The organism is Streptomyces sp. SYSU D01066-1 (genome assembly GCF_054956795.1).
The window spans coordinates 168,821-224,987 of sequence record NZ_JBUDHV010000005.1; the positions used below are offsets into that span (position 1 = coordinate 168,821).

Annotated in this window: 54 protein-coding genes and 1 pseudogene (1 of these 55 only partly in view); 18 read left to right on the top strand and 37 right to left on the bottom strand. The window is 72.6% G+C overall.

Features of this window, described 5'->3' with window-relative positions:
• Positions 1-204 precede the first annotated feature (204 nt).
• The 6 genes from ACY1JF_RS07480 to ACY1JF_RS07505 all read right to left on the bottom strand — a co-directional run bounded on the left by ACY1JF_RS07480 (position 205) and on the right by ACY1JF_RS07505 (position 7,171).
• The gene (locus ACY1JF_RS07480; RefSeq protein WP_462704193.1) at positions 205-2,898 is read right to left on the bottom strand and encodes a SpoIIE family protein phosphatase; all 2,694 of its coding nucleotides are present in this window, start codon (positions 2,896-2,898) and stop codon (positions 205-207) included.
• A 237-nt stretch (positions 2,899-3,135) separates the two neighbouring features.
• The gene (locus ACY1JF_RS07485) at positions 3,136-3,576 is read right to left on the bottom strand and encodes an ATP-binding protein (protein WP_462704194.1); all 441 of its coding nucleotides are present in this window, start codon (positions 3,574-3,576) and stop codon (positions 3,136-3,138) included.
• Between the two features lie 171 nt (positions 3,577-3,747).
• Entirely contained in the window at positions 3,748-4,167 is a 420-nt protein-coding gene (locus ACY1JF_RS07490; protein ID WP_462704195.1) for a (deoxy)nucleoside triphosphate pyrophosphohydrolase, read from the bottom strand.
• A 386-nt stretch (positions 4,168-4,553) separates the two neighbouring features.
• A complete protein-coding gene (locus tag ACY1JF_RS07495; protein WP_462704196.1) occupies positions 4,554-4,742 on the bottom strand; it encodes an SPOR domain-containing protein in 189 nt (62 codons plus the stop codon).
• A 376-nt stretch (positions 4,743-5,118) separates the two neighbouring features.
• Positions 5,119-5,871, bottom strand: a complete 753-nt coding sequence (locus ACY1JF_RS07500; RefSeq protein WP_462704197.1) for a GntR family transcriptional regulator — start codon at positions 5,869-5,871, stop codon at positions 5,119-5,121.
• Positions 5,872-6,064: 193 nt separating this feature from the next.
• Positions 6,065-7,171, bottom strand: coding sequence for a DUF4190 domain-containing protein (locus ACY1JF_RS07505; RefSeq protein ID WP_462704198.1), 1,107 nt, complete (start codon positions 7,169-7,171; stop codon positions 6,065-6,067).
• Positions 7,172-7,682: 511 nt separating this feature from the next.
• Between ACY1JF_RS07505 and ACY1JF_RS07510 the strand changes: the two genes are divergently transcribed.
• A complete protein-coding gene (locus tag ACY1JF_RS07510) occupies positions 7,683-8,201 on the top strand; it encodes a hypothetical protein (protein ID WP_462704199.1) in 519 nt (172 codons plus the stop codon).
• 97 nt (positions 8,202-8,298) lie between these two features.
• Here ACY1JF_RS07510 and ACY1JF_RS07515 read toward each other — a convergent pair whose 3' ends face one another.
• From ACY1JF_RS07515 to ychF, 6 genes are all read right to left on the bottom strand, one after another.
• Positions 8,299-8,595, bottom strand: a complete 297-nt coding sequence (locus ACY1JF_RS07515; protein ID WP_462704200.1) for a DUF7848 domain-containing protein — start codon at positions 8,593-8,595, stop codon at positions 8,299-8,301.
• Between the two features lie 185 nt (positions 8,596-8,780).
• The gene (locus ACY1JF_RS07520; protein WP_462704283.1) at positions 8,781-9,674 is read right to left on the bottom strand and encodes a helix-turn-helix domain-containing protein; all 894 of its coding nucleotides are present in this window, start codon (positions 9,672-9,674) and stop codon (positions 8,781-8,783) included.
• Positions 9,611-10,120, bottom strand: a complete 510-nt coding sequence (locus ACY1JF_RS07525; RefSeq protein WP_462704201.1) for a DUF6879 family protein — start codon at positions 10,118-10,120, stop codon at positions 9,611-9,613. Before ACY1JF_RS07525 ends, ACY1JF_RS07520 begins: the two co-directional genes overlap by 64 nt.
• The gene (locus ACY1JF_RS07530) at positions 10,107-10,322 is read right to left on the bottom strand and encodes a hypothetical protein (RefSeq protein ID WP_462704202.1); all 216 of its coding nucleotides are present in this window, start codon (positions 10,320-10,322) and stop codon (positions 10,107-10,109) included. The genes ACY1JF_RS07525 and ACY1JF_RS07530 overlap by 14 nt, the downstream gene beginning before the upstream one ends.
• Positions 10,323-10,455: 133 nt before the next feature.
• Positions 10,456-10,962 (bottom strand): hypothetical protein, encoded by a 507-nt coding sequence (locus ACY1JF_RS07535; protein ID WP_462704203.1) that lies wholly within the window; start codon positions 10,960-10,962, stop codon positions 10,456-10,458.
• Between the two features lie 289 nt (positions 10,963-11,251).
• Positions 11,252-12,340, bottom strand: a complete 1,089-nt coding sequence (gene ychF / locus ACY1JF_RS07540; RefSeq protein ID WP_462704204.1) for a redox-regulated ATPase YchF — start codon at positions 12,338-12,340, stop codon at positions 11,252-11,254.
• A gap of 293 nt (positions 12,341-12,633) precedes the next feature.
• Here ychF and ACY1JF_RS07545 point away from each other — a divergent pair, with 293 nt between their 5' ends.
• A complete protein-coding gene (locus ACY1JF_RS07545; protein WP_462704205.1) occupies positions 12,634-13,188 on the top strand; it encodes a DUF6542 domain-containing protein in 555 nt (184 codons plus the stop codon).
• 119 nt (positions 13,189-13,307) lie between these two features.
• On the opposite strand, the gene ppgK is transcribed toward ACY1JF_RS07545, so the two are convergent.
• Both ppgK and ACY1JF_RS07555 read right to left on the bottom strand, forming a co-directional pair.
• The gene (ppgK, locus tag ACY1JF_RS07550) at positions 13,308-14,066 is read right to left on the bottom strand and encodes a polyphosphate--glucose phosphotransferase (RefSeq protein ID WP_462704206.1); all 759 of its coding nucleotides are present in this window, start codon (positions 14,064-14,066) and stop codon (positions 13,308-13,310) included.
• 29 nt (positions 14,067-14,095) lie between these two features.
• Entirely contained in the window at positions 14,096-15,112 is a 1,017-nt protein-coding gene (locus tag ACY1JF_RS07555; protein ID WP_403532663.1) for a 4-hydroxy-3-methylbut-2-enyl diphosphate reductase, read from the bottom strand.
• 239 nt (positions 15,113-15,351) lie between these two features.
• On the opposite strand from ACY1JF_RS07555, the gene xseA reads away from it, so the two are divergent.
• Together xseA and ACY1JF_RS07565 are read left to right on the top strand one after the other, a co-directional pair.
• On the top strand, positions 15,352-16,560 hold the full coding sequence (gene xseA / locus ACY1JF_RS07560) for an exodeoxyribonuclease VII large subunit (RefSeq protein WP_462704207.1): 1,209 nt from the start codon (positions 15,352-15,354) through the stop codon (positions 16,558-16,560).
• 9 nt (positions 16,561-16,569) lie between these two features.
• Positions 16,570-16,821, top strand: a complete 252-nt coding sequence (locus tag ACY1JF_RS07565; protein WP_462704208.1) for an exodeoxyribonuclease VII small subunit — start codon at positions 16,570-16,572, stop codon at positions 16,819-16,821.
• A gap of 159 nt (positions 16,822-16,980) precedes the next feature.
• Here the strand turns inward: ACY1JF_RS07565 and ACY1JF_RS07570 are convergent.
• Positions 16,981-17,193, bottom strand: a pseudogene (locus tag ACY1JF_RS07570) (DUF4287 domain-containing protein); the annotation flags it as partial.
• 250 nt (positions 17,194-17,443) lie between these two features.
• Between ACY1JF_RS07570 and ACY1JF_RS07575 the strand changes: the two are divergent.
• Positions 17,444-18,034 carry a malonic semialdehyde reductase gene (locus ACY1JF_RS07575; protein WP_462704209.1) on the top strand — a complete coding sequence of 197 codons (591 nt, stop codon included), beginning with the start codon at positions 17,444-17,446 and terminating at the stop codon, positions 18,032-18,034.
• Between the two features lie 84 nt (positions 18,035-18,118).
• Here the strand turns inward: ACY1JF_RS07575 and ACY1JF_RS07580 are convergent, their stop codons facing one another.
• Positions 18,119-18,652, bottom strand: a complete 534-nt coding sequence (locus tag ACY1JF_RS07580) for a DUF4245 domain-containing protein (RefSeq protein ID WP_462704210.1) — start codon at positions 18,650-18,652, stop codon at positions 18,119-18,121.
• Between the two features lie 124 nt (positions 18,653-18,776).
• Between ACY1JF_RS07580 and glpX the strand changes: the two genes are divergently transcribed.
• Entirely contained in the window at positions 18,777-19,811 is a 1,035-nt protein-coding gene (gene glpX / locus ACY1JF_RS07585) for a class II fructose-bisphosphatase (RefSeq protein WP_462704211.1), read from the top strand.
• A gap of 82 nt (positions 19,812-19,893) precedes the next feature.
• Here glpX and ACY1JF_RS07590 read toward each other — a convergent pair whose 3' ends face one another.
• Both ACY1JF_RS07590 and ACY1JF_RS07595 read right to left on the bottom strand, forming a co-directional pair.
• Positions 19,894-20,271: a WhiB family transcriptional regulator gene (locus ACY1JF_RS07590; RefSeq protein WP_462704212.1), complete on the bottom strand. Its 378-nt coding sequence runs from the start codon at positions 20,269-20,271 to the stop codon at positions 19,894-19,896.
• Positions 20,272-20,394: 123 nt separating this feature from the next.
• Positions 20,395-21,084 (bottom strand): DUF1707 SHOCT-like domain-containing protein, encoded by a 690-nt coding sequence (locus tag ACY1JF_RS07595; RefSeq protein WP_462704213.1) that lies wholly within the window; start codon positions 21,082-21,084, stop codon positions 20,395-20,397.
• Positions 21,085-21,238: 154 nt separating this feature from the next.
• Between ACY1JF_RS07595 and ACY1JF_RS07600 the strand changes: the two genes are divergently transcribed.
• From ACY1JF_RS07600 to ACY1JF_RS07615, 4 genes are all read left to right on the top strand, one after another.
• On the top strand, positions 21,239-22,906 hold the full coding sequence (locus tag ACY1JF_RS07600) for a fumarate hydratase (protein WP_462704214.1): 1,668 nt from the start codon (positions 21,239-21,241) through the stop codon (positions 22,904-22,906).
• Between the two features lie 272 nt (positions 22,907-23,178).
• Positions 23,179-24,564: a class II fumarate hydratase gene (locus ACY1JF_RS07605; protein ID WP_462704215.1), complete on the top strand. Its 1,386-nt coding sequence runs from the start codon at positions 23,179-23,181 to the stop codon at positions 24,562-24,564.
• Between the two features lie 124 nt (positions 24,565-24,688).
• Positions 24,689-25,387 (top strand): cytidylyl-2-hydroxypropylphosphonate hydrolase, encoded by a 699-nt coding sequence (gene fomD, locus ACY1JF_RS07610; protein ID WP_462704216.1) that lies wholly within the window; start codon positions 24,689-24,691, stop codon positions 25,385-25,387.
• A 271-nt stretch (positions 25,388-25,658) separates the two neighbouring features.
• Positions 25,659-27,734: a SpoIIE family protein phosphatase gene (locus ACY1JF_RS07615; protein ID WP_462704217.1), complete on the top strand. Its 2,076-nt coding sequence runs from the start codon at positions 25,659-25,661 to the stop codon at positions 27,732-27,734.
• Between the two features lie 198 nt (positions 27,735-27,932).
• Here ACY1JF_RS07615 and ACY1JF_RS07620 read toward each other — a convergent pair whose 3' ends face one another.
• Positions 27,933-30,230, bottom strand: a complete 2,298-nt coding sequence (locus ACY1JF_RS07620; protein ID WP_462704218.1) for a transglycosylase domain-containing protein — start codon at positions 30,228-30,230, stop codon at positions 27,933-27,935.
• A gap of 413 nt (positions 30,231-30,643) precedes the next feature.
• On the opposite strand from ACY1JF_RS07620, the gene ACY1JF_RS07625 reads away from it, so the two are divergent.
• From ACY1JF_RS07625 to ACY1JF_RS07645, 5 genes are all read left to right on the top strand, one after another.
• Complete coding sequence (locus ACY1JF_RS07625) at positions 30,644-31,168, top strand: PadR family transcriptional regulator (protein ID WP_462704219.1); 525 nt, start codon at positions 30,644-30,646, stop codon at positions 31,166-31,168.
• Positions 31,165-31,857, top strand: a complete 693-nt coding sequence (locus ACY1JF_RS07630; protein WP_462704220.1) for an ABC transporter ATP-binding protein — start codon at positions 31,165-31,167, stop codon at positions 31,855-31,857. Before ACY1JF_RS07625 ends, ACY1JF_RS07630 begins: the two co-directional genes overlap by 4 nt.
• Positions 31,854-34,184, top strand: a complete 2,331-nt coding sequence (locus tag ACY1JF_RS07635; protein WP_462704221.1) for an ABC transporter permease — start codon at positions 31,854-31,856, stop codon at positions 34,182-34,184. Before ACY1JF_RS07630 ends, ACY1JF_RS07635 begins: the two co-directional genes overlap by 4 nt.
• Positions 34,185-35,081: 897 nt before the next feature.
• Positions 35,082-35,636 carry a peroxiredoxin gene (locus tag ACY1JF_RS07640; protein WP_462704222.1) on the top strand — a complete coding sequence of 185 codons (555 nt, stop codon included), beginning with the start codon at positions 35,082-35,084 and terminating at the stop codon, positions 35,634-35,636.
• Between the two features lie 6 nt (positions 35,637-35,642).
• Positions 35,643-36,176 carry an alkyl hydroperoxide reductase gene (locus tag ACY1JF_RS07645; RefSeq protein WP_462704223.1) on the top strand — a complete coding sequence of 178 codons (534 nt, stop codon included), beginning with the start codon at positions 35,643-35,645 and terminating at the stop codon, positions 36,174-36,176.
• 84 nt (positions 36,177-36,260) lie between these two features.
• Here ACY1JF_RS07645 and ACY1JF_RS07650 read toward each other — a convergent pair whose 3' ends face one another.
• The 4 genes from ACY1JF_RS07650 to ACY1JF_RS07665 all read right to left on the bottom strand — a co-directional run bounded on the left by ACY1JF_RS07650 (position 36,261) and on the right by ACY1JF_RS07665 (position 42,161).
• Positions 36,261-37,655: an AI-2E family transporter gene (locus ACY1JF_RS07650; RefSeq protein WP_462704224.1), complete on the bottom strand. Its 1,395-nt coding sequence runs from the start codon at positions 37,653-37,655 to the stop codon at positions 36,261-36,263.
• A gap of 145 nt (positions 37,656-37,800) precedes the next feature.
• Positions 37,801-38,511, bottom strand: a complete 711-nt coding sequence (locus ACY1JF_RS07655; RefSeq protein WP_462704225.1) for an aggregation-promoting factor C-terminal-like domain-containing protein — start codon at positions 38,509-38,511, stop codon at positions 37,801-37,803.
• A gap of 407 nt (positions 38,512-38,918) precedes the next feature.
• Complete coding sequence (locus tag ACY1JF_RS07660) at positions 38,919-40,244, bottom strand: PhoH family protein (protein ID WP_462704226.1); 1,326 nt, start codon at positions 40,242-40,244, stop codon at positions 38,919-38,921.
• A gap of 1,038 nt (positions 40,245-41,282) precedes the next feature.
• Positions 41,283-42,161: an LLM class flavin-dependent oxidoreductase gene (locus ACY1JF_RS07665; protein ID WP_462704227.1), complete on the bottom strand. Its 879-nt coding sequence runs from the start codon at positions 42,159-42,161 to the stop codon at positions 41,283-41,285.
• A 183-nt stretch (positions 42,162-42,344) separates the two neighbouring features.
• Here ACY1JF_RS07665 and ACY1JF_RS07670 point away from each other — a divergent pair, with 183 nt between their 5' ends.
• Positions 42,345-42,980, top strand: a complete 636-nt coding sequence (locus tag ACY1JF_RS07670) for a DinB family protein (RefSeq protein WP_462704228.1) — start codon at positions 42,345-42,347, stop codon at positions 42,978-42,980.
• The gene (locus tag ACY1JF_RS07675; RefSeq protein WP_462704229.1) at positions 42,977-43,372 is read left to right on the top strand and encodes a DUF192 domain-containing protein; all 396 of its coding nucleotides are present in this window, start codon (positions 42,977-42,979) and stop codon (positions 43,370-43,372) included. Before ACY1JF_RS07670 ends, ACY1JF_RS07675 begins: the two co-directional genes overlap by 4 nt.
• Positions 43,373-43,866: 494 nt before the next feature.
• Here ACY1JF_RS07675 and ACY1JF_RS07680 read toward each other — a convergent pair whose 3' ends face one another.
• The 14 genes from ACY1JF_RS07680 to ACY1JF_RS07745 all read right to left on the bottom strand — a co-directional run bounded on the left by ACY1JF_RS07680 (position 43,867) and on the right by ACY1JF_RS07745 (position 55,520).
• On the bottom strand, positions 43,867-44,481 hold the full coding sequence (locus ACY1JF_RS07680; RefSeq protein ID WP_462704230.1) for an OmpA family protein: 615 nt from the start codon (positions 44,479-44,481) through the stop codon (positions 43,867-43,869).
• A gap of 8 nt (positions 44,482-44,489) precedes the next feature.
• The gene (locus ACY1JF_RS07685) at positions 44,490-45,071 is read right to left on the bottom strand and encodes a hypothetical protein (RefSeq protein WP_462704231.1); all 582 of its coding nucleotides are present in this window, start codon (positions 45,069-45,071) and stop codon (positions 44,490-44,492) included.
• A gap of 31 nt (positions 45,072-45,102) precedes the next feature.
• The gene (locus ACY1JF_RS07690; RefSeq protein ID WP_462704232.1) at positions 45,103-45,648 is read right to left on the bottom strand and encodes a pilus assembly protein TadG-related protein; all 546 of its coding nucleotides are present in this window, start codon (positions 45,646-45,648) and stop codon (positions 45,103-45,105) included.
• 56 nt (positions 45,649-45,704) lie between these two features.
• Positions 45,705-45,902, bottom strand: a complete 198-nt coding sequence (locus ACY1JF_RS07695; protein ID WP_403532714.1) for a Flp family type IVb pilin — start codon at positions 45,900-45,902, stop codon at positions 45,705-45,707.
• Between the two features lie 105 nt (positions 45,903-46,007).
• A complete protein-coding gene (locus tag ACY1JF_RS07700) occupies positions 46,008-46,829 on the bottom strand; it encodes a response regulator (protein ID WP_462704233.1) in 822 nt (273 codons plus the stop codon).
• Positions 46,829-48,424 carry a sensor histidine kinase gene (locus ACY1JF_RS07705; RefSeq protein ID WP_462704234.1) on the bottom strand — a complete coding sequence of 532 codons (1,596 nt, stop codon included), beginning with the start codon at positions 48,422-48,424 and terminating at the stop codon, positions 46,829-46,831. The genes ACY1JF_RS07700 and ACY1JF_RS07705 overlap by 1 nt, the downstream gene beginning before the upstream one ends.
• A 9-nt stretch (positions 48,425-48,433) precedes the next feature.
• Positions 48,434-49,321: a DUF5936 domain-containing protein gene (locus ACY1JF_RS07710; protein WP_462704235.1), complete on the bottom strand. Its 888-nt coding sequence runs from the start codon at positions 49,319-49,321 to the stop codon at positions 48,434-48,436.
• Between the two features lie 12 nt (positions 49,322-49,333).
• On the bottom strand, positions 49,334-50,278 hold the full coding sequence (locus tag ACY1JF_RS07715; RefSeq protein WP_462704236.1) for a type II secretion system F family protein: 945 nt from the start codon (positions 50,276-50,278) through the stop codon (positions 49,334-49,336).
• A 21-nt stretch (positions 50,279-50,299) separates the two neighbouring features.
• Positions 50,300-51,637 carry a CpaF family protein gene (locus ACY1JF_RS07720; RefSeq protein WP_462704237.1) on the bottom strand — a complete coding sequence of 446 codons (1,338 nt, stop codon included), beginning with the start codon at positions 51,635-51,637 and terminating at the stop codon, positions 50,300-50,302.
• A 28-nt stretch (positions 51,638-51,665) separates the two neighbouring features.
• A complete protein-coding gene (locus ACY1JF_RS07725; protein WP_462704238.1) occupies positions 51,666-52,049 on the bottom strand; it encodes a TadE/TadG family type IV pilus assembly protein in 384 nt (127 codons plus the stop codon).
• A gap of 1 nt (position 52,050) precedes the next feature.
• A complete protein-coding gene (locus ACY1JF_RS07730) occupies positions 52,051-52,437 on the bottom strand; it encodes a TadE/TadG family type IV pilus assembly protein (protein WP_462704239.1) in 387 nt (128 codons plus the stop codon).
• Positions 52,434-53,690 (bottom strand): AAA family ATPase, encoded by a 1,257-nt coding sequence (locus ACY1JF_RS07735; RefSeq protein WP_462704240.1) that lies wholly within the window; start codon positions 53,688-53,690, stop codon positions 52,434-52,436. Before ACY1JF_RS07735 ends, ACY1JF_RS07730 begins: the two co-directional genes overlap by 4 nt.
• A 9-nt stretch (positions 53,691-53,699) precedes the next feature.
• Positions 53,700-54,407 (bottom strand): Flp pilus assembly protein CpaB, encoded by a 708-nt coding sequence (cpaB, locus tag ACY1JF_RS07740; RefSeq protein WP_462704241.1) that lies wholly within the window; start codon positions 54,405-54,407, stop codon positions 53,700-53,702.
• Positions 54,408-54,503: 96 nt separating this feature from the next.
• A complete protein-coding gene (locus ACY1JF_RS07745) occupies positions 54,504-55,520 on the bottom strand; it encodes a hypothetical protein (RefSeq protein WP_462704242.1) in 1,017 nt (338 codons plus the stop codon).
• A 293-nt stretch (positions 55,521-55,813) separates the two neighbouring features.
• Here ACY1JF_RS07745 and ACY1JF_RS07750 point away from each other — a divergent pair, with 293 nt between their 5' ends.
• Positions 55,814-56,167, top strand: partial view of a chitinase gene (locus ACY1JF_RS07750; RefSeq protein ID WP_462704243.1) — the 5' end (the start) only. 1,350 nt of this gene lie beyond the right edge of the window; 354 of the gene's 1,704 nt are visible here — the first part of the coding sequence; the start codon lies at positions 55,814-55,816; its stop codon lies beyond the right edge, outside the window.

Here is a 56,167-nt window from a genome sequence, read left to right on the forward strand (position 1 = left end):
ACTTCGGCGGCCCCGGACGCCCCGGTGGGCGTGGCCGCTTCCGGCCGTTGCTGGCGGCGCGGGGTGTCCGTGCCGTCCGTCGGCTGTTCCATGCCGTGCCCTCCCTCGCCCCGCCCCGGTGGCGGGTGTCACCGGCGGGGACGACGGAGGCGGCGGTACCGGTTGCCGTCCCGGCCGGCGGTCCCGGCGGGGACGCGCGCCGCCTCAGAACAGGCTGAGCAGCGCCTCCGCCGGGTCCGGCAGGCTGGAGTCGCCGCCCGGCAGGGGGAGTTCGAACCACACCGTCTTGCCGCGCGGCGTACGCCGTGACCCCCACGCGGCGCTGAGCATCCCGACCAGTTGCAGGCCCCGGCCGCCCTCGTCGGTGTCGCGGGCGCGGCGGCGGCGCGGCTGGACCAGACCCGCGTCCCAGACCTCGCAGACCAGGGTGCGGTCGAGCAGCAGGCGGAGCCTGATCTCGCCCTCGCCGTACCGCAGGGCGTTGGTGACCAGCTCGCTCACCAGCAGTTCCGTGGTGTCGACGAGCGGTTCCAGACCCCACTCGGTCAGCTGGACGCGGGCGTACTCCCGGGCCCGGCCCACGCTGCGCGGCTCGCGCGGCAGCGCCCAGTCGCCGACGGACTCGGCGGGCAGCCCCTGCACCCGGGCCATCAGCAGCGCGATGTCGTCCTCGCCGTGGTGGGAGTCGAGGGTGTGCAGGACGTGGTCGCAGACGTCCTCCAGGTCCCGGTGGGTGCCGGCGCGGGGCGGCGCGGCCGAGGGGCGGGCCGGGCCGGTCAGCGCGCCCACGAACGCCTGGAGCCCCTCGTCCAGCGGATGGTCGCGGCTCTCGACGAGTCCGTCGGTGTAGAGCGCGAGCAGGGCGCCCTCGGGCAGTTCGACCTCCACCTCCTCGAAGGGCTCCCCGCCGACGCCGAGCGGCAGGCCGGGCGGGACGTCCAGCATCAGGGCGGGCTCGCCCGGCTCGACCAGGACGGGCGGCAGGTGCCCGGCGTTGGCGAAGGTGCAGCGCCGGGTGACGGAGTCGTAGACGGCGTAGACGCAGGTCGCCAGGTACACCTCGGAGAGGTCTGCCTCGCGGGGGCGGCGGGCGGCCCGGGTGGCCTGCTGGACGCCGCCCGCGAACGCCTGCGAGGGGCCGCCGGGGGCGCCGAGGCCCCGGGCGATCTCGTCGAGCTGCCCGAGCACCTCCGCCGGTTCGAGGTCGAGCTGGGCCAGCGTCCGTACGGCGGTGCGCAGTTCGCCCATCGCGACGGCGGCCCGCAGGCCGCGGCCCATGACGTCGCCGACGACCAGCGCGGTGCGGTGCCCGGGGAGTTCGATGACGTCGAACCAGTCGCCGCCGACCTCGCTGGGCCGGCCGGTGGCCGCGTTGCCGGGCAGGTAGCGGCAGGCGATGTCGAGGCCGGACGCCTCCGGGTCGCCGGGCGGCAGCAGGGACCGCTGGAGTATCAGCGCCCGCTCGTGCTCGCGGCGGTAGAGGCGCGCGTTGTCGATGCAGACGGCGGCGCGGGCGGCCAGTTCCACGGCGAGCCCGCGGTCGCGGTCGCCGAACGGCTCGCTGCCCTTGGTCCGGGCGAACTGGGCGAGGCCCACCACCGTGTCGTGGGCGACCATCGGCACGGCGAGCGTGGACTGCACCAGGCCGCCCTCCTCGGCCGGGACGGTGCGCGGGCGGCCGGTGCGCAGCGCGTCGGCGCACGGGGAGGTGAAGGGGTAGTGGTGGACGGCACCGACCTGGACGCGGGTCCCGGTGCCGAGGAAGGGAATGTCGGCGACGGCGCTGGCGTAGGCGACCCGGCGCAGTTCGGCGCTGCCGTCGGCGAGGCCGGGCGGTGTCTCGTCGCCGGTCAGCAGGCCCTGGTAGAGGTCGACGGTGGCCAGGTCGCAGAAGCCGGGGACGACGACGTCGAGGAGTTCGCGGGCGGTGGTCTCCAGGTCGAGGGAGGTGCCGATGCGGGCCCCCGCGTCGTTGAGGAGGGCGAGGTTGCGCCGGGCGGCGGCGGCCTCGCGGGCGGCGGCGCGGCGGGCGGTGACGTCCGTGCCGAGCCAGGCGATCCCGATGGGGCGGCCCGAACCGCTGTGCACCCGGTAGAGGTTGACCGACCAGTGGCGGCGCTCGTCGGAGCCCGGCCGGAAGCCGGTGACGTGCATGTCGGTGATGGACTCGCCGGTCTCCAGCACCCGGCGCAGGGTCGCGGTGATCCGGTCGCCCTCGCCGCGCGGCAGGTAGTCGTGGACGCCCCGGCCGCGGTGGTCGTCGGGGGTGCCGCCGAAGACGGAGGCGAACCGCTGGTTGACGCGGCGCACCTTCAGATCGGTGTCGATCAGCAGGAACCCGAACGGAGATTGACCGAAAATGGACTGCGAGGCGGCGAGGTCGGTCTCGATGCTCCGCAGGGTGCGGACGTCCACGACGACGCAGACGGCGGCCTTCTCGCCGTCCCGGGTCCGGGTCGGCATGACGTAGACCTCGGCGAGGCCGCGCTTGCCGCACTCCCCGCCCTCGCCGTGCGGGACGCGGAAGGGGACGACGCCGGTCCACTCGCGTCCGTCGAGGATCTCTGCCATCTTGCGCTGACCGCGTTCGCGCAGGTCGGGGTCGATGAAGACGTCGATGGGGTCCATGCCGAGGGCCCGTTGCGCGGGGATGCCGAAGATCTGCTCGGCGCGCAGACTCCACTGGTCCACCAGCCCGTCGGGGCCGATGGAGAAGGAGGCGACCTTGATGTAGTCGTAGATGGAGCCGGGCGGACTGCTCTGCCACATGGTGTCGCCGGGCAGGGCTTCGCCGCGTCCCGCGGGCACCGCGGCCCCGCCCGCGGCGCCGGCCCGCGCACCGTTCGGCGCGCTCTCGGTCTCCTCGGACCCCGTGGCCCTCGCTGGTATCTCGCTCACGCGAACCGTCCCCTCCAGCTCACCGCGTCCGGCACCGGTCACCGGGGGCGGCTGTCCGCAGTATCCAGCACTACGGCGCCGCACAACACGGTGTTCACGATCACAGCACGGTCCCTGTGCTTTCCGGACCGGACCGTGACAACACTTCCAGTCTTCTAACCAGCGGACACGCCATCGAACCACGACTTCGGCAACGGTCCACCCCGCGGACACGCCGATACGGAGCGTGACGACCGCTCACCCGGCCGGAGCGAGTTCGAACCACACCGTCTTGCCCGTCTCCCCCCGCCGCGTCCCCCAGCGGCGCGCGGCGGCGGCGACCATGCGCAGCCCCCGGCCGCCCTCGTCCTCGGGGCGGGCGGACCGCTCGTGGGGCAGGACGGGGAGCCGGTCGGAGACCTCCACGCGCAGCACACCGTCGGGTCCGACCGGTGCGACCAGCCGGACTCCGATGGGGCCGACGGCGTACCGCAGGGCGTTGGTGACCAGTTCGCTGACGAGCAGGACGGTGATGTCACCGACGCCGTCGAGGCTCCAGTCGCGCAGCCGGCCGCGCACCAGGGAGCGGGCGGCGCCGACGGCGTCCGGTTCCGCGGGGAAGATCCACTCGGCGCAGTCGCCTTCGGTGCCGGTCACTCCACTCACTCCCCGGCCGGTGGATGCCCACTTCACGCCCATCCGTTTTCGTGGGGTTAATGGGCTCATACCCGATTCGCGCAGCGGGTATCGCCCGGAGGGCGCACTGCGGCACGAACGGTGCACAGGAGGACGCGCGCGGGGAGGCGCGCACAGGGAGGCGCACACGGGAGGCACGCGCGGAAGGGCACGCGCGGGGAGGCACGCACCGGCTCACGCCGCGCCGGACTCCCCCGGTGCCCCGAGGTGGGCGAGCACCTGGCGGACGGCCGGCACGTCCTGTTCGAGCCAGGGCACGTCCCAGATCCGGGCGGGGGCCAGCCAGCGCAGTTCGTCGTGGTCCTGGAGCGGCTCGGGGGCGGCGGAGCCGGGGAGCAGGCGCGCGGTCCACACCTCGAGGACGTACGGGGATCCCAGCGGCCACCGTCCCGCGATCCGCTCGCCCGTCCGGACGTCCACACCGAGTTCCTCGCGCAGCTCCCGTACGAGCGCGGCCTCGGGCGTCTCGCCCTCTTCCACCTTGCCGCCGGGCAGCTCCCACCGTCCGGCCAGTTCCGCCGGCGCGCTGCGGCGCGCGGCGAGCAGGCGCCCGCCGTCGAGCAGGGCGGCCCCGACCACGATCCGTTCCGTCATGCGCCGGAGCCTACGGGAGGGGACGCGGCCCGCCCGCGATCGGCACCGCGGGTCCTGACCGGCGGACGTCCGCCGCCGCCGGTCGACCGACGCCCGCCGCCCCCACCGGCCGGCCGACGCCGGGCACCCGTCGCGGTCGGCCGTGGTCGGAGGTGGTCGGACGTGGTCAGAGGGCCGTCGTCGGTCGTCATGGACCGGCCGCTGTCGGCCAGCATGCGCCGGCCGCCGGTGGTCGGCCGTCATGGACCAACCGTCATCGGCCGACCGCCATCGGCCGACCGCCATCGATCGGTCGCCGTCAGTCGGTCGTCATGGACCGGCCGCCATCGGTCGTGATCGGTCGACCGGCCGTCATCGGTCGACCGGCCTCCGCCAGTCGGCCGTCGTCAGTCGGCCGTCGTGCCGTTCTGCCCGATCCGCTCGACCCAGTACATCTGCTTGGCGCCGCGGCCCCCGAGGCTGTCCGCGATCTTCTGGGCCTCGGCCCGGGTCGCGTACCTGCCCACCCGGTAGCGATGGCCGTTGTCGTCCTGCCGCACGACCAGCCAGGGCAGAGTGACCGTGCCGTCATTCATCGTGCCCCTCCACTTCGCGCCCATGGCCGTCCCGCACCCCGCCCGCCAAGGAAACCGCAGTCCGCATATGCCCGACCTTACGCCCTGCCTTCACGCACCGAATACGGCTTTTTACAAAAGGGTACGCAACCAGCCATAACGCGGGGGCGTGCGGAGCCGAACGCGCCCTGGCCGGGCGGCGGCCTCCCGGACCGGGGCGTCCGCCGGGCCCGCCGGGCCCACCTGCGGGAACGGCCGGGCCGCCCGGCCGCCGCCGGGAGCGGCGGGCGCCGGGGAGACGGGGGCGGCACCCCGGCAAGGGGCGCGCGAGGCGCGGGAGGCGTGCGCCATCTCACACCGGCGCCCTGCGCGCCGTACGTCCGGCCCCGTGACGGGGCTACTTCACCGGCAGGTGGTACGCCACCCGGAACCGGTCCGCCGGGATCACCACGTCGGCCGTCTCGACCGCGCGGCCGGAGGCGAAGAACGTGCGCTGGACGACCAGGACGACATGGCCGGGGACACCGCCCAGGGTCAGCAGTTCCTCCGCGAGGCCGGGGCGGGCGCCGACCTCCTCGGTGACGTTGTCCACGACGATGTCGATGGCGGCCATGCGCTCGACGACGCCCATCCCGCCCAGGGGGCCTTCCTCGGGCAGCATCACGGGCGTGCGGCCTGTGACGGCGAGCGGCTCCCAGGAGGTGGAGAGCATGACCGCGTCGCCGCCCTCGCGGAAGACGTACTTGGTGCGCATCACGCGCTCGCCGGGCTCGATGCCGAGCCGCTCGGCCACGGCGGCGCCCGCCTCCGTCTGCTCGCTGCTGGACTCCCAGGTGCCGCGCGCCCCGGCGTCGGCCTGCTCCTGCCGGTAGGGCGTGGCCCCGCCGGCCGGACGGTAACCGGAGCGGGCGATGCGCCGGGGCACCGGACGCTCGCGCACGTACGTCCCCGAGCCGGAACGCCCCTCGACCAGGCCCTCGGCCATGAGGACCTTGCGGGCCTCCAGCGCGACGGTGTCCGAGACGCCGTACTCCTCGCGGATCCTGGCCTGGGAGGGCAGGCGGGTGTGAGGCGGCAGCAGACCGTCGACGATCTTCTTGCGCAGATCCCCCGCGACACGCAGATACGCCGGCTGCTCACCGAATGCCACTGGCCGCTCTCCCGTCGGGTTGTACAGACGGCAACAGCCTGACAACCGTAGGTTGTCCCAGGCAAGCAAAGGCCAGAGGATCACTCGATGTGATGACATGCGGCGGCCACGGGTTTTGTCCGGGATTTCTCCGCGGATCTCCCCACCCGTCTCCTCCGGCCGCACCCCTCTCGCGGCCCCCCTTCCGTACCTCTCACACCTCGAAGCCGGGGTCGTCCCCCTCCGTCCCCTCCCCCGTGTCGCCCGTCTGGTACTCCGGCGGGGTGGTGGCCAGCCCCAGGGCCTTGCGCGCGGCGACCGAGGCGGCGGGGGCGATCAGGTCGTAGCCGGCGTCGTAGTGCTCGTAGAAGGTGTCCGCGTCGGTGGCCCGCGCGGCCTCGGCCCACTCCTCGCGGGCCGCGTCCAGGTCCTCGGCCAGGTCGGCGACCGGCCGCTCGGCGCCGGCCGGCCAGGCGCGCCCGCGCAGTCGCCCGGTCTGCTCGGCGAGCGCGCTCTCCATCCGGCCCGCCCAGTCCCGGTGACCCGGCAGGTCGTCCTCGATGTACTCGGTCACGGGCTCGGACTCCAGCGCCTCGTCGAGGAGCCCGGCCGCCTCCAGGAAGGCGACCTGGTCGGCGTCGAGCGTCGTCTCGTCGTTGCGCAGCGAACCGGTCAGGACGTCGCCCCGCGACGCCCCGCCGAACAGGCAGGTGACCTCGCGGTCGCCCGTCCGCCAGCTCTGCCGGGTCGGCGTGAGGTAGTAGATGTCGACGTCGGAGGGCAGGGCCCAGGCGTCCATGGCGTAACCGGCGCGCAGCGCGTAGCACTTCTCGTCGGCCGTGCGGGTGACCGAGTCGTCCCCCGGGAAGGACCCGTCGGCCAGTTCGAAGACGGCGAACACCTCACCGTCGTGCGCGCCCGCGCAGGGCACCTGGTCGATGTCGTACGTCACGCCTTCCAGCGAGCCGTCGGGGGTGTCGAAGCACTGTCCGGTATCGAGGGAGTACGCGGTGCCCTCACCACTCGCCGCCTCCCTGAGACCCTGCCAGAAGGCGGACGCGCCCCCCGTGGTGAGCACCACCGCCCACAACACGAGCCCCACCGAGGACAGCACCGCCCCGGCCACCGCGAACGCCGTGCCGCGCTCGCCCCGCCGCCTGATCTGACTGAGCGCGACGACCCCCAGCACCAGCCCGACGGCCGGCAGGAAGCACAGCAGGCCGAGCACGAGGGCGGAGATGGCGATCCCGTTGACGGGAGCCGGGCGGGGCGGCGCGTAGGGCCGGCCCCAGGCCGGGTGGGGCGGCGGCGGTATGGACACGAGTACCGTGCTCCTGACTCGGGCGGCGGCGCGCAGGCGTCCGCGGACGTGCCGTACCGCTGCCTGCCGTACGGCTGGGCGCATCGTAAGCGCGAAGCGGCGGGTACGCGGAGTCGGTTCCCGGTGGGGAGGGCTGAACCCGCGCCCGCCCGAACGGAGCCGGGGCGGCGCCCGCCCGGGTCCGACGCCGTGCGGCGCGCGCCGCGGGAGCACCCGGACGCCGAGGGAACGCCGCTGATCACGTGAGCGACCGGGGGCGTGCGCGGACATCCGCGGTGTGGCGGGGGTCCGTCACCACCGGGATGTCCCTTCGCCCGTGGACGAGGCGTGGGGGCGCGTCCGCCCTTTCGTCCCGGCCTTCCTTCCCGGGGCGGGAACGCCGGCGCCGGCCCGGTCGTCACCGGCGGCGGTGAGACGGGCGGCGCGGTCGAACAGGACTCCGTCCTCCCCCCCCTCCTTGGGATGTGTAAAGAACTTGACTCATGAGTCGACAAGGTCTTTACATGTAGGCATGTTTGATGACACCCACCTCGCTCGACGAGCGGAAGAACTTCGGGTCACTGCCGGCGATCACTACCGGAAGGCAGCCCAGTACGACGCGCAGGGCAGCGAAGCCCAGGCTGAGCAGGCACGCGAAGCAGCGGTCCGCTCCACACAGAGGGCCGAGATACACGAACGCCTCAAGGGACGTCCCTGGTCTGCCATGGCCATGGCCTGGCTCATCGGAGCTGACCCGGAGGAGGCACGCAAGCTCCTCGACCAGGTGGAGCGAGTTCCGGCTGAGGAGTTGCTGACCCATGGGGATCGCGACCCGCACCTGGAGTACCGCATCGCTACTCTCCAAGGCCGCGCATGCGAGTGGGCGATGGCCAACGCGATGCGTAATGGCACAGCCGACAGCGTCGTGGACGAAGTGCTCCGCATGGAAGAGCTGGGAGTCGAGGTCAACATCGCTGCCCTTGCTCGCATGACAGGCATCTCTCGGCAGACGCTTCACGCCCGCCTGCGCAAGGTGCGTGCTTTCGAGTAGTCACCCCATAGGCCCTCGCGTCATACGTCTCAACCGGACGGTGCGGGGGCTTTCGCCTGCTGTGCCAGCACGTCGTGTCCAAATGGACGGGGCGCCGCTACTCAGCCCGCACAACGAGGGCGAGAGAGGTGCAGACTCGCCGAAAGCTCTGATGCCCAGTCCTGCCGGTGTGGCGCATGCACTCCAGGTCGACGGCTGCCCCGTCCTCCGAAGGCTCGGCCTTCCAGTCGCAGTTCAGGCACTCCGCTTCGAACGTCACGTCGGTTCCGGGGTGCCGTGTGATCCGGTGCTCGACGTAGCGCAGGATCGCCCTGGTCACTCCTCGCCTCCGTGTGCTTCGCCGAGGTGCGCTCGCAGGGCCACGTTCACATCCGTCGCCTTGGAGTAGTCGCACGACGAGACGGCGTTGGTTCGCCGCACCGCGAGTTCAAGACAGTGCCGACAGCCGGAGACCGGCTCAGGCTGGGCGCTGGGCAGGGGCAGGTACACGGGTCCCGACTGGATGCTGGCGCTTGTTCGCATGGCTCTCCCGACTCCGATCTCCTCTGATCACATCGTCGGGCCGCTCACTTGGCGCGCCTAGCGTCTTTCCTGTTGCCGCAAGAACTCGTCCCGGACGTCCTCGACGAGGCTGTGCATGTCGTCGCCGTAAAGCGCCACGGCAGCGAATCTGTCGAACGTGTCGACGTACGTCTGGACGTCCCGCGGGTCCCGCGTCGTCACCTCCGAGTGGAAGGTCTCGACGATGACAAGGCTGTCGTCGTGGATGCTGAAACAGGTCATGGGGAAGTCCGGCTTCCGGCCGGCTTGAGAGACAACGCCGATGGATACGGCGGGGAGCCGTGACAGGGACACAAGACGGTCGAGCTGTACGGCCATGACAGTGGGCTCGCAGATCAGCCACCGCAGCACATGCTCGCAGATGACGAAGTCGAACGACCGCCCGTCCTCGTACAGCGCGGCTTGCCGCTCCAGCCGGGCCGCCACCGTCCGTGCCTTGGTTTCGTCCGGCAGAGCTGGCGGCAGGGAGAACACCGCCGTGGCGTACTCAGGAGTCTGGAGAAGGCCAGGGATGAGCTGCCCCTGGAACAGCCTGAGCGCCTTCGTGTTGGCCTCGATGCCCTTGATCGTGTTCTGGTGCTTCCACGCCCCCATACGGCGCAGCAACCGCCACGCCGTGGCTTCCGTGGCCTCGACCCGGGCCGCCGCGAGGAACTGTTCCTTGGCCTCCTCGGAAACTCCAAGGGCGGACAGGACGAGGTCGACGTCCTGCACCGTGGGCATGGTCCGGCCGTTCTCGATCTTCGAGAGCTTGGCTGCGGACATGGAAGCCCTGCGGGCCACTGCGCTGCCGGTCAGTCCCGATGCCTCGCGCAGTGTCCGCAGCGCTCTTCCGACGGATTCCGTGGTCAGTGGTGCCGCTCCCGGTAGGTCGCAAACGGCACGGCCCGGGAGAGCGCCAGGTCCCGGTATCCCCGGTACTCCGGGAGGCGGTCGACGGGGAGGAGTTCACCGCCGAGGAACCGGCCCTCGGGGGTGTAGTGCATCCGGTACACGTCGCGGTCGTCGAAGAGCCAGAAGTCATGGTCGGGCAGACCGTCCACGTCCTGCTCGGCCAGGTCGATGATGCCGATCGACTCACCAGCCTTGATGTTGCCGGGGTAGGCCGCCAGCTCGTAGCGCAGGTAGTCGGTCAGCGGGGAGCGCAGGACGTGGACGCGGGACACCTGCTTGCCTTTGTCGGTCATGGACCGCACCCACGGGTTGTCGTCCCACTCCGGCCCCATGTCCTCGCCGGCCAGGAAGCGCGCGATCTCCTCGCGCTCCTCCTCCACGTCGTATTCGGCCAGCGTCTCCAGCCGGAACGCGGTCCGCTCGAACGTCTCGAAGAGGCGCCCGAACTCCTCACCGGTGAGCACGGAAGTACTCCTCCAGCACGGCCGCGGGGACCATGACCGCCGTCTCACCCTCAGGCAGATCGAGCTGCGCCAGCCGCTCAGGGGCGTTGATCACGTACCCCTGTACGACGTACTCCTTGCCGTCGTCCGTACCCCACAGGGTGGGGCAGGTGCCGTTCTTGCAGTCCGGGTCTCCCGAGAGCTTCCGCAGCGGTGCGCCCATGGCTTTCCCCCTCCTGTCGACAGGCTTGGTCAAGCCGATGCTTCCGACCTGCCAACTTCCGGGTCAAGCTCCCCGGCTTTCCAGAACAGGAAACCTTACCGGACACGCGCCTACTCGCCGGTGAGAGAGTGAGTCAGATCCGTCTTCGCGAGCTGAGCTCCTGCTTCCAGTACTCCCCGCTACACGGCCGTTGGTAGCGAAAGAACATCGCATACGTGACGGCCATATCGAAGTCTGCATCAGCGAAGTACTCATCGCCGCCGAACAGGCCCCAGTGGCGCGAGCAGCACTCTTTGAGCACCCGCTCCGTTTCACCTGTGTTGGAGTGCAGCACGGAGATCCACCAGCTACATATCTCCGCACCACGGACCTTGGCATCCCAGCCGTGCCGCTTGATCCGTTGCCTGGCGTCAGCGGTCCTTCCAACCTTCACGACCCCATCGGAAAATTCGACGACATAGAGCCAGCCGCACGGAGAGGAGTGCTCACACTCAGTCCTGTAGGCATGGCTGGGGCGAGTGCCCTTCGGACCATAGAGCCCAGGCGTGCACCGCTCGTCGATATCGAGGAACCCATACCCCTCGCCCACGTCGCCCCCCGACGATCGTCCCTGAAGACCTGCCCAGTCGAACCGAACCATATTCGACCACCGATGCCGCATGGGCCTTCATCGGAGGTCTCGGCACCAGCCAGACAGAGGATGGCACAGTCAGCACACTCAGGTCTCTTGATCAGCACACTCACTCGCGCCGTAGCCCCAGTTCAGGGCCGGTCAACCCTCGTCAGCACGTCAGCACCAAGTCAGCACAGGACCCGGAAAAGGCCGGAATCAACAGGAGAAAACAAGAAGGGGCCAGACCGTGAGATCTGGCCCCTGACCTGGGGTTTTACCCTCTGATCTGCATCTCAGCCGATCAAGGAATCACCCGCTACACGTTGAAGCGGAACTCCACCACGTCCCCGTCCCGCATCACGTAGTCCTTCCCCTCCATGCGCGCCTTCCCCTTGGCGCGGGCCTCCGCGACCGAGCCCGTCTCCACCAGGTCGTCGAAGGAGATGACCTCCGCCTTGATGAAGCCCTTCTGGAAGTCGGTGTGGATGACGCCGGCGGCCTCGGGGGCGGTGGCGCCCTTCTTGATGGTCCAGGCGCGGGACTCCTTGGGGCCGGCCGTCAGGTAGGTCTGGAGGCCGAGGGTGGCGAAGCCGACGCGGGCGAGGGTGGCGAGGCCGGGCTCCTCCTGGCCGACGGACTGGAGGAGTTCGAGGGCCTCGTCCTCGTCCAGTTCGGCCAGGTCGGCCTCCAGCTTGGCGTTGAGGAAGATCGCCTCGGCGGGGGCGACCAGGGCGCGCTGCTCGTTCTTGAACTCCTCGTCGGTCAGCTCGTCCTCGTCGACGTTGAAGACGTAGAGGAAGGGCTTGGTGGTGAGGAGGTGCAGGTCGTGGAGGAGCTCGGCCCGCTCGGTGTTCTGGACGATGCCGTGGGCGAAGAGGGTGTCGCCCTTCTCCAGGATCTCCTTGGCCTCCTCGACGGCCTTGACCTTGGGAGCGACGTCCTTCTTGATGCGCGACTCCTTCTGGAGGCGCGGCAGGACCTTCTCGATGGTCTGGAGGTCGGCGAGGATCAGCTCGGTGTTGATCGTCTCGATGTCGTCCCCGGGCGAGACCTTGCCGTCGACGTGGACGACGTTCTCGTCCTTGAAGGCGCGGATGACCTGGCAGATCGCGTCGGACTCGCGGATGTTCGCGAGGAACTTGTTGCCCAGGCCCTCGCCCTCGCTTGCGCCCCGCACGATGCCCGCGATGTCGACGAAGTCGACCGTGGCGGGGAGGATCTTCTCCGAGGAGAAGATCTCGGCCAGCTTCGTCAGGCGGGGGTCGGGGACGCCCACGACGCCGACGTTGGGCTCGATCGTGGCGAACGGGTAGTTGGCCGCCAGCACGTCGTTCTTGGTCAGGGCGTTGAACAGGGTCGACTTGCCGACATTCGGCAGGCCGACGATTCCGATCGTGAGCGACACGTTGCGACTTCCCGTACGTGAGGGTGCGGAGGGAGCGGGGGCCCGGGCGGGGCCGATCCACCAGTCTACGGGGTGTGCGGTACGGAGTACGCGGGCAGTCGAACGCGTGGCCAGACCGGTCCCCGGCGTGTCCGAGAGCCGGTTCCGCACATCGACCGACCTAAGTTGGACCAGTGGAGCAACACAGGACGCGACCTGCGCGATACGGACCGCGAAGCGGGCGCCCGCCGCTGCCCCCGCAGGGCCGGGCGGAGCGGGGCCTGCCGCCGGGGCGCGGGAGTGCCGGCGGGCCGTTGGACGACCGCGGCGCGCAGGACGCGCGGGGCGTGCCGGCCCGGGCTCCCGCCCGGGTGCCGGGTCCGGGGGGCCGGCGGTTCCCCAAGGCCGCCGCGCGCGGCCCCGCGGCGGCCCGGCCGCCCGGGCCGGCCTCGGCTCGGGCGGCGGGGCTGCTGCGGGGCCCGAGGCTGACCGGGCTGGGCTGCGGCCTGTTCTGCGCGGCGGTGATGCTCGGGACCGGGTTGCTCGACCTGGTGCTGTTCGGGGCGTCGCGGACGGTGTACGGCGTGCTGTTCCTGCCGGTCTGCGTGCTGACCGCCTGCTGGGTGCGCCAGGCCGACCTGCTGACCGCGCCGATCGTGGTGCCGATCGCCTTCGCCCTGGGGCTGACCACCCTGACGGACGGCGGTGACGGCTTCACCGGCGCGCTGACCGGGTTCGTGACCGCGCTGGCCACGGAGGCCGGGTGGCTGTACGGCGGGACACTGATCGCCGGATCGGTCGTGATCGTGCGCCGGGTCCGGCTGGTACGGCGCCGGATCGCCGCCCGGGCCGGGCGCGCACCGGCCTGAGCGCGGCCGGCCCGTCCCGCCGGCCTGAGCGCGGCCGGCCCGTCCCGCCGGCTCACGAGGTCCGCCCCCTCCTGCTGACCGGGGAAGCCCGCCCCTCCCGCCGACCGGCCCCGCGCCGCTCAGCCCGCGGCCGGCTGTCCCTCCGCCGCCCGCATCGCCGCGCCGACGATCCCCGCGTTGTTCTGCAGCTGGGCCGGGACGATCTCCGCGCGGATGCCGTCGAGGTGGGGCAGGAACTTGTGCGCTTTGCGGCTGACCCCGCCGCCGATGATGAACAGCTCGGGCGAGAAGAGCATCTCGACGTGGGCGAGGTAGGCCCGTACCCGGTGCCCCCAGTGCTCCCAGGACATGTCGTGGTCGTCCTTGACCTTGCTGGAGGCCCGCTTCTCGGCCTCGTGGCCGTCCAGCTCCAGGTGGCCCAGCTCGGTGTTGGGGACGAGGACGCCGTCGGTGAAGACGGCGCTGCCGATGCCGGTGCCGAAGGTGAGCAGGACGACCGTGCCCGCACGGCCGCGGCCCGCGCCGAAGTGCATCTCCGCGACACCCGCCGCGTCCGCGTCGTTGACGACGGTCACCGGCAGGCCGCCCAGGCGGTCGCTGAACAACGCGCGCGCGTCCCGGTCGACCCAGCTCTTGTCGACGTTGGCCGCCGTACGGACGGTGGCGCCCCCGGTGACCACACCCGGGAAGGTCAGGCCGACCGGGCCGGTCCAGCCGAAGTGCTCGACGACTTCCCGTACCCCGTCGGCCACCCCGTCCGGCGTCGCCGGGTGCGGGGTGAGCACCTTGCAGCGCTCCTGGGCCAGATCGCCCCTGTCGAGGTCCACAGGGGCGCCCTTGATGCCCGAGCCGCCGATGTCCACGCCGAAGATCTGCATGGCACCACGTTACGGCCTGCGACTGACAGTCACTCCCCCGAGGTGCCGGAACCGCCGCGCTCGGCGACCAGCGCCGCCGCCTCCTCGCGCAGGTCCCGGCGCAGCTCCTTGGGGAGAGAGAAGGTGATGGACTCCTCGGCCGCCTTGACGATCTCCACGTCCGCGTAGCCGCGCGCGGCGAGGTACTCCAGTACCTGCTCGACCAGGATCTCCGGGACGGAGGCGCCGGAGGTGACGCCGACCGTCGTGACCCCCTCCAGCCAGGTCTCGTCGATCTCGTCGGCGAAGTCGACCAGGTACGCGTCGCGGGCGCCGGCCTGCTTGGCGACCTCGACCAGCCGCTTGGAGTTGGAGGAGTTGCGGGAGCCGACGACGATGACGAGGTCGGCCTCGGCGCCCATCTGCTTCACCGCGAGCTGACGGTTCTGCGTGGCGTAGCAGATGTCGTCGCTGGGCGGGGAGATGAGCTGGGGGAACTTCTCCTTCAGGGCGTCGACGGTCTCCATGGTCTCGTCGACGGAGAGCGTGGTCTGGGAGAGCCAGACCACCTTGGACTCGTCCCGGACCTCGACCTTGGCGACGTCGCCGGGGCCGTCGACGAGCTGGATGTGCTCGGGTGCCTCGCCGGAGGTGCCGATGACCTCCTCGTGGCCCTCGTGGCCGATGAGGAGGATGTCGTAGTCGTCCTTGGCGAAGCGGACCGCTTCCTTGTGGACCTTGGTGACCAGGGGGCAGGTCGCGTCGATGGTGGCGAGCCGGCCACGCTCGGCCTCTTCATGGACGACGGGGGCCACGCCGTGCGCGGAGAACATGACGATGTTGCCCGGGGGGACCTCCTCCGTGCGCTCGACGAAGACGGCTCCCTTCTTCTCCAGGGTCTGCACGACGTACTTGTTGTGGACGATCTCGTGCCGGACGTAGACGGGAGCGCCGTACTGCTCCAGCGCTTTCTCGACGGCGATCACGGCGCGGTCCACACCCGCGCAGTAGCCACGGGGGGCGGCGAGCAGGACACGGCGGCCAGGCGAAGCAGTCATGCGGTCCATCGTACGGGCGCGTTCGGCGGGTCGGAGATCGCGTGGGGGGCGCATCGGCGGAGAGACGGGGGAGGCGCTGTACGAGTACGGGCGCGGGCGCGGTGTCCGGGACCGGCACGGCGGCCCCGGGGGCCGGGTCCGCGGCCGGCCGCGCCCACGCGGCGGGGCCGGGTGCGTCACACGCCCCCGCGCCCCTCGGGGGCGTTTCCCGTCCCCGGCCTGTCAGTGGGGCCCGTTACGCTCGCGGCATGGCGGTGAACACGAGTCCGGAGTCCCCTCTGCCCGTGGGCGAGGTGTCGCGGCTCATCGGAAGCTGGATCGACCGGCTCGGCGCGGTCTGGGTCGAGGGGCAGATCACCCAGCTGTCGCGGCGGCCGGGCGCGGGGGTGGTGTTCCTGACCCTGCGCGATCCCTCGCACGACATCTCGGTGAGCGTCACCTGCTACCGGCAGGTCTTCGACGCGGTCGCCGACGTGATCGGCGAGGGCGCCCGCGTGGTGGTCCACGCCAGACCCGACTGGTACGCGCCGCGCGGGCAGCTGTCGCTGCGGGCCGCCGAGATCAAGCCGGTGGGGGTGGGCGAGCTGCTGGCCCGGCTCGAACAGCTCAAGAAGGCGCTCGCGCGCGAGGGGCTGTTCGCGCCGGAGCGCAAGAAGCCGCTGCCGTTCCTGCCGCACCTCGTCGGCCTGGTGTGCGGGCGTGCCTCGGCCGCCGAGCGGGACGTGCTGGAGAACGCCCACCGCCGCTGGCCCGCCGTCCGCTTCGAGGTGCGCAACGTCGCGGTGCAGGGCGTGCACGCGGTGCCGCAGGTCGTCCGGGCGGTGAAGGAGCTGGACGCGATGGACGAGGTGGACGTGATCGTCGTGGCGCGCGGCGGCGGCAGCGTGGAGGACCTGCTGCCGTTCTCCGACGAGCAGCTGGTCCGCGTGGTCGCCGAGTGCCGTACGCCGGTGGTCTCCGCCATCGGGCACGAGCCGGACAACCCGCTCCTGGACCACGTGGCCGACCTGCGCGCCTCCACGCCGACCGACGCCGCCAAGAAGGTGGTGCCGGACGTCGGGGAGGAGTACGAGCGGGTACGGCTGCTGCGGGACCGGGCGCGGCGCTGCGTGGCGGCGTTCGTCGACCGCGAGGAGCGGGGGCTGGCGCACGCGCTGGCCCGGCCGTCGGTACAGGACCCGTACCGCATGATCGACGAGCGCGCGGAGCAGGTGACGGCCCTGCTGGAGCGGGGCCGGCGCGCCCTGCGCCACCACCTGGACCGCGCCGACTCGGAGCTGACGCACACGCACGCGCGCGTGGTGGCCCTCTCCCCGGCCGCGACCCTCGAACGGGGGTACGCGGTACTGCAGCGGGCCGACGGCCGGGCGGTCCGGGACCCCGCCGAGGTCGCGGCGGGCGAGGCGCTGCGCGCGCGGGTCTTTGGGGGCGATTTCTCCGTACGGGTCGACGCATAGGGTGAGTGGATGACCAGCGAGGTGGAACAGACGGCGGCCCGTACCGAGGCGCTCGGTTACGAGCAGGCCCGGGACGAGCTGATCGAGGTCGTACGACGGCTGGAGGCGGGCGGGACGACGCTGGAGGAGTCCCTGGCCCTGTGGGAGCGGGGCGAGGAGCTGGCGAAGACCTGCCGGCGCCGGCTGGACGGGGCCCGGGCCCGGCTGGACGCGGCCCTGGCCGAGGAGGCGGGGCCCGGGGATTCGGACGACGCCTCCTAGCCTCCCCGGCTAGCCTCCCCGGCCGCCGCCCCTGACTCCGGACCGGCCGCCGCCCCAGGCCCCGGACCGGCCGCCGCCCCAGGCCCCGGACCAGCCACCACCCCAGGCCCCGGACCGGCCACCGCCCCCGGCTCCGGGCCCCGGGCCGGCCGGCGCCTGCTTCCCGCTGTCCTCGGCCGGCGCGTGTGCGACCAGGGCGCCGGCACGGCCGTGGCCCGGCCCGTGTTCGGTCTTCAGCCAGGTGACGAGTTCCCTGTGCCGGGCCAGGGGCGAGGAGCGGATGAGCTCCTTCCACTCGGCGACCGGGCGGCCGTACTTCTTCTCGGTCGACGGGGAGGAAGCGGCGGGGCCCTCCACGGCGTCGGTGGTCATATCAGGCTGGTCCCGTCCGCTCGGGTGGTGAGGTGTCCGTGGCCGTGGGAAGGGCGCGCGGTCCGTCCGCGGTGACTCCGGCCGTCCCTCGGACCGTCCGCCGCGCCGCCGTGATCCGCCTCACTCCTCCCCGTCCCGCCCCGGCGGCCACGTGACGCGGAACACGCGGTTCCCACTTTGGTTGAACCTTGAACTTCCTTGGCGTACCGTCGTCGGAGTCAACGGATCCGCACTTCGAGGAAGATCACGTATGTCTCTCGTTCTTGACCCCGCCGCCCAGGACCTGCTGTTCCGCGAGGCCCGCACCGCGAACAGCTTCACCGACGAGCCGGTGACCGAGGAGCAGGTGCAGGCGATCTACGACCTGGTCAAGTTCGGTCCGACCGCCTTCAACCAGTCCCCGCTGCGGATCACCCTGGTCCGCTCCCCCGAGGCCCGCGAGCGCCTGGTGAAGCACATGTCCGAGGGCAACGCCGCCAAGACCGCGTCCGCCCCGCTGGTCGCCGTCCTGTCCGCGGACAACGAGTTCCACGAGGAACTGCCGACGCTGTTCCCGCACTTCCCGCAGGCCAAGGACGCCTTCTTCTCCGAGCGCGCCGTCCGCGAGAACGCCGCCGCGCTGAACGCCGCCCTCCAGGCCGGGTACTTCATCGTCGGCGTCCGCGCCGCCGGCCTGGCCGCCGGTCCGATGACCGGCTTCGACCCCGAGGGCGTCCGCAAGGAGTTCCTGGACGACGACCACACCCCGCTGATGGTCGTCAACATCGGCAAGCCGGGCCCCGACGCCTGGTACCCGCGCTCCCCGCGGCTGGCGTACGACGAGGTCGTCACCACCGTCTGAGCGACCGTCCGAGCAGGTGCGGGCGTGGTCCCGGCGTCCCGAGGGGGACGCCGGGACCACGCCCGCACGGCGCGTCCCGGCCGCTCAGGACATCTCCAGCGCCGCCGCCATCTTCGTCAGCTGGCCGAAGGAGCCGGTGCCGGCCACGACCGTCGTCGCGCCCTTCACACCCTCCGTGTCCTTCAGCACCAGGGCCTTGTACCGGCCCCCCGCGTAGCGCGTCCAGGACCGGCCGTCGATCTCCTCGGTGACGTCGGTCGCCGTCGCGCCCTGGCTCGCCTCCTCGATGAAGGCGGACACCTTCCCCGTCGACTGCTCGACCTGTACGTACTGGCCGTCCGGGAGGTGGAAGCCCAGGTGCCAGGTGTCGGACTCGGTGCCCCGGTAGCGGACCGAGGTCGCCTTCCACGTCTCGGGGAGGCCCTCGGGCGCGGCCACCGGGTACGGCGCGGCACGGCGGGCGGTGAGCAGCTCCACCCGGTAGTCGACCCGCTGGAGGTCGGGCTCCTTGTCGTCGTGCGGGACGAAGGCCCACATGACCAGCCCCGCCAGGACACTCACGCCCAGCGAGTAGATCATGTTCCGAGCGGTCTTCTGCTTGCCGTTTCTGCCTGCCACACCCCCATCGTCGCAGGTACCCGCGGCGCTCATCCGTGGGGTCCCCTGCTCATCCAGTCGGACTGGCGATAGAGTCATGGTCATACCCTCATCCGGCCGTCGTCGTACAGAAAGGTGCGTTTCGATGACCGAACATCATCACCTTCCCTCCGAACTGGACGTACCCGCCGAGGCTCCCGACCGCAACCTCGCCATGGAACTGGTCCGCGTGACCGAGGCGGCGGCGATGGCCGCCGGCCGCTGGGTCGGGCGCGGCGACAAGAACGGCGCCGACGGTGCCGCGGTGCGCGCCATGCGGACCCTCGTCCAGACCGTGTCGATGAACGGCGTCGTCGTCATCGGCGAAGGGGAGAAGGACGAGGCCCCGATGCTCTTCAACGGGGAGCGGGTCGGCGACGGCACCGGCGCCGAGGTCGACATCGCGGTCGACCCGATCGACGGCACCACCCTGACGGCGAAGGGCATGACCAACGCGATCGCCGTGCTGGCCGCCGCCGAGCGGGGTTCCATGTTCGACCCGTCGGCCGTCTTCTACATGGACAAGCTGGTCACCGGGCCCGAGGCCGCCGACTTCGTGGACATCAACGCGCCGGTCGCGGTGAACATCCGCCGGGTCGCCAAGGCCAAGCGGGTCACGCCCGAGGACGTCACGGTCGTCATCCTGGACCGGCCCCGGCACAAGGACCTCATCCAGCAGGTCAGGGAGACCGGCGCGCGCATCAAGCTGATCTCCGACGGCGACGTGGCCGGCTCCATCCTGGCGCTGCGCGAGGGCACCGGCATCGACCTGCTGCTCGGCGTCGGCGGCACCCCCGAGGGCATCATCTCGGCCTGCGCGGTGAAGTGCCTGGGCGGCACCATCCAGGGCAAACTGTGGCCGAAGGACGACGCGGAGCGGCAGCGGGCGCTGGACGCCGGGCACGATCTGGACCGGGTGCTGACCACGGAGGACCTCGTCACCGGCGAGAACGTGTTCTTCGTCGCGACCGGCATCACGGACGGCGAGCTGCTGCGCGGGGTGCGCTACCGGTCGGAGACGGCCACCACGGACTCGATCGTGATGCGGTCGAAGTCGGGGACGGTGCGGCGGATCGACTCCGAGCACCGGCTGAGCAAGCTGCGGGCGTACAGCGCGGTCAACTTCGACCAGGCGAAGTAGCGCCGCCGCGGCTCTTCCCCGCGGCGGCACCGAGAAGGCACCCTCTGTGCGGAGAGGGTGCCTTCCCCTTTCCGCGTCCGGGTCAGCCGGCCGCCGCTATCCGGCCCGTCGCGCGGGCCGCCTTCTTCAGCTCCAGGTCGCGGCGGCGCCTGCGGGCCAGGACCACGCGGCGCTCGGCGGCGGTGAGGCCGCCCCAGACGCCGTAGGGCTCGGGCTGGAGCAGGGCGTGCTCGCGGCACTCGACCATGACGGGACAGCGCGCGCAGACGCGCTTGGCCGCCTCCTCGCGGGAGAGCCGGGCGGCGGTCGGCTCCTTGGAAGGTGCGAAGAACAGGCCCGCCTCGTCGCGCCGGCACACCGCCTCGGTGTGCCAGGGGGCGTCCTGGTCCCGGCCTCGCGCCGGTACCCGCTGGGCCGGAACGGCGGCTGCCTGCAGGGACGAAGGCGGCGGTTGCAGCACGGTCTACTCCTGACGACGGCTTCGCGAGCGAGAGACGATGCAGCAAGCCTTACCCGCTGTACGCGCGCCTATGCACTGGGTCCCGAACCGCCGGGCCCGCCCGCGGGCTCCGCGGGGGCGACGTCAGCGCCCCAGGTGCTTGCGCACATGCCGGTCGACCTTGCGCTGCGCCCGGTCCAGGATGTCCACCACCCGGCTGCCCCGCTTCGGGCGGGCCTCGACGCTGCCCAGCACGGCCCAGCCGTCCACGTGGACCACGGGGGCCTCGGTGTCCGTCGAGTCGGCCGTGTCCACCTCGAAGCTGCCGAGCACGGCGCCGCCCGCGCCGCGCAGCGTCACGTTCTCCGGGACGCGGACCTCGACGCTGCCGAAGACCGAGACCGCCTTGATCACCACCTGCCGGTACTCGAAGACCGCCTCACCCAGGTCGATCTCGACGCTGCCGAAGACCGAGTACGCGTGGACGCGGCGGCCCGCCCGCCAGCGGCCCTTGCGGACGGCGGCGCTGAACACCGCGACCACGCGGTCGTCCGGGTCGGCGGGTATCACGCCGGGCGGGGGCGACGGGGCGGCGGCAAACGCGCGCCGCTCGTGGGCGGCGGGCAGGTCCCGTACGAACACGTCCAGCTCGCCGACGGTCCTGGCGGCCAGCACGCCCTCGACGCGCTCGGCGTGCTCCTCGGCGGTGAGGCGCCCCTCGGCGAGCGCCTCGCGGAGCATGTCGGCGATGCGGTCGCGGTCGGCGTCCGAGGCGCGCAGCTCGGTGACGGGAGCCGGGACGTCCTGCTGCGGGGCGTGCTTCTGAAGGTCCACGGCAGCAGCGTACCGAAACGCGATAGATCGCGACTACCCCTTGGCCGCCCCTACTGAGGACAACCTCACAAGTCCGCCCTCTCCAGCAGGTTCTACGCTGGTGGACGCCGCCAATGGAGGCCAGCGGCCGTCTGTCGAGTGAGGAATGGGCGAGATGCCTGAGTTCGTGTACACCGATCTGCTCCCCCAGGGAGAGGACACCACCCCGTACCGGCTGGTGACCTCCGAGGGTGTCTCCACCTTCGAGGCCGACGGGCGCACGTTCCTCAGGGTGGAGCCGGAGGCGCTGCGCAAGCTGGCCGAGGAGGCGATCCACGACATCCAGCACTATCTGCGCCCCGCCCACCTGGCCCAGCTCCGCCGCATCATCGACGACCCCGAGGCGTCGTCCAACGACAAGTTCGTCGCGCTGGACCTGCTGAAGAACGCGAACATCGCGGCGGCGGGCGTCCTGCCGATGTGCCAGGACACCGGCACGGCGATCGTGATGGGCAAGCGCGGGCAGAACGTGCTCACGGCGGGCGGCGACGAGGAGGCCCTCTCCCGCGGCATCTACGACGCCTACACCAAGCTCAACCTGCGCTACTCCCAGATGGCCCCGCTCACCATGTGGGAGGAGAAGAACACCGGCTCCAACCTCCCCGCGCAGATCGAGCTGTACGCGACCGACGGCGACGCCTACAAGTTCCTGTTCATGGCGAAGGGCGGCGGCTCGGCCAACAAGTCGTTCCTCTACCAGGAGACGAAGGCCGTCCTGAACGAGGCCTCCATGATGAAGTTCCTGGAGGAGAAGATCCGTTCGCTGGGCACGGCCGCCTGTCCGCCGTACCACCTGGCGATCGTCGTCGGCGGCACGTCGGCCGAGTACGCGCTGAAGACCGCGAAGTACGCCTCCGCGCACTACCTCGACGAGATCCCCGCCGAGGGCTCGCCGCTCGGGCACGGCTTCCGGGACAAGGAACTGGAGGAGAAGGTCTTCGAGCTGACGCAGAGGATCGGGATCGGGGCGCAGTTCGGCGGCAAGTACTTCTGCCACGACGTGCGGGTGGTGCGGCTGCCGCGGCACGGGGCGTCCTGCCCGGTCGCGATCGCCGTGTCCTGCTCCGCCGACCGGCAGGCCGTCGCGAAGATCACCGCCGAGGGCGTCTTCCTGGAGCGGCTGGAGACCGACCCGGCGCGGTTCCTGCCGGACACGACGGACGAGCACCTCGACGCCGGCGGTGACGTCGTCGAGATCGACCTCAACCAGCCGATGGACGCCGTCCTCGCCGAGCTGACCAAGTACCCGGTCAAGACCCGGCTCTCGCTGACCGGCCCGCTGGTGGTGGCCCGCGACATCGCGCACGCCAAGATCAAGGAGCGGCTGGACGCGGGCGAGGAGATGCCGCAGTACCTGAAGGACCACCCGGTGTACTACGCGGGTCCGGCCAAGACGCCCGAGGGGTACGCGTCCGGGTCCTTCGGCCCGACGACCGCCGGGCGCATGGACTCCTACGTGGAGCAGTTCCAGGCGGCGGGCGGCTCCAAGGTGATGCTCGCCAAGGGCAACCGGAGCAGGCAGGTCACCGACGCGTGCGCCGCGCACGGCGGCTTCTACCTCGGGTCGATCGGCGGGCCCGCGGCGCGGCTGGCGCAGGACTGCATCAAGAAGGTCGAGGTCGTCGAGTACGAGGAGCTCGGCATGGAGGCGGTCTGGAGGATCGAGGTCGAGGACTTCCCGGCGTTCATCGTCGTGGACGACAAGGGCAACGACTTCTTCCAGGACCCCGCGCCGCAGCCGACGTTCACGTCGATCCCGGTGCGGGGGCCCGGCCTGGCGTAGGGCTCCGGAGCGGCGGCGGGCCGGTTCCCGCCCCCGCCGCCCCGGCCCCTCCCGGTTCCCGCCCCCGGGGCTCCGCGCCGGCCGGATGGGGCGGGTCCCGGCTCGCGGCCCCGGACCGCCGGACCGGCCGGACAGCCGCCCCGCCGGACCGGCCGGACAGCCGCCCCGGCCACCGACCGGAATCCGCCCCGTCCGGACCGCCGGACGGGGCGGATTCCGGTTCCGGCCCCGCCCGGCGGAACAACCTCCCCTCGCCGTTCGCTGTACCGGACATGAGCGACTACCGCATCGAGCACGACTCCATGGGCGAGGTCCGCGTCCCCGTCGACGCCAAGTGGCGGGCGCAGACGCAACGGGCCGTCGAGAACTTCCCCGTCTCCGGGCAGCGGATCGAGCGGGCGCACATCGAGGCGCTCGCCCGCATCAAGGGGGCCGCGGCGAAGGTCAACGCCGAGCTGGGGGTCCTGGACGAGGACATCGCCGGCGCGATCCAGGAGGCGGCCGGCGAGGTCGCCGAGGGGAAGTGGGACGCGCACTTCCCGGTCGACGTCTTCCAGACCGGCTCCGGCACCTCGTCCAACATGAACACCAACGAGGTCATCGCCACCCTCGCGACCGAGCGGCTCGGACGGGACGTGCACCCCAACGACCACGTCAACGCCTCCCAGTCGTCCAACGACGTCTTCCCGTCCTCCCTCCACATCGCCGCGACCGCCGCCGTCAGCCGGGACCTGATCCCGGCCCTGGAGCACCTGGCGGCGGCCCTGGAGCGCAAGGCGGAGGAGTTCGCCGACGTGGTGAAGTCGGGGCGTACGCACCTGATGGACGCCACCCCGGTGACCCTGGGGCAGGAGTTCGGCGGGTACGCCGCCCAGGTGCGGTACGGCGTCGAGCGGTTGCGCTCCTCGCTGCCGCGGCTGGCCGAGCTGCCGCTGGGCGGTACGGCGGTCGGGACCGGGATCAACACGCCGCCCGGGTTCTCCGCCGCCGTCATCGAGGAGGTGGCCCGCGTCACCGGGCTGCCGCTGACCGAGGCGCGGGACCACTTCGAGGCGCAGGGCGCCCGGGACGGCGTCGTCGAGACCAGCGGGCAGCTGCGGACCATCGCGGTCGGGCTGACGAAGATCGCCAACGATCTGCGGTGGATGGCGTCGGGGCCGCGCACCGGGCTCGCGGAGATCTCGCTGCCCGACCTCCAGCCGGGGTCGTCCATCATGCCGGGGAAGGTGAACCCGGTCATCCCGGAGGCGGTGCTGATGGTCGCCGCGCAGGTGGTCGGCAACGACGCCACCGTGGCGACGGCGGGCGCGGCCGGCAACTTCGAGCTGAACGTCATGCTGCCGGTCATCGCCAAGAACGTGCTGGAGTCCGTGCGGCTGCTCGCCAACGTCTCGCGGCTGCTGGCCGACCGGACCGTGGACGGGATCGTCGCCCACCGGGAGAGGGCCCGCGAGTACGCCGAGTCCTCGCCGTCCGTGGTCACGCCGCTGAACAAGTACATCGGGTACGAGGAGGCCGCCAAGGTCGCCAAGAAGGCGCTGGCCGAGCGGAAGACGATCCGCCAGGTCGTGGTGGAGGGCGGGTACGTGGAGCGCGGCGACCTCAGCGTGGAGCAGCTCGACGAGGCGCTGGACGTGCTGCGGATGACCCGTCCCTGACCGGCGCGTCCGGCCGGCCCGCGCGCCCTCCCCGGTGCCCCGGTGCCCCGGTGTGACGGTGTGACGGTGTGACAGCGTGACGGATGCCGCAGCGCCGGGTGCCCGGGGCACCTAATATCTGTCCATGGCAGACGGTGAAGCGGTGAACACGGCGGTGACGGGGACGGACGCGCGGGCGGTGTCCTGGGCACCCGGCAGCCAGATCCTGTGGCGCTACCGGGAGAACGGCGGCCCGCACCCGCACATCGCCCGCCCCGTCACCGTCGTGCGCGACGAGGCCGGTCTGCTCGCTGTCTGGCTGGCCCCCGGCACCGAGTGCGTCAAGCCCGTCCTGGCCGACGGCACGCCCCCGCACCTGGAGCCCCTGTCCACGCGCTACACCAGGCCCCGGACCGTGCGGCGCGACCGCTGGTCCGGCACGGGTGTGCTGAAGCTGGCCCGGACCGGCGAGCCCTGGTCGGTGTGGCTGTTCTGGGACCCCGGCTGGCGGTTCAAGAACTGGTACGTGAACCTGGAGGAACCGCTGGTCCGCTGGTCCGGCGGGGTCGATTCCGAGGACCACTTCCTGGACATCTCCGTCCATCCGGACCGCAGTTGGCACTGGCGGGACGAGGACGAGTTCGCGCAGGCCCAGCGGGACGGACTGATGGACGCGGCCCTCGCCGGGCGGGTGCGGGAGGCGGGGCGGGCCGCGGTGGAGGTGATCCGCGCCTGGGGGCCGCCGTTCTCGGAGGACTGGCAGCACTGGCGCCCGGACCCCGCGTGGCCGGTACCGGTCCTCCCGGCGGACTGGGATCGCACGCCCGCGCACGTGTCATCGTGAGACCCTTGATACGCCCCCGGGCAACAAACGTAGGATCGTCCTCCGCAAGGGCTCGCGGTGGCAACAGGCGTGGCACGCGCAGGGCTTGACCGAACGTCACCGAGGGGCGGCAGGACGTGAGCGAGGGGTACGAGGGCAGGGATCACCGCAGGCCCGGCAGGAGTCCGGGAACAGCCCCTGGCCGCGCGGGAATTCCGTTCCCGGGGCGCGTGTTCCGGGTATCGGGAATTCTGCGGGACGAACTGCACGCGCGGCGCGCAGTCGCGGACGGATGGATTCGACACGCGTGACGGAGCACCCGATCTCCTTCGAGCGCCCCCAGGCGGGCAACGACCCCACGGACCCCCGCGGGGCGCTGTTGCGCACCCCGGCGCCACCGCACGCCCCCGACGCCCCCGAAGGCGCCCCACCGGCCCAGGATCACGCCGGGGACGTCCCGCCGCCCGCCACCGCGGACGACGGTCCGGCCGGCGTCTTTGAGCACGCCCAGCCGGGCACCGAGCAGCCGGCCGGGCCCGAGGCGCACCGTCCGCGGCCGGTGCCGGAGGGTGTCCCGGCTCCGCCCGGCGGTGTCCCGGCGGAGCAGGCCGGGGCCGAGCGGCGCAGCGGGCAGCCGCTGCCGCCGGGACGGCCCGCGCCGATGCGGCGGGACGGGGACCGGCTGCGGTTCGTGGGCGCCGCCACCCGGCGGATCGCCCGGGGCATGGACCTGGACGAGATCGTGATGGGGCTGTGCCGGGCGACCGTGCCGACGTTCGCCGACGCGATCCTGGTCTATCTGCGCGAGCCGCTGCCGGTCGGTGACGAGCGGCCCACCGGTCCGCTGGTGCTGCGGCTGCGCCGCACCGACCGCATCCCGGCCGAGCGGGACACCGAGGGCGGGTTCATGCCGTCGGTCCAGCCCGAACCGGCCGACCTGGAGGCGGTCGGCGCGGAGTTGTGCGAGGTGCGGCCGGGCAGCGCGCTGGCGGAGGTGCTGCGCGGGGTGCGGCCGGTCTTCACGGACGCGCCCGCGGTCCGCGCCGCCCTGCCCGAGCTCCTGGGCACCCTCAGCGACCTCCCGCTGCCCGAGGGGCAGCGCGCCGTGCTGGCGCCGCTGCGCGGCCGGCGCCGGGTGATCGGGGCCGCGCTGTTCCTGCGCCGTCCGGAGCGGGCCGCCTTCGAGGCCGACGACCTGCTGGTCGCCGCGCAGCTCGCCACGCACAGCGCGCTGGGCATCGACAAGGCGGTGCTGTACGGCCGCGAGGCGTACATCGCCGACGAGTTGCAGCGCACGATGCTCCCGGAGAACCTGCCGCGCTGCACCGGCGTCAAGCTGGCCTCCCGCTACCTCCCGGCCGCCGAGACCGCCCGGGTCGGCGGTGACTGGTACGACGCGATCCCGCTGCCCGGCAGCCGGGTCGCGCTGGTCGTCGGGGACGTGATGGGGCACTCCATGACGTCGGCGGCCATCATGGGCCAGCTGCGCACCACCGCGCAGACCCTCGCCGGGCTCGACCTGCCGCCGCAGGAGGTGCTGCACCACCTGGACGAGCAGGCCCAGCGCCTCGGCACCGACCGCATGGCGACCTGCCTGTACGCGGTCTACGACCCGGTGTCGCACCGCATCACCATCGCCAACGCCGGTCACCCGCCGCCCGTCCTGCTGCACCTGGGCGGCCGGGCGGAGGTGCTGCGGGTGCCGCCGGGCGCCCCGATCGGCGTCGGCGGCGTCGACTTCGAGGCCGTCGAGCTGGACGCGCCCGCCGGGGCGACGCTGCTGCTCTACACGGACGGGCTGGTGGAGTCCCGGCTGCGGGACGTGTGGACCGGCATAGAGCAGCTGCGGGAGAAGCTCGCCGCGACCGCCCAGCTGACCGGCCCGGACCACTCGCCGCCCCTGGAAGCCCTGTGCGACGAGGTGCTGGACATGCTCGGGCCGGGCGACCGGGACGACGACATCGCGCTGCTCGCCGCCCGCTTCGACGGCATCGCGCCGAGCGACGTGGCGTACTGGGACCTGGAGCCGGAGGACGCCGCTCCCGGCCGGGCCCGCCGGCTCGCCCGGCACGCGCTGTCCCGCTGGGGCCTGGAGGGGCTGACCGACTCCGTCGAGCTGCTGGTCAGCGAGGTCGTCACCAACGCGGTGCGATACGCCTCCCGGCCGGTGACGCTGCGGCTGCTGCGGACCGACGTGCTGCGCTGCGAGGTCGGCGACGACGTGCCGCAGCTGCCGCGGCTGCGGCAGGCCCGCGCCACCGACGAGGGCGGGCGCGGGCTGTACCTGGTGAACCGGCTGGCCCGGCGCTGGGGCGCGACCCGGCTGTCCACCGGCAAGGTGGTCTGGTTCGAGCTGAACCACGGCTGAGCGGACGGAAGGGCGGGAGAAGGGGGCGGGGGGCCCCGGCGGGGCCCGGGCGCCCCCCCCCCCCCCCCCCCCCCCCCCCCCCCCGCCCCCCCCCCCCCCCCCCCCGCGGCGCGGGGCGGGGGGGGGGGGGGGGGGGGGGGGGCGCCGGGGGGGCCCCGGGCCCCCCGCCCCCTTCTCCCGTCCGCGTCCGTCCGGCGGCTACCAGTCGCCGCCCGGGAGCTCCTCGTCCTCTTCGTCGGTCTCGTCGTCGGTCGGCGGGGCCGTGGTGGTCTCCTCGTCGGTGGGCGGAGGCGTGGTGGTCTCGTCGTCCGGGGGCGGCGAGGTGGTCGTCTCCTCGTCGGTGGGCGGCGCCGACGTGGTCTCCTCGTCGGTCGGCGGAGCGCTGGTCGTCTCCTCCGCGGGCGGCGACGAGGCCGTCTCGGCCGGCGGTGCCGTGGTGCTGGGCGCGACCGCCGCGCCCTGCTTGGTGTCCAGGTCGAACTTGCTGGTCCTGTCCATCACGCCGAAGGTGTACGCCGCCCAGATCTGCGCCGGGAACCCGCCGCCGTTGACGCGCTCCTCGCCGGCCGCGCCGTACATCGCGACCTGGCCGTGGGTCTCGGCGTCCTCGCCGAACAGGCCGACGGAGGTGACCAGCTCGGGGGTGAAGCCGGTGAACCAGGCCGACTTGTTGTTGTCGGAGGTACCGGTCTTGCCGGCCACCTGCTGGCCGTCGCGCATCGGGTTGTCCCGTACGGAGGTCTTGGCCGTACCGTCGTCGACCACGCCGGTCAGCACGCTGGTCACGGTGTCGGCGGCCTCGCGGCTGATGACCTGCTCGCCGATCGGGTCGGGGAACTCGACCACGCGGGAGTTGTGCTCGACGGACTTCACGACGGCCGGGGTGACCTTCTTGCCGTGGTTGTCGAGGGTGGCGTAGACGCCGGCCATCTGGAGCGGGCTGGCGCCCATGCTGCCCAGGGTCTGGGCGGGAACGGCCTGGAGGTCGTCGTCCATGCCGAGGTCGGCGGCGACGTCGACCACCTGGTCCATGCCGACGTCGACGCCCATCTGCGCGAAGACGGAGTTGACGGACTTGTTCATGGCCGTCTGGACGGAGATGTCGCCGTAGTCGACGTCGTCCTCGTTCTCGGGGGCGAAGCCGACCTTGGTGCCGTTCTGCTCGACCTGGCGCTTGCTGGTGCCGTCGTAGATGGTGTTCGCGGTGATCGGTACGCCGTCCTGGGTCTCGGCGTCCTGGTCGACGGCGGCGGCGAGGATGACCGGCTTGAAGGTGGAGGCGGGCTGGTAGTCCTTGCGGGTGGCGTTGTTGACGTAGTGCTTGAGGTAGTCCACGCCGCCGTACATCGCCACGACCGCGCCGGTCTTCGGGTCGACGGAGACGGCGCCCGCCTGGACGTCGGCGTCGACGTCGCGTGCGTCGGCGTCGAGCTTGCCGGTCAGCTGCTCCTCGACGGACTTCTCCAGCGCCGCCTGCTTCTTCTTGTCGATGTTGAGGGTGACGGTCCAGCCGCCCGCCTCGACCATCGCGGCGGCCTGCTCCTTGTCCTCGGCGGTGCCGGCGTCGACGAGCTGGTCCTCCAGCGCGTCGTTGGCCGCGTCCACCAGGTAGCCGTTCTGGCCCTGCATGCCCTCGACGCCCTTGGGCTCCTCGGGGACCGGGAACGTCGCGGCCCGCCGGTCGGAGGCGCTCAGCCAGTCCTGCTCGACCATCTTGTCCAGGACGTAGTTCCAGCGCTCCTTGGCCAGCTTCTTGCCGGTCTCGGTGGCGACCGCCCAGTCGTACTGGCTGGGCGCCTGGAGCAGCGCGGCGAGGTAGGCGCCCTGCTGGACGGTGAGCTCCTCGGCGTCGACGCGGTAGTACGCCTGGGCGGCGGCCTGGATGCCGTAGGCGCCGCGGCCGTAGTAACTGGTGTTCAGGTAGCCGGCGAGGATGTAGTCCTTGGACTTCTGCTGGTCCAGCTTGAGGGAGATGACCAGTTCCTTCAGCTTGCGCGTGACGGTCTGGTCCTGGGTGAGGTAGTAGTTCTTGACGTACTGCTGGGTGATGGTCGAGCCGCCCTGGGCGCCCTTGCCGGAGAGGGTGTTGAGCAGGCCGCGGGCGGTGCCCCTGAGGTCGACGCCGGAGTCCTCGTAGAAGGTCTTGTTCTCGGCGGCGACGAAGGCGTGCTGGACGTCCTTGGGCACCTTGGCGAGGTCGACGATCTCACGGTTGCGCTCGCCGCTGCGGGTCATGACCGTGCCGTCGCTGTACTTGTAGACGTTGCTCTGCAGCGTCGCGTCGGCGTTGCCCTCGGGTATCTGGATCATCATGTACAGCACGACGAAGGCGCCCATGCCGAGCAGGCAGAGCCCGAAGACGGTGCCCAGCACCTTCTTCCAGGTGAAGAGCCGGCGTATCCGTCCCTTGCCGTCCGCGGCCGGTGGACGGCGGCGCCCCGGCGCCGCGCGGCGTCCGCCACGCTGCCGCGCTCTTCTCTCTTCCGCTCGTCCCATGAACCCGTTCCGCTCCGCTTCGTTCGTGTGTGCTCACACGTCACACAGTTTCCGTCAGCAGGTCAGCGTAAGAAGCTAGCACCGCCAGGTATGACAAAGAGTCGCCGATCCAGCCTTTTGGGGACGTGAGAATCAGCACCCCCTCCCCTGGAACCGACGTACGGGAGGGGCCGGGGGTTGTCGCGGTGGCGCGAACTGACCGCACATGTCACATACGTCACCGCCGGCGCTCCCCTGGACCGCCGCGCCCCCGCCGCCGCCTCCCGGCCCCCGCCCCGGGCGGCGGCGAGCGGATCGCGGGAGCGGTGACAGAACTGTGACAACCCGCCGCGACCTGCGGTGCCGCATCCCCGCCGGGGGCCGGGCGCCGCATCTATACACACTGCGTATACACCGTGTGTAGAGTGCGCGGCATGTCCATCGGTCACACTCTGCTCGGCCTCCTGGAGTCCGGGCCCCGCCACGGTTACGACCTGAAGCGGGCCTTCGACGAGAAGTTCGGTCACGACCGGCCGCTCCACTACGGCCAGGTCTATTCGACGATGTCCCGCCTGCTGAGGAACGGCCTCGTGGAGGTCGACGGCATCGAGGCCGGCGGCGGCCCGGAGCGCAAGCGGTACGCGATCACCGACGCCGGCGTCACCGACGTGGAGCGGTGGCTGGTGACGCCGGAGAAGCCGGAGCCGTACCTCCAGTCGACGCTGTACACCAAGGTCGTCCTCGCCCTGCTCACGCACCGCGACGCCGCCGGCGTCCTCGACGAGCAGCGCGCCGAGCACCTGCGGCACATGCGCGTCCTGACCGACCGCAAGCGCAAGGGCGACCTCGCCGACCAGCTCATCTGCGACCACGCCCTGTTCCACCTGGAGGCAGACCTGCGGTGGCTGGAGCTGACCGCGGCACGCCTCGACAGGCTCCGTACGGCGGTGGCCCCGTGACGACCCCTCCCCCCGGCTCCCTGCTCACCGCGCGGGACCTGCGCAAGGCGTACGGCCCGACCCTCGCCCTCGACGGCGCCGAGTTCTCCGTCCACCCCGGCGAGGTCGTCGCCGTGATGGGGCCCTCCGGCTCCGGCAAGTCCACGCTGCTGCACTGCCTGGCCGGCATCGTCCCGCCCGACTCCGGCACGGTCACCTACGACGGGCACGAGCTGTCCGCCATGAACGACGCCCGGCGCAGCCTCCTGCGGCGCACCGAGTTCGGGTTCGTGTTCCAGTTCGGCCAGCTCGTGCCGGAGCTGACCTGCGTGGAGAACGTGGCCCTGCCGCTGCGGCTGAACGGCGCCCCCCGCAAGGAGGCCGAGCGGACCGCGCTCGGCTGGATGGAGCGGCTGGAGGTCGACGACCTCGCCGAGAAGCGGCCCGGCGAGGTCTCCGGCGGCCAGGGGCAGCGGGTCGCCGTGGCGCGGTCGCTGGTCACCGGTCCGCGGGTGCTCTTCGCCGACGAGCCCACCGGCGCCCTGGACTCCCTCAACGGCGAGCGCGTGATGGAGCTGCTCACCGAGGCCGCCCGGTCCACCAACGCCGCCGTCGTGCTGGTCACGCACGAGGCACGGGTGGCCGCTTACTCGGACCGCGAGATCGTCGTGCGGGACGGGAAGTCCCGGGACATGGAGCGGGTCGTATGAACGTCCGGCAGTGGGGCCGCGACCTGGCCCTGGGCGTCCGGTTCGCCCTGGCCGGCGGGCGCGAGGGCTGGATCCGGGCGCTGCTGACGGCCGTCGGCGTGGGGCTCGGCGTGGCGCTGCTGCTGCTGACGACGGCGATCCCGAACGCGCTCTCCGCCCGGCACGACCGGGAGGACGCCCGCACCGACATCTCCTGGCTGGAGACCGCCGTCCCCCCGAAGGGGAACGACACCCTGCTGGTCGCGGACCTCGACACGGAGTTCCGGGACCAGGAGATCCGGGGCCGCGGGATGGAGCCCGAGGGGCCCGGCGCACCGGTGCCGCCCGGCCTGGACAGCGTGCCCGCCGAGGGCGAGATGGCCGTCTCCCCCGCGCTGAGAAAGCTGCTGGAGTCGGACTCCGGGAAGCTGCTGCGCGAGCGGCTGCCGGACCGGATCACCGGCACCATCGCCGAGGAGGGCCTGGTCGGCTCCCAGGAGCTCGCCTTCGTCCGCGGCGCCGGGGGACTCGCCGCGCACCTCGGCGGCTACGGCGTCACCCGGATCGACCACTTCGGCCCCGCCGACAGCACGCCGGACGAACTGGACCCCGTCCTGCTGCTGCTGATCCTCGTCGTCTTCGTGGTGCTGCTGATGCCGGTCGCCGTGTTCATCGCCACGGCCGTGCGGTTCGGCGGCGAGCGACGCGACCGGCGGCTCGCGGCGCTGCGGCTGGTCGGCTCCGACACCCTGATGACCCGGCGGATCGCCGCCGGCGAGGCACTGGCCGGCTCGGTGCTCGGACTGGTCTTCGGCACGGTCTTCTTCCTGCTCGGCCGGCAGCTCGCGGGCCGGGCCGTGGTGTTCGACGTCAGCGTCTTCCCGAGCTACCTGAACCCCTCGCCCTGGCTGGCGCTGCTGGTGGCGGTGGCCGTCCCGGCGGCGGCGGTGCTGGTGACGCTGCTGGCGCTGCGCGGGGTGGTCATCGAGCCGCTCGGCGTGGTCCGCACGGCCCGGCCGGCGCGGCGCCGGCTGTGGTGGCGGCTGCTGCTGCCGCTGGCCGGTCTGGCCATGCTCTCCCCGATGCTCGGCCAGGGCCGCGACAACGGCGCCTTCAACGAGTACCTGGTGGTCGGCGGTGTCGTCCTGCTGCTGGTCGGCGTGACGGCGCTGCTGCCGTGGGTCGTGGAGCGGTTCGTCGCCCGGCTCGGCGCCGGCGGGGTCTCCTGGCAGCTGGCGGTGCGGCGCATCCAGGTGAACAGCGGCACCGCGGCCCGCATGGTCAACGGCGTGGCGGTGGCCGTCGCCGGGGCGATCGCCCTGCAGATGCTGTTCGCCGGGGTGGACGACGACTACACCAGGAGCACCGGCCAGGACGTCACGCGGGCGCAGATGCAGGTGACCCTGTCGGACGCCGCGGAGCCCTCCGCGGCAGCGGAGTTCGGCTCCACCCCGGGCGTCGAGCACGTCTACGCCTACTCCGAGGGCGCCATCGGCGACCGGCCCGAGAATCCGGAGGACTCGGAGCAGGTGACGGTCGGGGACTGCGCGGCGCTGCGGCAGGTCGTCCGGCTGGACTCCTGCGCGGACGGCGACGTCTTCGCCGTGTTCGACACCCCGTGGGACTCGGCCATCGGCACGCTGGCCGAGCCGGGACGGCGGCTGTACTTCGAACCGTCGTACGGCGACTCCCCGGGCGCGCGGACCGCCTGGACGGTGCCCGAGGACGTCAAGGAGGCCGGTGAACACGTCGGCCTGACCAACAACACGACGACGGGGTTCCTGTTCACCCCCGGAGCGCTGGACGCCGAGGCCCTGTCGAATCTGCGCACGGAGGTCTACCTGGGGCTCGACCAGTCGGTGCCGGACGTCCAGGAGCGGGTGCGCAACACCGCCGCGGCCGTCGACCCGCTGTCCCGCGTCTCGGTGTGGTCGTCCACCACGCGCAGCGAGAGGTTCACGGCCGTCCGCACCGGCCTGTTCGTCGGCGCCGCCTGTGTGCTGGCGCTGATCGGCGCGAGCCTGCTGGTGACCCAGCTGGAGCAGCTGCGCGAGCGCCGCAAGCTGCTGTCGTCCCTGGTCGCCTTCGGCACCCGGCGCCGCACCCTGGGCCTGTCGGTGCTGTGGCAGACGGCGGTCCCGGTCGCGGTGGGCCTGCTGCTCTCCGCCGTGGTGGGGCTGACGCTCGGCACGGTCCTGCTGAAGATGACCGGCACCCCGGTCCGGATCGACTGGCCGAGCCTGCTGTCGATGACCGGCGTGGGCGCGGCGGTCGTCCTGGCGGTGACGCTGCTCAGCCTGCCGCCGCTGCTGCGGATGCTGCGCCCGGACGGCCTGCGCACGGAATAGGCCCGCGCGGAATGGGCCCACGCGGGAGGGGCCCGTGCGGAACCGGCCCGTGCGGGAGGGGCGCGTACGGGAGGGGCCCGTGCGGAATGGGCCCGCACCGGACGAGGCACAGACCGGCCGGGGCGCGGGACGCCCCCCGTGGCCGTCGGGCCAGTGGCCGGGCGGGGTGGCCAGGACGGCGGCCTGGTCGAGGAGCGCGGGGCCGGTGACGCCGGGCACGCCGTGGGGGCGTCCCCTGCCGGGTCCGTCCGAGTCCGTCCGAGTCCGTCCGGGGCGGGGAGGGACGGTGAGGGGCAGCGGATCCGGCGGCCGGAAGCGGGCCCGCCCGGCGGGCTCGCGGACCGCTCCCCGTGCTCCCGGGGGCCGGGGCCCGCCCGGCGCCCGGGTGCCGGGCGCAGCACGGCCGGCGGCACGTACGGCGTGACGGTCGGGCCGGCGCAGGGCGCCGGTGGCCGGGGCGCGCGGGGCCGCGGCCGCCTCCGCCGGCGCCTCCGCCGGCGCCTCCGGCTGCCGCGGTGCCGCCTTGGCCCGGAGCAGAAGCCGTTCACCCTCAGGAGTGAACAGCGCTCTGCGCGTCGTACGCGCGACGAGGGTGGCGCCGGATGTCCTCTCCAGGCCGGGACGGCTTCCGGGAGCGCGGGCCGGCGCGTGCCGATCGCCGCGGCGGCGGCGCGGAAGCGCAGGTGCGCGGCGATCGCGGCGACCGCGCGGAGCGGGGCGGGACCGGACGGGGCCGGGCCTCCCGGGCTTGTCGCCGGCCGTACCGACAACCGCCCGCGGTCAACCCGGCCGCGTGTGACTGTTTCCGCGTTCAGCGTGCCCTGTGCCACCATCGCACCCGTCCAACCCATGGGAAACGCCTGCAAACCGGGCGCTCCCGCGCTGCAAGGAGAGCGTGTGCTCGCTGTCGGTGACAAGTTCCCCGAGTTCGAACTGACCGCCTGTGTCTCGCTGGAGAAGGGCGAGGAGTTCAAGCGGATCGACCACAAGACCTACGAGGGCAAGTGGAAGGTCGTCTTCGCCTGGCCCAAGGACTTCACCTTCGTGTGCCCGACCGAGATCGCGGCCTTCGGCAGGCTGAACGAGGAGTTCGCCGACCGCGACGCCCAGCTCCTCGGCTTCTCCGGTGACTCCGAGTTCGTCCACCACGCCTGGCGCAAGGACCACCCGGACCTGACCGACCTGCCGTTCCCGATGATGGCCGACTCCAAGCACGAGCTGATGCGCGCGCTCGGCATCGAGGGCGAGGACGGCTTCGCACAGCGCGCGGTCTTCATCGTCGACCAGAACAACGAGATCCAGTTCACCATGGTGACCGCCGGCTCCGTCGGCCGTAACCCCAACGAGGTGCTGCGGGTCCTCGACGCCCTCCAGACGGACGAGCTGTGTCCGTGCAACTGGTCCAGGGGCGACGAGACCCTCGACCCCGTCGCGCTGCTGGCGGGGGAGTGAGCTGACATGTCCCTCGACACCCTGAAGTCCGCCATACCGGAGTACGCCAAGGACCTGAAGCTCAACCTGGGCTCGGTCATCGGCAACTCGGCGCTGCCGGCGCAGCGGCTGTGGGGCACCGTGCTGGCGACCGCCGTCGCCTCGCGCTCCCCGGTCGTGCTGCGCGAGCTGGCGCCGGAGGCGAAGGCGCACCTGACGCCGGAGGCGTACACGGCCGCCAGGTCGGCCGCCGCGGTCATGACGATGAACAACGTCTTCTACCGCACCCGGCACCTGCTGTCGGACCACGAGTACGGCACCCTGCGCGCCGGGCTGCGGATGAACGTCATCGGCGACCCTGGCGTCGACAGGGCCGACTTCGAGCTGTGGTCCTTCGCGGTCTCCGCCGTCAACGGCTGCGGCACGTGCCTGGACTCGCACGAGCGGGCGCTCCGCAAGGCGGGCGTGGACCGGGAGACGGTCCAGGAAGCCTTCAAGATCGCGGCCGTGGTCCAGGCCGTGGGCACCACGCTGGACGCCGAGGCGGTCCTCGCCGAGTAGTCCTCCGTGCCCCGACATGCCGATGTGCCGACGGGCTCCGCCCACCTCCGGGTGGGCGGAGCCCGTCGGCACATCGGCATGTCGTCACGCGGAGGCCGGCGGCGGGTCGGCGGGCGGGGGCTCGTCCGCCGCCGGGGCGGCGTCCGTCGACGTGGCCCCGTGCGGCCGGGGCGTGGCCCGCAGCGCCGCCTGCCGGGAGTGCGCCCGCAGATAACCCACGACGGTGTTGGTCACCGCGACCAGCGGTACGGCGACCACCGCGCCGCCGATGCCGGCCACCAGGCCGCCGGCCGACACCGACAGCACCACCGCGAGCGGATGGACGCGCACCGCCCGCCCCAGGATGAACGGCTGGAGGATGTGCCCCTCGATCTGCTGCACCGCCAGCACCACCACGAGCACCATCACGGCGGTGAACACGCCCTGCGTCACCAGTCCGACGACGACCGCCAGCGCGCCCGACACCACGGCGCCGACCAGCGGGACGAACGCGAACAGGAAGATGAACACGGCCAGCGGCACGGCCATCGGCACATCGAGGAAGTAGATGCCGAGGCCGATGAAGACGGCGTCGATCAGGGCCACCAGCACCGTGCCGCGCACGTACGCGGTCAGCGTCCGCCAGGCCCGCGGACCGGCGCCGGCCACGCCGGGCCGGGCGGCGGCCGGGACCAGCCTCAGCGACCACTCCCAGATCCGCCGGCCGTCGTAGAGCAGGAACAGGGTCGAGAAGACCGCCAGCAGGATGCCGGTCAGCGCCTCGACGACGACCGTCACGCCCTCCAGGCCGGCGGAGGTGATCTGGTCGGTGTTGGCGCCGACGGCGTCCCGCAGGTTCTCGGCGATCTCGTTGATCTGCTTGTCGGTGACGTGGAAGGGGCTGTCGAGCAGCCAGCGGCGCAACTCGTCGATGCCGTCCTGGACCTGGTCGGAGAGGCTGTCGATGTTCTCCATCACCTGCCAGGTGACGAACCAGCCGATCAGGCCCATCACCACGAACCCGCCGATCGCGGTGAGCGCCGTGGCCACTCCGCGCGGCACCCCGCCCCGCCGCAGCCGCGCCACCGTCGGCTGGAGCAGTGCCGTGATCAGCAGCGCGGCGACGAAGGCCAGCACGACCAGCTGGACGGCGCTGATGATCCGCATCAGCACCCACAGGGTGCCCGCGAGGACCAGCAGCCGCCAGCCCGCCTCGGCCGCGACCCGTACGCCCCACGGCACGGCCTGGGCGGGATCGGGCCGGGCGGGGACGGCGGGCGGGTGGTCCGGCGGCGGCGGTACGTGGTCGTACGGCCGCCGCTCGTACTCCTGGTCGTCGTACTCCTGCCGGCCGTACCCCTGATGGTCGTACGACCGCGTCCCCACGGCGTCGGCGTCGGCGTCCTCGCGCACCGCCGCCGCGCGCCGCTGGTTCAGCGTCCGGCTGATCCGGGTCAGCCCGGCGCCGAGCCGGCCGATCCACCCTGGCACTCGCGACATGATCCGCCCTCTTCCCCCGTCTCTCCCCACCACTCCCCCCGGAGCCGTCGCTCCGACCGTACAGGGCGGGCGCGCGAAAGCCCCTCACCGCGGGACGGCGAGGGGCTGCGCGGGACCGAGCGGCGGTACGAGGGCCGCGGGCGGCTCAGTACCAGTGGTTGGCCTGCCAGAAGGTCCAGGCCTCGCACGGGCTGCCGTAGCGCTCGTTCATGTAGTTCAGGCCCCACTTGATCTGGGTGGCCGGGTTGGTCTGCCAGTCGGAGCCGACCGAGGAGTACTTGGAGGCGGGCAGGGCCTGGAAGAGACCGTAGGCGCCGGAGGAGGCGTTGACCGCCTTGTAGTTCCAGCTCGACTCGTGGTCCACGATGTTGCTGAAGCACTGGAACTGGGCGCTCGGCACCATCTGACGCGCCATCGACTGGATCTGGGCGACGGTGTAGGAGCTCTGGACGGTGAAGTCGGAGGCGTCGCGGGTGGCGTCGCGGCTGGCCTCCTCCTGGGCCTCCTCGCGCTCCTTCGCGTCCTGTGCGGCCTTCTTGGCGGCCGCGTCGGCCTGCTTCTTCTTGGCGACCGCGGTCTGGGCTGCGGCCTTGCGCGCCGCCTCCTCCGCCTGCTTCCTGGCGCCCGCGTCGGCGGCGATGGCCTGCGCGTCGGCCTGCTGCGTCAGCGACGCGGTCTGGACCTGGGCCTGCTGCCCCACGGGGATGTCCGCGAGGAGCGTCGTGCCACTGGCCGTCGCCTCGGCGTCGTTGTTGCCCTGCATGGTGCTGCCCGAGGCAACACCGACGACGCTTCCGACAGCGGTGACCGCCGTGGCCGAGGCCACTGCGAATCCCCGGACCGAGATCCGGCTCACACGGTTTCCTTCCAGCATCGCCCGCTTCGGTGACCCTCGCGGACGCGATCGTGCCCCTGGCACTGGCCTCCCCAACTTCGGGGTCACGGGAGGCGCGGACCCGGTGGGCGACTCCCGGTGCGGGAGTGCCGCGTGGTGCTCGGGCGGCATACGACGTGGCTATGGAGTTGACCTGGTAATGCTGTGATTGCGTACCGCTGGGGGTACGCGTGTGTCGTATGCGGGGCCTGACAGGAACGAGACTCTGCCGTAACCGGACGGCGTGAGGCAATCTCGAGTTGCGTGTGAAAGCTCACACCGCGTTCGTCCCCGGGTATTCACGGAAACCCCCGCACGCGAAGGCGCCGCCCGGCTAGGCTCTTGGCCTTTTCCGGACGGCGCCGTCTACGCGTGCGTCAAAGCGTATGTCAAATGCGGCCTTCCTCCAGCATTTCGGTGACGAGCGCCGCGATCTGGGACCTTTCGGACCGGTTCAGCGTGACGTGCGCGAAAAGCGGATGCCCCTTCAGCTTCTCCACCACGGCGACGACGCCGTCGTACCGCCCGACGCGGAGGTTGTCCCGCTGTGCCACGTCATGGGTGAGGACGACCCGCGAGTCGGCGCCGATCCGGGACAGCACGGTCAGCAGGACGTTGCGCTCCAGGGACTGGGCCTCGTCCACGATGACGAACGCGTCGTGCAGCGACCGGCCGCGGATGTGGGTGAGCGGCAGCACCTCCAGCATGCCGCGCGCGGTGACCTCCTCGATGACCTCGCGGCTGGTGACCGCCGAGAGGGTGTCGAAGACCGCCTGCGCCCAGGGGCTCATCTTCTCGGCCTCGGTGCCGGGCAGATAGCCCAGTTCCTGCCCGCCCACCGCGTACAGCGGCCGGAAGACCATCACCTTCTGGTGCTGGCGGCGCTCCAGGACCGCCTCCAGGCCCGCGCACAGCGCCAGCGCCGACTTGCCGGTGCCGGCCCGGCCGCCCATCGACACGATCCCGATGTCCGGGTCGAGCAGCAGGTCGAGCGCGATCCGCTGCTCGGCGCTGCGGCCCTTGATGCCGAACGCCTCCCGGTCGCCGCGCACCAGGCGGACATCGCCCTCGGGGGTGACCCGGCCGAGCGCCTTGCCCCGCTCCGACTGGATGGTCAGTCCGGTGTGCACGGGCAGGCCGGCGGTCTCGGGCACGCGGACGCGCCCTTCCTCGAAGAGGACGTCCACCTGCTCGCCGGGCAGGGTCAGCTCGGCCATCCCGGTCCAGCCGGAGGAGTCCGTGATGGCCAGTTCGGCCCGGTACTCCTCGGCCAGCAGCCCCACGGAGGACGCCTTGATCCGCAGCGGGAGGTCCTTCGACACGACGGTGACGTCGAACCCCTCGGCCTGGAGGTTGCGGGCGACCGCGAGGATGCGGGAGTCGTTGTCCCCCAGGCGGTAGCCGCTGGGCAGCACGCTGGGGTCCGAGTGGTTCAGCTCGACCCGCAGGGTGCCGCCGAGCTCCCCGACCGGGATCGGGGCGTCCAGGCGGCCGTGCCGCACCCGGCAGTCGTCGAGCAGCCGCAGGGCCTGCCGGGCGAAGTAGCCGAGTTCGGGATGGTTCCGTTTGGCCTCCAGTTCCGTGACCACGACGATCGGAAGCACGACCTCGTGCTCGTCGAAGCGGCTGAGAGCGTTCGGATCGGCCAGCAGGACGCTGGTGTCGAGAACATAGGTGCGCCGGTCTGGCTTGGGACGCTTTGCGCTGGTCACCACGGAAGGACGTACCCCCTCGGGAGAGGTCGGGGAGCGACGGAGTGGGGCTGGACCGGTCGTCGGCCGCGATGCACACACCGCACGGGCCGGGGACCGGCCCTCCACTGCTTCTCCCGTGCCGAGACCGCACGGTCGGGCTGGTGCAAAGGGCCTCCCGGGCGGGACGGCCCCGCGCCGCCCGCTGAGAACCGACACCCGTGGTTCGGGTGTCGACCTGGTTGCTTTATGCCCTGCCGGAAGCGCGGCCATGCCCCGGCATATGACGGCGCGCTGATGAACTGTTCGTTACACGTGATCCGCCGGCGTGTCCGCGCATTCGCCGGAACGGGGCGGTGCGCACGGCCCGGTTTGGCCACACAGAAAAACGGGCCGGTCCGTGGGGGGGGATACGGACCGGCCCGAGGGGGGGTTTCCACCATAACCCTTCGTGAGGGCTGCTGGGTGCATCGGCGCGAAACAACTACTCTCCGCATTCGAACGGCGACGCGGCGCTGGCCGGCGGAGCCCCGGTCCACGCCGGAATCATGGCCGGAACACAGCGGAATCCCCTAGGGGCCGTGTGACACGAGAGGCGTTCCGCGGAATTCGGCACACACTCCGGCCCGCCCGGTGAAGCACCCCCGGTTCCCCCCCCCGCCGGACGGCGTCACCGGCGAACGCGCACGTGGCCCGGCACCGCGCAGCCCCCTCCGCTGCGCGGTGCCCCCCACGTGGCTTTGCTCGCGCGAATCGACGTGGTCTGAACTTACGCGATACGGCGGGGCGCGATCGAGTCGCCGGACACCGCGCGGGATAACGATGTGGAAACCTCGTGGAGATCCTCGGTGGAGCTATCGGGCATTACCCGGCGAAGGGTGCACATGTGATGCGTGACGTCGTCGGGTCGTCGGGACGTCGGACCGCCGGGACGTCCGTGCGGTGCGGCGGCGTCTTTCGCGGTGCGGCGACGACCGCGACGCCGCGCGGGCGGAGCGGGGCCGTGCCCCGGGCGGCGGCCGGCGGCCGGCCCTCGGTGGCGGGCGCGGTGGCGTCCCCGGGTCAGGCCAGCAACGGGGCGACGCGTTCGGCCGTGAAGCGGACGAAGCCCTCCGGGTCCGGTTCGTCCGCCGTCGGCTGGAGGACCACCGTGTCGGCGCCGGCCCCGGCCAGCCGGTCGACGGCCTCGGCGACGGCACCCGCGTCGCCGGCCACACCGAGACCCGGTACGGGGTCCAGGCCCTCGGCGGCCAGTTCGGCGCGGAGCCGGGCGCCGGCGTCGGGGCCGGTGGCGGTGAGGAGGTAGACGACGACCTCGTGCCCGTCGGTCCGGCCGGCCGCGGCCCGGCCCTCGTCGATGAGCCGGCGGGCCGCCCGTACCCCCTCGGGCGTGGTGGCCGAGGTGAGCACCGTGCCGTCCGCGGCCTCGCCGGACAGCCGCAGCGAACGCGGGCCGGTGGCCCCGGCGAACACGTCGGCACCGCCGGGCGCGTCCGGCGGCCAGTCCAGGGCCACGTCGTCGAGGCGGACGTAGCGGCCCCCGGTGGTGACCCGCTCGCCCGCCAGCAGGGCCCGCAGCGCGGTCAGGTACTCCCGCAGCAGGGTCACCGGGGACTCGGCGCGCGCGCCCACCTGTCCCATCCAGTCCTGCACGCCGTGGCCCACACCGAGGACGGCCCGGCCGGGGAACATCCGGCGCAGCGTGGCGGCCTCCATGGCGGTGAGGGCGACGTTGCGCAGCGGTACGGGGAGGAGACCGACGCCGACCCGTACCCGTTCGGTCCAGGCGAGCGCGGCGGCGGCCGTGGAGACGCCGCCCTCCCGGAAGCAGTCCTCCCACAGCCACAGTTCGTCCAGTCCCGCCTCGTCGGCGGTCCGGGCCACGGCACGCAGCCGTTCGGGGGCGAGCTGGGGACGGAACACGGCGCCGAGTGCGGTCATGGGGTCTTCCTACCCGGGTGGTGGGGCGCCGTACAACGCCATTTCGGCCGGATGATCCGGCACCGGGAAACGGGGCGCGGCGCGGGGGTTGGCTGTGCCAGGCTGGCGGGTCGGCCGGCCGACGTGCCGGGCCGCCGAACCGCCGCCCCGCCGCCCCGCCGGACCATCACAGGAGTGTGCAGCGTGATCCCTCCCCGTCTCGCTTCCCTGCTCGACCAGTTCGACTTCGCCCGGGAGCGGCTGGCCGCCCGGCTGACCGGGCCCGTGCTGGACAGCGGGGACGGGTCGGAGACGGCGGTGGGACCGCTGACCGGCGCGGAGTACTTCTGGGAGCCGGTGCCGGACTGCTGGTCGGTACGGCGGCGGGCGGACGGGCCGGGGGCGCGGGCGGAGTTCCTGGCGGGTGCGGCCTCCGGCGAGTGGGGCCGGGACGCGGCGCCCTACCCGCATCCGTGGCCGCCGCCCTTCACCACCCTCGCGTGGCGGCTGAGCCACCTCGCCGAGATGCCGGCGCTGCGCGCCGACCACACCGCGGGGAACCGTTCCCTGACGCGGGACGACATCGCGGTCCCCGGGGACGCGGCGGGGGCGGTCGCCGCCTTCGGGGCCGGGGCGGCGGCGTGGCGCAAGGCGCTGCTGAGCGCGGACGACGCCGCGCTCGACCGGGTGGGCCACTGCACCTGTCCGCACGGCGGCGACGCGGAGGAACCGTTCCTCGACATCGTGTGGTGGGTCGACCAGGAACTGCTGCACCACGGTGCGGAGATCGCCCTGCTGCGCGACCTGTACCGGGCGTCGGCCGGGAGCGTGGAGCGGTGACCGGGCGGCGGTGGCGGGACGGCCGGGGCACCCTGGTGGTGCCGGCGGCGGGGGCCGGGGGGACGGACGTACGGGTTCCGCTGGAGATCGCGGCGTCCTACCGGGCCCGGACCCGGGGGCTGCTGGGGCGGGACGCCGTGGACGGGGCGATGCTGCTGTCGCCGGCCGGCTCGGTGCACACGTTCCGGATGCGGATGCCGATCGACGTGGCCTATCTGGACCGGCGGCTCACCGTGCTCGCGGTGCGCACGATGGTGCCGGGGCGGCTGGGCCTGCCCCGGGTGCGGTCGCGGCACGTGCTGGAGGCGGTGGCCGGGGTGATGGCCGGGTGGGGGGTGCGGCCGGGGGTGCGGGTCGAGGTGGAGGCGGGGGCGGGGGTCAGCCCGAGCTGATCCGGACGGTGGCCGTGCCGTCGGGGGCGGTCGCCAGGTGGAGGACCACGGTGCCGGGGGCCGCGCTGGGCGCCGGGGCCGCGGGGCCGCAGCCGTTGCTGCCGCTGTCCTCGCCGAGGACGGTGTAGCAGCCCCAGCCCGGGCCGTCGGCGCCGCCACTGGAGCGGCGTCGCCGGCGGTGACGTCGTAGTGGACCCGGTCCGGGCCGACCTCGGTCACGGACAGCTCGGCGGTGCCCTCCGGGCCCCGGAACGGGATGGCCACCGGTTCGGACACGGTGACCTCGCAGTCGGCGTCGGCGCAGGCGTCGGTGTTCCGTCCGTCCGCCGCGGTCGGCGTCGGGGACGATGGGAGCGACGGGGACGACGGGGACGACGGGGACGGTGGCCGGGGCGTGGGGGTCTCCCCGGCGGCGCGGTCCGGGCCGCCCCCACAGCCGGCCAGGGCGAGCACCGCGAGGAGCGTCAGGGCGGCTGGTTCACGTACCACTCGGGTCAGTTCTCCGTCCGGGGGAAGGAGACCTCGACCCTGCGGTTCTTCTTGCGGCCCGGTTCCGTGGAGTTGTCGGAGATCGGGTACTGCTCGCCGTAGCCGCGCACCTCGTAGGTGATGCCGGGGTCGTCCAGGGCCTGGGAGAGGAGGTCGTGGACGGCGTTGGCGCGTTCCTTGGACAGGTCGTCACCGTGGGCGGCGGAGCCGAGGTCGTCGGTGAAGCCGAAGACGCGGATCCTGGTGGCGTTCTGCGCCTTGATCTCCTCGGCGATGCCGACGATCCGGGACTTGGCCTCGCCGCCGAGCTTCGCGCTGTCCTTGCCGAACAGCACCTCGGCCTGGAGCGCGAACTTCACGTCCGTGTTGGTGTCCTCCCGGCGCTCGTCCCCGCTCTGGTCCTCGACGACCGACTTGATGTCCAGCACCTTGACCCCGGCGAGGGTGGCCCCTTCGGGGAGCTTCAGGTCGGGGTCGTTGGGGTCCACTTCGACGGGGGCGGAGGGGGTGGCTTCGGTTCCCGGGGGGACGCTGGGGGCGTCGTCGGCGTGGGCGGGTGCGCCACCGGCCAGGAGGAGGACGGTGACACCGAGGGTGGCGGCGAGTCGGATGCGGGTCACGGTGTGCCTCACCCGGAGATGGAGAGGGTCGCGCTGGCGAAGGTCGGCAGCTGGAAGGTGACCTCGGTGGTGTCCGCCGGCGGTGCGGGGAACTGCATGAAGACGGCGAGGCTGTCGCCGGCCTTGAGGGTCGTGAACCCGGTGGTGGTCAGGGGCCGGCCGTCGGTGTCGCGCAGGACGTAGTACCGCTTCTTGCTCTTCGAGTCGACGAGGGTGGCTCCGCCGAGGGAGCGACCGTTCCTGGTGATCTCGGTCTCGTTGCCGCTGAGCGCCGAGGGGACGGTGACGCCCTTGTCCCCGTCGTTCTTCAGATCCGCGTTCACCGTGATGAAACCACCGGCGTCGCGCTCGGCGGAGGTGATCCGCAGCAGCAGGCCGTTCGACCCCTTCACCTCGGCCAGCGGGGCCTCGGCCTTGCCGTCCTGAGTGCTCGGGTCGGACCCCGTGCCCTTGGACGCGGACGCCGAGGCGTCGGGGCTCTTTTCCTTCCCGTCACCACCACCGCAGCCGGCCACCCCGAGGGCCACTGTGGCCACAGCGGTCAACGCGACCATCCCTCTGAGGGCCTTCGTTGTGAGCCGCATGCTCATGACTTCGCTTCCTTCATCACTCGTCGTTCTCTCAAGCGTCGGTCAGGTGGACGTCGAAGAGGTCACGCGGCTCCGGGAGTCCGGTGGGATCGTCCGGGTCCAACTCCCACTCCTCGCCGCCCTCACAGGTGAGTCCCGGCAGCGTCTCGTCGTCCGCGTCGGGTCCGGGAAGCTCGAACGTGCAGCGAGATTCGATGACCGCCGTGGCTACGGCACGCGCGTGGATGTCCTCGGTGCCGGGGACGATGGAGTCGCCGACGGAATCCTCAGCGGTGACCTCCACCGTGTATTCGAGCGGCCCGACCGGAGCGCAGGCGTCGAGAGCCGCGCCGTTCTGTGCCGCGAGCTGTTCCGCTCGCCAGCAGGAGGGCGTGAGCCCCTGGCCCAAGCCGTCGAAGATGTCCTGCCAGGACTCCGGGTCGGCCACGTTCTCGACCCACTGTCCGGCGAGTTGGTCCCGCCAGTCCTGCGCCGCCGCCAGTGCCGCCGCGTCGGCGGCCGTCTGGGCCCCGTTCCGGTTGGCTCCGGCCTGGCCCACCGCCAGGTACGCGAGCGCGAGAAAGAGCAGGCCGCCCACCACGGTGAGGTAGATGGGAAAGGCCTGCCCCGCGTCGCCGTGCTGGCGGAACCTGCTCAGCCGCCGGTGACTTCGCTGATCTTGGTGGTGATCGCGTCGAAGATCGTCTGCCCGATGCTCGTCCCCGTGATGGCCAGCACGATCGCCACCACCACCGCGATGATCCCCAGGTACTCCACCGCCGTCTGCCCCTTGTCGCCCCGGGCGGCGCGGGTCTGAAGGTAAGCGGCCGTCGTGTGCAGCCAGTTGCCCATGGTGTTCCCCTTCGCGGTGGCCGGTGCCGGTGGCCGCACCGTACGGGTGCCGGTGCCCTGCCCCCGAGGGCCCCTGGGCCCAATCCCGGGCCCAAATCCGGCGCCTCACCGCGGATCACCCCAGTTGCCCAGCCACTTGGCGGTCGCCTCGGCGCGGCTGGTGCTGTGCAGCTTGGCGAAGATGCGGTTGATGTGGTTCTTGACCGTCTTCTCACTGATGAAGCAGGCCGCGGCGATCTGCTGGTTGGTCATGCCGGACGCGATGAGGTCCATGATCTCCGCCTCCCTGGTGCTCAGCTGGAACTTCGGCCTGCCACTCGACGACTGTCCCACATCCGATTGCATTCGCGAAAGGTTTTCCGTGAAGACGGATGAACTCGTCTTGGTTGCGGCACTATACGGAGGTTGCCGTACCGCATCACCGTATGCATTCGCACTCCTGAGCTGTTCAAGAACCGCTCCCGCAGCCGTCGGCGAGAAGTGGGTGCGGCCCGCCCCGGTGTCCCGTACCGCCGTGATCAGCTGGTCCGCGGTGAACTCGCCGTGGACCAGGTAGCCGCCCGCTCCCCGGCGCAGCGCCTCCCGTACCGTCTCCGACTCCCCGCTGTACGTCAGCATCATCACCGGGGCGATGCGCACGAGGTAGGGAAGGGCCGAGAGGCCGTCCACACCGGGCATGCGGACGTCCAGGAGGACCACGTCGGGGCGGTGCCGGTCGGCGGCCTCGCAGGCCTGGCGGCCGTCGGCGGCCTCCGCGACCACCGTGATGTCCGCGCGGCCGGAGAGCAGGGCGGTGAGTCCGGCGCGGACGACCGGGTTGTCGTCCGCGACGACGACCCGCAGCGCGGCCGGGGGCGGAGAACCCTGCGGGACGGCCGGGGTGGGCGGGACCGGTGGGACGGGCGGGACCGGCGGCGGGGATGTCATCAGCGGGTCTCCTCGGCTGGTCGAGGCGTCGTGGTCGTAGTCGCGGTCTCGGTCGTAGGCGCGACCTCGGTCGCGGTCTCGGTCGTAGGCGCGGTCGCGGTCTCGGTCTCGGTCGTAGGCGCGGTCGCGGTCGTCGTCAGGGCCGCCAGTGGCAGGTCCAGGCGGACCTCCGTGCCCCGTGCGCGCTCGCCCGGGCCGACGCGGATGCGGGCGCCGATCGAGGCGGCCCGCTCCACCATGCCGACGAGGCCGAAGTGGCCGGTGCGGCGGAGCTGTTCGAGGGAGGTGCCCTCGGGCAGGCCCGTCCCGTCGTCCTGGACGGTGACGCGGAGGTGGTCGTCGTGGACGCCCGCCCGGACGTCGATCCGGGTGGCGGCGGCGTGCCGGTGGGCGTTCTCCAGGGCCTCCTCGGCGATCGTCAGCACCTGGCGGGCCACGGCCGGGGCGACCGGGGGCACGGCGTGGCCGCCGGTGGGGTGGTAGACGGACGGCAGGCCGGTGCGGGCGCCGAAGGCGCGGGTGCGGGCGGCGAGTTCGACCAGGACGTCGGTGCCGTGCCCGGGGTCGGACTCGCGCCGCAGGTCGGTGAGGAGTTCCCGGGACTCGGCGGCGGCCCGGCGGGCCGAGCGGGCGACCAGTTCCGCCTGCCGCCGCACCAGGGCCGGGTCCATCCGGTCGGCGCCCGCCGAGGCGGCCAGGCCGTCCGCGGCGAGGGCGACGCCGTGCAGGGTCTTGGCGACGGAGTCGTGCAGTTCGCGGGCGAGGCGGGCGCGTTCGGCACTGACCGCCTCCGTCGCCGCCAGCCGGGCCTGGACGGCCGTCAGGGCCCGGGTGGCGGAGCCGAAGCGGAGCATGAGGCCGCGCAGGCTGGAGCCGGCGGCTCCGGCGACGACGCAGAGGCCGGGCAGCAGGAGCGACTCCGCGACGCCCGGGGAGAAGTCGGGGGCGGTCGCGTGCGCCAGCAGCAGGATCAGCGACTGGAGCGAGGCGAAGACGGCGGCGCCGCGCCAGCCGTAGACCAGGCCGGCCAGCAGCGGGGTGCAGACGCTGACGTAGGCCAGGGTGGTGTCGGGGCCCGCCGAGAACAGGAGCAGCGCGCCGAAGAGGGTGTCCGCGGCCAGCAGGGTCGGGTGGCGCAGCAGGAGCGGGCCGAAGCGCTCCCAGTCGCGGAAGAGGACGTAGGAGCCCATGAAGGTGACGACCACGGCCGCGCCGACCAGCCGGACGCCCACGCCGGGGCCGGCGTTGAGGAGCGCGGCGGGCGCGGCCACCGCGATCATCGCCAGCCGGAAGCCGAAGACCTGGCGGCACATCGCCTGGAGGGCGTTGACCTGCAGGCCGATGCCGGGGGCGCGCGGCGCCTCCTCGCCCGGCCCGGCCGCCGGCGCCCGCCCCGGCGTCCCCGGCACGCCCGGCGTGCCCGGCGCCTCCGGCACCCCCGGCGGTGGCGTCACCGACGTCACGGGCACGTCCGCGGCGCCCGTCCTGACGTGGTCCGGCAGCACGGTCCCCGCCGGCGGGCCGGTGATCTCGGGTGCCCTCGGGCGGCGGCGCCGCAGCCCGAGGCGGCGCCCGGTCGTCCCCGTGACCGTCATCCGACCCGCCTACTCACCGGTGATCGTGCCGAAGTCGGTGCCGGAGCCGAGGATCAGGCCGGTGCCGAGCAGGATCATCGTGGCCGGGACCATGAAGGTGGTGATCATCATGGTGGCCTTGGGGACCGCGCGGGCGGCCTTGCGGCGGGCGTTCTGCGCGTCGGTGCGGCGCATGTCCTTGGCGAGGGAGACCAGCGTGTCGACGATGGGGGCGCCCAGCTCCTCGCCCTGCTGGAGCGCGGTGACGAACATCGCCACCTGTTCGGAGTCGTTCCTCCTGCGCAGCTCCGCGAAGGCCTCGCGGCGGCTCATGCCGAGGTCCATCTGGCGCAGCGTGATGCGCAGTTCGTCGGCCCAGGGGCCCTCGTAGCGCGTCGCCACCCGGTCCAGGGCCTGGCGGAAGCCGAGGCCCGCCGAGACGACGACCGCGAGGACGTCCAGGAAGTCGGGCAGGGTGCGCTCGATGACGTCCTTGCGGATCCGGATCGCCGACCAGATGCCGACCTCGGTCCAGAACGCGCCGAAGGCCAGCAGGAGCAGGGCGACCAGGTACTGGCCGCGCAGGAGGAAGACCAGGAAGCCCACGGCGCCCAGGGCGCCGTAGACCGCGCGGCGGGCGGCGTAGCGGTCGATGGTCAGGCCGCCGGGGTTGCCGGCCAGGTCGATGCGGCGGCGGTACTTGGCGACCTGCCCCGGGCCCATCAGCCGCAGGACGGCGGGGGCGTACCGCATGCCCATGCGGTCGACCAGGGAGTCGACGGCGCCGGTGCGGGTGGCGCCGACCTCCAGGGCGAGGACGAGGTCGGCGGGGAGCTTGGCGTCGGCCCGGTACATGCGGATGCCGGCGAAGACGCCCCACACGCTGAGGCCCATGACAGCGGCGAGCAGCAGTCCCATGACGTGACCTCCCTAGACGTCGATGCGGGACAGGCGGCGGATGAGGACGAAGCCGACGGCGTAGAGGCCGAAGGCGACGAGCACCGCGATCTGTCCGGCCGGGGAGCCCGTCATGCGTTCCAGGGCGCCGTCCTTCACCCCGTTCATCAGGAAGAGCGAGCCGACGCCGAGAACCGGGACGGCGTACGAGGTCATGTTCACCTGGGAGAGCTGGGTGCGGACCTCGCGGCGGGTCTCCTTGCGCTCCTCCAGGGTCTCGGTGAGGTTGCGCAGGGCGCTGACCACCTGGCCGCCGGCCTTGTTGGACAGGACCAGGGTGGTGACGAGGACGACGAGTTCGCGGGAGGGGAGGCGTTCGGCGAGTTCGCCGAGGGCGTCGTCCATGGAGGCGCCGACGGCGAGCTGGCCCGCGACCTTGCCCAGTTCCTCGCCCGCCGGGGCCTCCAGTTCCTCCGCCGCCATGCCGATGGCGGTGCGCAGGGCGAGTCCGGCGTGGGTGGCGTTGGCGAGGATGCGGGCGAGTTCGGGGAGCTGGTTGATGAACTTCTCGATGCGTTTCTGGCGCTGCCAGGTGAGGAACTGGACCGCCGCCCAGACGCCCAGCAGCCCGGCGATCGGGCCGAAGAAGGGGGCGAGGGCCGCCTGGCCGACCAGCCAGAGCCCGGCCACGGTGGCGAGCAGGTAGACGGAGAACTCGCCCGGGGTGACGTCCAGGCCGGTGGCCGACAGCCGCAGTTCGAGGTTCTTGCCGAGCCGGGTGCGGCGCAGCCGGCGGTCCAGCTCCGGGAAGCGGCGCCGGCGGCCGTTGCAGGTCACCTGGCCGGTGGCGGTGAGCCGGTCGACGAGGGCCTGGCGCTGGGCCCGGCCGAAGGCGTAGGAGTGCAGGCCGGCGACGGCCAGGACGCAGGCCAGCAGGGTGACGCCGGTGGTGAGCTGGACGAGGGCGGACAGTTCCATCGGACGGGTCTCCTACCGGGTCTACCGGGTCTCTCGGGTGGCGAGCTGCTCCGCGGTGCGGGCGACGCCGAACGCCTGCGGGACGGGCTGGCTGGCCATGTGGAGGCGGTCGGCGGTGCGGCGCGGCAGCGGATAGTGCTCGTAGACGCCGTGCACCCGGCCGTCGGGCGTCATGGGCTGGGCGTGGAAGCGGGCGACCGTGGCCAGCCGGTACGGCTCCCCGCCGTGGCTGGCCAGCAGGGCGACCTCGGTGATGCGGCGGGCGCCGTCGGGGAAGCGGGTGAGCTGGACCAGCACGTCGACGGCGCTGTTGATCTGGTCGTGCAGGGCGACGAAGGGGACCTCCACGTCGGACATGGAGGCCAGGGTCTGCAGCCGCATCAGCGCGTCCTCGGCGCTGTTGGCGTGGACGGTGGCCAGCGAGCCGTCGTGGCCGGTCGACATGGCCTGGAGCATGTCCAGGCACTCGCCGCCGCGGACCTCCCCGACGACGATCCGGTCGGGCCGCATCCGCAGCGAGTTGCGGACCAGGTCGCGGATGGTGACGACGCCCTTGCCCTCGACGTTGGGCGGCCGCGACTCCAGCCGGATCACATGGGCCTGCTGGAGCTGGAGTTCGGCGGAGTCCTCGATGGTGATGATCCGCTCGTGCTCCGGGATCAGCCCGGACAGGGCGTTGAGGAGCGTGGTCTTGCCGGTGCCGGTGGCGCCCGAGACGATGATGTTGAACCGGGCCCGCACCAGCCCCGCCAGCAGGTACAGCATGTGCTCGTCGAGCGAGCCGAGGCCGATCAGCTCCTGGAGGGTGAAGGAGCGCGGGAAGCGGCGGATGGTGAGGATCGCGCCGGTCAGGGAGAGCGGCGGGATGATGACGTTGACGCGCTCCCCGGACGGCAGCCGGGCGTCGACCATCGGGTTGGACTCGTCCACCCGCCGGTTGACGGTGGAGACGATCCGCTCGATGGTCTGCATCAGCTGGTCGTGGGAGGCGAAGCGCAGGGGCAGCTGCTCCACCCGTCCCCCGCGCTCCACGAAGATCGCGTCGGGCCCGTTGACCATGATCTCGGTGACGGAGGCGTCTTCGAGCAGCGGTTCGAGGATGCCGAGGCCGAGCGCCTCGTCGACCACCCGCCGGATCAGCCGCGACCGCTCGACGGTCGACAGGACCGGTCCCTCGCGGCTGATGATGTGCCCGAGGACGCGTTCCAGCCGGGCCCGGCGCTCGGCGGCGGCCAGCGAACTCATCTCGGCCAGGTCGATCTCCTCCAGGAGCTTGGAGCGGTACGAGGCGACCAGGTGGCCGTCCTCGCCCCGGCTGCCGTGCTCCTCGGGGGAGTGGATGCGCGCGCGCAGGCTCATGCGTCCGGTGCTCCTCGTTCCTCGGTCCTCAAGTCCTCGGTCGGTCGTCCGCGTCGAGCGGCATGGTGGCGGTCCGGGTGGCGTCGCCGAAGTCCCAGCCGGGGACGACGGAGGGGATGTCGACGGTGGCGGTGACCGTCACCTCGTCACCGCCGAAGGAGGCCGGGCAGGCGGTCCCGCCGGCCAACCAGCCGCTGACCGCCGCCGCGCACCCCTGCTGGGCGCTCTCGTCGAGCGAGGCGGCGCGCGCCCCGGCGCGGGCGGCGGTGCCGGCCTGCTGGGCGGTGTAGGCGATCAGCCCGAGCTGTACGGCGGCCAGCGCGACCAGGACCAGGACGGGCAGGAACCCTAGGTACTCGACGGCGGCCTGGCCGCGGTCGCCGTACCTGCGGCGGTGGCGTCGGCTGGGCATCTCAGTCCCTCTCCTCCTCGACCGCGCCCGCGTGGCCGCGGACCGTGAAGGGGAGCCCGAGGGCGCCCGGGAAGAGGACGGGGACCTGGAGTTCGACGGTCGACGTGACATACCCACCCCCGGTCTCGCAGTCCGCGCTGCCGCTCCACGCGTCCGGCAGCTTGTCGAGGCCGGCCGCCCGGCAGGCGCCCTGCCGCTCCCCCGGTGCCGCCGCCGTCCCCGCCCGTACCGCCTCGTCCGCAGCATTCCCCGCGAGCGTGTAGGTGTACCCCACCAGTACGAGCTGCCACAGCACCACCAGCGTCACCAGGATCACCGGGGTCATGCCGAGGAACTCGACGGTGACCTGGCCCCGGTCCTCGGCCCGGTACCGGCGCGGGCGGTTCATCCCCCGCCTCCCCTGCGCCGCCGCAGGCTCACCGCGCCCCGGTCGCCGCGGAACCGGCCGCCCTTCTGCACCGCCGTGCCGGGGGCCTTGACCAGGCCGGTCTCGGCGGCGAGGCCCCACAGCGCCTGCCGTACGGTGGAGCGGGCGTCCAGCTCGTGCAGGCGGCCGGCGTCCACGGCGGCCTGCAGTTCCCTGAAGTGGGCGGGGATCGTGGTGGCGGCGACGGCGGTGCCGGTGATCCGGCCGATCAGCGGGGGCTGGATCTCCGTGCCGCGGGTGTGCCGGTTGACGACGACGGTGGTCTCCTCGGCCTTGCGGATCTGGAGCCGCTCCCACATCCGCACCGCGCGCTTGGCGCCCCGGACGGCCACCACGTCGGGGGTGGTGACCAGCAGCGCGGTGTCGGCGGTCTCGACGGCCGCCGCGCCGGCCCCGCCGAGCTGGGCGCCGCAGTCGATGACGACGACGTCGTAGCGGGAGCGCAGGGCGCCGACGATCTGGCGGGCGGCCCGGTCGGTGACGTCCTCGCCGCGTTCGCCCTCGGCGGGGGCGAGCAGCAGGGCCAGGCCGCTGTCGTGGCGGAAGACGGCGTCGGCCAGGACGCGCGGCGAGATGTCGGTGATCGCCGCCAGGTCCAGCACCGAGCGGCGGAACTGGACGTCCAGGTAGGAGGCGACGTCGCCGGTCTGCAGGTCGAGGTCGAGCAGGGCGGTGGAGCGGCCGGACGCCTGGGCGGCCAGGGCCAGCTGGACGGCGGTGACGGTGGCGCCGACCCCGCCCTTGGCGCCGCTGACGGTGACGACGGTGCCGCCCGCGCCGGTGCTCGTGTCGCCGCCGCTGCCCAGGTGGCGGCGTACGCCCACCGCCCACTGGGCGACGACGTGAACGCGCGCGGCCAGTTCCTCGTAGGTGAGCGGGAGGGCGATCAGGCCGCGGGCGCCGTAGTCCATGGCCGCCTGGAAGAGTCCCGGTCCGGCGTCGGAGGTGACGAGGATGACGCCGACGGCCGGGAAGCGCAGGGCGACCTCGCGGATCAGCTCCAGGGCCGGGACGGGGCCGATCCGCTCGTGGACGACGACGACCTCGGGCAGTTCGTCGACCGACTCGGCGGCGAGCCGGGCGAGGGTGTCGATGAGCTGGGTGGAGTCGGTGACGGGAGCGACCGGCTCGGCGTCGGGGAGCTGGCTGAGCAGGGTGGTGACGGACCGGACGGCGTCCGCGTCACCGACCGCCGGGAGGATCCTCGTGGTCATGCGGGCCTCTCACTTGTCCTTCGCGAGTTCGTACGTCCGGTCCTGCTCGGGGACCGTGCTGTCGCCGCCGGGCGCGACCAGCGCGAGCCGGACCCGCTGGGCGAACGACTCGGCGTAGGTGATGCGCTGGGCGTCGAGGGTGGACAGTGCGAAGGTGATGGGGACGGCCTCCGAGGCGTCCCGGCGGGTGCTGTTCTCGTCGGGTTCGAGCGAGGTGAGCTTGCCGACGTCGAGGACCCTGGCACCGGTCACGATGATCTTCGACTGGTCGGGGTCGCCCTCCCGGGCCCCCTCGAAGGTGGCGTAGACGTTGACGGTGGAACCGGGGGTGATCTTGCCGGCCACCCCGGTCGCCGCGTCGATCATGATGGCGACCTCCTGCTGTCCGGGCTGGAGGGCGGGCTGGTCGACGATCATGTCGCTCTGGAGCAGCGAGCCGCCCTTCAGCGTCGTCACCGCGATCTTGCCGCGGACGGCGGAGAGGTCGGTGACGGCGTTCTCCGACAGCCACCGCTCGGGCATCTCGATCTTCTCGAACTGGTCCGGGCTGAGCGGGGTGTAGGGCTTGATCTCGTCCTTGAGCCGGTAGGCGGTGACCTCGGGGCCGACCTTGGACTTCACGTCGCTGATGACGGACAGGACGCCGGCGAAGGCGCCGAAGGCGCACAGGACCGACAGGACGAGCAGGATCACGCCGCGGCGCTGGCGGGAGTTCATGTGCCGTACAACCTCATCGGGGATATCGGTCGGGCGGGGGCGGGGGCGGGGGCGGGGGCGGGAACAGGGGGCTCGGGGCGCGGGCGGGTCACGGGCTCACCCGCCAGGGCCGGCGGGCAGGGCGCCGCGTGACGTCCCGTTCGGGGCGGAGCCGTACTCGATCTCGTACGGCCGTCCGTGCCGGCCGCCGGTCCTCCCGTGGGCGCCGCCGTACCGGCCGCCCTGCCGCGGACCGGCCGGCAGGGCCGCGCGGCCGTTGCGCTGCCGGGCCTCGTCGGGCGGCGGACCGGCGGAGCAGAAGACGCACCGGTCGCCGATGACGTCGATGCCGCACCAGTGGCAGGTGCTCTGCCGCACCGAGGTCACCAGTTGGTAGAGGACCGACAGGTCGGGCAGGAAGGCGCAGAACTCGGTCACCCGGCCCGTCCCCCACCAGGCCGGGGAGTCGGCGGGCAGCGGCGTCTCGCGCAGGCCCAGCACGTTCCAGGACGGGGCGAGGGTCTGGGTGACCCAGTCGGAGGGGAGCTGGCCCCTGGCGACCAGCATCCAGGTGCCGAAGTCGGGTCCGTCGAGCGCGGCGTCGGGCCCGATCCGCACCAGCTGCGGCTCCGGATGCGCCAGTACGGCGAACTGGCTGCCCGGCACCCACGACTTGGCGTGCGCCCTCAGCCCCACCGGGACCCGGTCGAGCCGGGCGACCGAGCCGAGCAGGGCACCGGCGTGGATGTAGTGGGTGAGCAGCCGCCCCGCCGACGCCAGGACGCCGGGGCTGAGGTCGCAGGAGGCGAGCTGGCGCAACTGCCGCACCAGGACCGCCAGTCCGAGCGGCGGCAGCTCCGGCCGGAACAGGGCGATCCGGTCGCTCTCCAGCAGGGACCGGGCGGTGCGCAGCCGTCGTTCGACCCCGGCGGAGGCGGCCTGCGAGCAGACGACGATGACGTGTCCGTACTGGTCGACCAGGGTCTGGAGCTCGGCCAGCACCTGCTCCAGGGGCCGCTGTCCGACGTCCTGGAGGACTATGGCGGGCATGGTCCGCTCGTCCTGCGGCGGCAGCGCCAGGTCGGCACTGGTCACGGCAATGGCAGTTGGCACGCGCGGCTCCCCGTCTCCCATGCCCGTCGGTCCACCGGAGTGACTCCGGCACACCCGGATGACTTCACTGCGTGACTTCCCGAGCACTGTATCCACGCGTCTGTGACCGGAGAACAGCGTTTCTGTAGCTGTGGAACAACTTGTGACGCACAAGTCCCGCCAAACCGGGACAGGATCACCATTTCCCAATGGCATGTCCACCTCCACCCTTCCCCCGCTCGGTCCACACCCACCCCCTTGACAGGCCAATTGGTCTGGACCACCTTGTACTCCCAACGGTGGCCACCGTCCCCCTACTTCCCCCGGAGGCACCAGTGGACCCCGTACGCAGACAGCCCGGAAGACGCCTCGGCACCTGGGCCGGCGCCGCCACCGCCGCGCTCGCCCTCACCGTGACGGCGGTCGGCCCGGCGTCCGCCGCGGACGTCGACAACGCGGGCAACCCGGGTTTCGAGTCCGGGCTGAGCGGCTGGTCCTGTTCGGCGGGCAGCGGTACGACCGTCAGCTCCCCGGTCCGCACGGGCGCCGCCGCGCTGAAGGCGACGCCGAGCGGCCAGGACAACGCGCGCTGCGCGCAGACGGTCGCGGTGGTCCCGGACTCGACGTACACGCTGGGCGCCTGGGTGCGGGGCGGGTACGCCTACCTGGGCGTCACGGGCACGGGCACG

Coding starts and splice junctions, on each gene's coding strand:
- ACY1JF_RS07485 (WP_462704194.1), bottom strand. CDS start 3,576: ATGGGCGTGAAGTGGGCATCCACCGGCCGGGGAGTGAGTGGAGTGACC.
- ACY1JF_RS07490 (WP_462704195.1), bottom strand. CDS start 4,167: ATGACGGAACGGATCGTGGTCGGGGCCGCCCTGCTCGACGGCGGGCGC.
- ACY1JF_RS07495 (WP_462704196.1), bottom strand. CDS start 4,742: ATGAATGACGGCACGGTCACTCTGCCCTGGCTGGTCGTGCGGCAGGAC.
- ACY1JF_RS07510 (WP_462704199.1), top strand. CDS start 7,683: ATGTTTGATGACACCCACCTCGCTCGACGAGCGGAAGAACTTCGGGTC.
- ACY1JF_RS07530 (WP_462704202.1), bottom strand. CDS start 10,322: ATGGGCGCACCGCTGCGGAAGCTCTCGGGAGACCCGGACTGCAAGAAC.
- ACY1JF_RS07535 (WP_462704203.1), bottom strand. CDS start 10,962: ATGGTTCGGTTCGACTGGGCAGGTCTTCAGGGACGATCGTCGGGGGGC.
- ppgK (WP_462704206.1), bottom strand. CDS start 14,066: ATGCAGATCTTCGGCGTGGACATCGGCGGCTCGGGCATCAAGGGCGCC.
- ACY1JF_RS07555 (WP_403532663.1), bottom strand. CDS start 15,112: ATGGACCGCATGACTGCTTCGCCTGGCCGCCGTGTCCTGCTCGCCGCC.
- xseA (WP_462704207.1), top strand. CDS start 15,352: ATGGCGGTGAACACGAGTCCGGAGTCCCCTCTGCCCGTGGGCGAGGTG.
- ACY1JF_RS07565 (WP_462704208.1), top strand. CDS start 16,570: ATGACCAGCGAGGTGGAACAGACGGCGGCCCGTACCGAGGCGCTCGGT.
- ACY1JF_RS07575 (WP_462704209.1), top strand. CDS start 17,444: ATGTCTCTCGTTCTTGACCCCGCCGCCCAGGACCTGCTGTTCCGCGAG.
- glpX (WP_462704211.1), top strand. CDS start 18,777: ATGACCGAACATCATCACCTTCCCTCCGAACTGGACGTACCCGCCGAG.
- ACY1JF_RS07600 (WP_462704214.1), top strand. CDS start 21,239: ATGCCTGAGTTCGTGTACACCGATCTGCTCCCCCAGGGAGAGGACACC.
- ACY1JF_RS07605 (WP_462704215.1), top strand. CDS start 23,179: ATGAGCGACTACCGCATCGAGCACGACTCCATGGGCGAGGTCCGCGTC.
- fomD (WP_462704216.1), top strand. CDS start 24,689: ATGGCAGACGGTGAAGCGGTGAACACGGCGGTGACGGGGACGGACGCG.
- ACY1JF_RS07615 (WP_462704217.1), top strand. CDS start 25,659: ATGGATTCGACACGCGTGACGGAGCACCCGATCTCCTTCGAGCGCCCC.
- ACY1JF_RS07620 (WP_462704218.1), bottom strand. CDS start 30,230: ATGGGACGAGCGGAAGAGAGAAGAGCGCGGCAGCGTGGCGGACGCCGC.
- ACY1JF_RS07625 (WP_462704219.1), top strand. CDS start 30,644: ATGTCCATCGGTCACACTCTGCTCGGCCTCCTGGAGTCCGGGCCCCGC.
- ACY1JF_RS07635 (WP_462704221.1), top strand. CDS start 31,854: ATGAACGTCCGGCAGTGGGGCCGCGACCTGGCCCTGGGCGTCCGGTTC.
- ACY1JF_RS07645 (WP_462704223.1), top strand. CDS start 35,643: ATGTCCCTCGACACCCTGAAGTCCGCCATACCGGAGTACGCCAAGGAC.
- ACY1JF_RS07650 (WP_462704224.1), bottom strand. CDS start 37,655: ATGTCGCGAGTGCCAGGGTGGATCGGCCGGCTCGGCGCCGGGCTGACC.
- ACY1JF_RS07665 (WP_462704227.1), bottom strand. CDS start 42,161: ATGACCGCACTCGGCGCCGTGTTCCGTCCCCAGCTCGCCCCCGAACGG.
- ACY1JF_RS07685 (WP_462704231.1), bottom strand. CDS start 45,071: ATGAGCATGCGGCTCACAACGAAGGCCCTCAGAGGGATGGTCGCGTTG.
- ACY1JF_RS07695 (WP_403532714.1), bottom strand. CDS start 45,902: ATGGGCAACTGGCTGCACACGACGGCCGCTTACCTTCAGACCCGCGCC.
- ACY1JF_RS07700 (WP_462704233.1), bottom strand. CDS start 46,829: ATGACATCCCCGCCGCCGGTCCCGCCCGTCCCACCGGTCCCGCCCACC.
- ACY1JF_RS07705 (WP_462704234.1), bottom strand. CDS start 48,424: ATGACGGTCACGGGGACGACCGGGCGCCGCCTCGGGCTGCGGCGCCGC.
- ACY1JF_RS07710 (WP_462704235.1), bottom strand. CDS start 49,321: ATGGGACTGCTGCTCGCCGCTGTCATGGGCCTCAGCGTGTGGGGCGTC.
- ACY1JF_RS07715 (WP_462704236.1), bottom strand. CDS start 50,278: ATGGAACTGTCCGCCCTCGTCCAGCTCACCACCGGCGTCACCCTGCTG.
- ACY1JF_RS07720 (WP_462704237.1), bottom strand. CDS start 51,637: ATGAGCCTGCGCGCGCGCATCCACTCCCCCGAGGAGCACGGCAGCCGG.
- ACY1JF_RS07725 (WP_462704238.1), bottom strand. CDS start 52,049: ATGCCCAGCCGACGCCACCGCCGCAGGTACGGCGACCGCGGCCAGGCC.
- ACY1JF_RS07730 (WP_462704239.1), bottom strand. CDS start 52,437: ATGAACCGCCCGCGCCGGTACCGGGCCGAGGACCGGGGCCAGGTCACC.
- ACY1JF_RS07735 (WP_462704240.1), bottom strand. CDS start 53,690: ATGACCACGAGGATCCTCCCGGCGGTCGGTGACGCGGACGCCGTCCGG.
- cpaB (WP_462704241.1), bottom strand. CDS start 54,407: ATGAACTCCCGCCAGCGCCGCGGCGTGATCCTGCTCGTCCTGTCGGTC.
- ACY1JF_RS07745 (WP_462704242.1), bottom strand. CDS start 55,520: ATGGGAGACGGGGAGCCGCGCGTGCCAACTGCCATTGCCGTGACCAGT.